We start from the raw sequence: 54,112 nt of genomic DNA, 5'->3' as shown, positions 1-54,112 counted from the left end.
GACAACAAGCCCGGCGCCGGCACCATCATCGGCACCGATGCGGTCGCCAAGAGCGCGCCCGACGGCTACACGCTGGTGATGTCCACCTTCGCGCACGCGGTCAACCCTGCGCTGCAGCCGAAGATGCCCTTCGACACCGACAAGGCCTTCGCGCCGGTCGCGCTGATCGGCGTGTCGCCCAACGTGCTGGTGGTGCGGGCCGACCAACCCTACAAGAACGTGGCCGACGTGCTGGCGGCAGCGAAGGCCAAGCCGGGCAAGCTGACCTTCGCGTCGCAGGGCAACGGCACCTCGGCGCACCTGGCGGGCGAGCTGTTCAAGAGCCTGGCCAAGGTGGACATCACGCACGTTCCGTATCGCGGCGCCGGCCCGGCCATGACCGACCTGCTCGGCGGCCAGGTCGACCTGATGTTCGCCACCGCCGCCGCAGCCAAGCCCTTCGTCAGCGCCGGAAAGATGCGTGCCCTGGCCGTGACCACCGCGCAGCGCTCGCCGGCCTATGCCGAGGTGCCGACGCTGGCCGAGTCCGGCGTGGCGGGTTATGCCGCGGAGAGCTGGTACGGCCTCTATGCCGCGGCAGGCACGCCCAAGGACGTGATCGCGAAGCTCAACGATGCGGTGCGCCGCGCGGTCAAGCTCGACGCCTTCGTCAAGCAGACCCAGTCGGAAGGCCTCGCGCTCAAGGTGGGCGCGCCCGAGGAACTCGACCGCTACGTGCAGGCCGAGGAAGTGCGTTGGCGCAAGGTGGTCAAGGACGCCAACATCACCGCGGACTGAATGAACCAGAGAGGAACGACGAGATGAACGACGAGATCAAGACACAGGAACTGGTGCTGCTGCAGGTCGACGCAGGCATCGCCACGCTGACCCTGAACCGCCCCGAGAAGCGCAACGCCATCAGCGATGCGATGCGCACCGAGTTGATCGGCGCGCTCGAACAGGTGGCCGCCGATGCGACCATCCGCGCCCTGGTGCTGACCGGGACAGGCAAGGGCTTCTGCGCCGGCGGCGACGTGGCGGGCATGCAGCGCCGCATGGACGCACCGGCCGGCGAAGTCGGCTTCAATGGCTGGACGCGGCAGCAGCGCGTGCACCACTCGATCGCGCTGCTGCACACCATGCCCAAGCCGGTGATCGCGGCCGTCAACGGCTCGGCCAACGGCCTGGGCGCGGACATGGCGCTGGCCTGCGATTTCGTCATCGCGTCCGAAGAAGCGAGCTTCGCCTGGAGCTACATCAAGCGCGGGCTGATTCCGGACGGCGGCGGCATGTACTTCCTGCCGCGCCGCGTGGGCCTGTCACGCGCGAAACAGCTGATCTTTACCGGGCGCAAGGTGGAAGCGGCCGAAGCGCTCTCGTTCGGCATCGCCGACCGGTTGAGCCGGCCCGACGCGCTGCTGCCCGACGCGCAGGCCTGGGCGCGCGAACTCAGCGAAGGCTCAGCCGCCGCGCTGGCATTGGGCAAGTCGATCATCGACCAGAGCTTCGAGCTGCCGGCCGAACAGGTGTTCGCGCAGGGCAGCCAGGCGCAAGGCATCTGCTACACCACACAGGCGCATCGCGATGCGGTGATGGCGTTTCTCGAAAGCGCCAAGGGGAAGCGGGCATGAGCGATACGAAGCACGTGGACCCCATCGCTCGCCTGCTGAAGCCGCGCAGCGTGGCCGTGATCGGCGCCTCGGCCGACCCGACCAAGACGGCCGGCAGGCCGGTGTCGTATCTGCAGAAGCACGGCTTCACCGGCGCGATCTACCCGGTCAACCCGCGTGCCACCGAGATCGGTGGATTGAAAAGCTACCCCGACGTGGCCTCGCTGCCCGAAGCGCCCGACGTGGGCATCGTGCTGCTGGGCGCCGAACGCGCCCATGAAGCCGTGCGCGCGCTGTCCGAACGCGGCACCGCGGCCGCGATCGTGCTGGCCAGCGGCTACACCGAAGTCGGCGAGGAAGGCGCGCGCCGCCAAAGCCAGCTGATGGAGGCCGCAGGTTCGATGCGCATCCTCGGCCCCAACACCATCGGCCTGGTGAACCTGACCGACGGCATCACGCTGTCGGCCACTGGCGCGCTGGAGATGGAAGGCTTCGAGGCCGGCCGCATCGGCGTGGTGTCGCAGAGCGGCGGCATCCTGGGCGCCCTGCTCTCGCGCGCCGCGGCGCGCGGCATCGGGCTGTCGAAGCTCATTTCCACGAGCAACGAAGTGGACCTCGACCTCGCGGACTTCGTCGACCACCTGGCCGATGACGAGGCGACCTCGGTGATCGCGCTCTACATGGAAGGCCTGCGCAATCCGGCCAAGTTCCGCGCCGCCGCATTGAAGGCCGCGCGCAAGGGCAAGCCGGTGGTGGTGTTCAAGGTCGGCCGCTCGGAAGCCGGTGCATCGGCCGCGGTGTCGCACACCGGTGCACTGGCCGGTGCCGACCGCATGTACGACGCGCTGTTCCGCGAGCTCGGCGTGATCCGCGCGCAGACCTTCGCGGACCTGCTGGACATTCCGGCCGCGCTGGTCACGGGCCGCGTGCTGCGCGGCTCGCGCGTGGCGGTGCTCACCTCCACCGGCGGTGCCGGCACGCTGGTGGCCGACAGCCTGGGCAGCGCGGGCTTCGAGGCGCCGGCGCCCGATGCGGAGACGGCCGCGGCGCTGCGTGCGCTGCAGTCCGGCGACCACGCGGTGCTCGACCGCAACCCGATCGACGTCACGCTCGCGGGCCTGCAGCCACAGCTGCTGCGCGGCGCGATCCGCGCGCTGCTCGGCAGCCCTTCGTACGACGCGGTGGTGGTGGTCGTCGGCTCTTCGGGTCTGGCGATGCCCGACCTGATGGCCGACGCCATCCACGACAGCCTGCCCGGCAGCGACAAGCCGCTGCTGGCCTACGTGAGCCCGCATGCGCCGGGCATCGCGAGCCTGCTCAACCAGCGCGGCGTGCCGGCCTTCATGGCGCCCGAGAGCTGCACCAGCGCACTGGCCGCGATGCGTCAGCAGGCGGACTGGGCCGAGCCGGTGCCGGGCGACCCATTGCCTTCGTCCCCTGAACCCGACGACCTGCCGCGCGGCTCGCTCGACGAAGCGCAGGCCAAGCAGCTGTTCACGCGCTTCGGCGTGCCTTGCGCGCGCGAGATCGTCGTCGTCGATGCGCGAGAAGCCGAGGCGGCGGCGCGTGAGCTGGGCGGTGCGGTGGTGCTCAAGATCCTGTCGTCCGAGATCACGCACAAGAGCGACGTGGGCGGCGTGGCGGTCAATGTCACGGCCGATGCGATCGGCGAGCGCCTGGCGCGCATGGCTTCCGACGTCGAGGCACGTACCGGCGTGCAGCCCCGACGCTTCCTCGTGCAGGAGATGGTGAGCGGCGGCGTGGAGCTGATCCTAGGCTTTCATCGCGACCCGCTGGGCAGCGCGATTCTGCTGGGCATGGGCGGCGTGACGGCCGAGCTGCTGAAGGACACCGCGCTGCGCATGCTGCCGCCCGAAGGCCTGACGCGCGCACAGGCCCTCGCACTGGTGCGCGAGCTCAAGACCTGGCCACTGCTCGACGGCTTCCGCGGCCGGCCGGTATGCGACGTCGACGCACTGGCCGATGCGATCGTCGCCTTCTCGCGCATGGCCGCGGCGCTGGGCGATCGACTCGTCGAGGCCGAGATCAACCCGATCTTCGTGCTGCCGCGCGGCCAGGGCGTGCGCGCCGCGGACGGTGTGGCCGTGCTCGCGGCCTGACAACCACCTCGATCACACAACAAGGAGACAACGCATGCGTCACAACTTCTCGCGCCGCCGCTTCAACGCCACGCTCGGCGCCGGCCTCGCGCTCTCGGCCCTGGCACCGTCCGCTTTCGCGCAGGCCTTTCCGTCGAAGCCGATCCGCATCGTGGTGCCCTTCGCGCCCGGCGGGCCGACCGACCTGATGGCGCGTGCCATCGGCAAGACCATGTCGGCAAGCCTCGGCCAACCGGTGATCGTCGACAACAAGCCCGGTGGCGGCGGCGTCATCGGCATGAGCGAGGTCGCGCGGGGGCCGGCCGATGGCTACACGATGGTCTTCCCGTCGATCCTGGCCGTGACCAATCCGGCGCTGATGGCCAACTACCCCTTCGACACGCTGAAGGACTTCGCGCCGCTGACGGTGGTCGGCTTCATCCCGCATGCGGTGGTGGTGCGGCCCGAGTTCCCGGCGAAGACGCTGCAGGAACTGGTCGCGATGGCCAAGGCCAAGCCCGACAGCCTGTCGTACGGCTCGTCGGGCAACGGCACGTCGGCGCACCTGGGCGCGGCGCTCTTCGCGCAGCGCGCCGGCATCCGCGCGACCCACGTGCCCTACCGCGGCGCCGGGCCGGCGGTGCAGGATTTGCTGGGCGGACAGATCCAGTTCATGTTTCTCGACATGAGCTCGGCGCTGTCGCAGATCAAGGCCGGCAAGCTGCGCGCGCTGGCGGTGGCGCCCAAGACCCGCTTCGCCGGCCTGCCCGATGTGCCGACCGTGGCCGAGCAAGGCTACCCCGGCTTCGACGTGCATGGCTGGTACGGGCTGCTGCTGCGCGCCGGCACACCGGCGCCCGTGATGCAGCGCCTTCACGCGGAAGTGAAGCGCGCCCTCGACACGCAGGAAGTGCGCGAGATCTTCCAGGCTCAAGGCATCGAGCCGGGCGGCATGCCGCCGGCCGAGTTCACGGCGCTGGTGCGCGACGACCTGGTGCTGTGGAAGCGCACGGTCGAGCAGCTGAACATCACGCTGCAATAGGAGCCGGCTCGCCATGCGCATCGTCATCCCCGACGACTACCAGGACTGCGTGCGAACGCTCGATTGCTTCGCGCGCCTGGCGGGCCACGAAGTCCGCATCCACAACGACACGGTCAAAGGCACCGATGCGCTCGCCGCGCGTTTTGCCGATGCCGACGCGATCGTGCTGACGCGCGAACGCACGCGCATCGACGCGGCCTTGCTCGATCGCCTGTCGCGCCTGCGCCTCATCAGCCAGACCGGCAAGCTCGCGGGCCACGTCGACTTGGCCGCCTGCACCGCGCGCGGCGTGGTGGTGACCGAAGGCCGCGGCGCGGGCTCGTCGACGGCCGAGCTGACCTGGGCGCTCGTGCTGGCGAGCCGGCGCCACCTGGTGCAGGAAGCCAACCGGCTGCAGCAGGGGCTGTGGCAGGGCCACCTGGGCCAGCAGCTCGGCGGGCAGCGCCTGGGCGTGTGGAGCTACGGCCGCATCGGCCGGCAGGTCGCGGCCTACGGACGCGTGTTCGGCATGAAGGTCTGGATATGGGGCCGCGAGGCCTCGACGCAGGCGGCGCGCGCCGACGGCTTCGAGGTCGCGCCGTCGCGCGAGGCCTTCTTCGCGGAGAGCGATGTGATCAGCCTGCACGTGCGCCTGAACGCGCAGACGACGGGCATCGTGAACGAAGAAGACCTGGACCGCATGAAGCCCACCGCCCTGCTGGTGAACACCAGCCGTGCCGAGCTGATCGCCACGGGTGCGCTCGAACGCGCGCTGCGTCGCGGACGCCCCGGCTTCGCGGCCATCGACGTGTTCGAGCACGAGCCCGTGCAGGGCGCTGCCCATCCGCTGCTTGGCCTGCCGAACGCCTTGTGCACGCCGCACATCGGCTACGTGGAACGCGACAACTACGAGCGCTACTTCGGCATCGCCTTCGACAACGTCAATCGCTTCGCGGACGGCAGCCTGACCGAGGCCGTCAATGTCGAGGCGTTGGCGGCTCTGCGCGGCTGAGGCCTCCGCCAACGTCAGGCTGGGTCGTTGCGCCGGCGGCCTGCGTGAATGCGGCGCGGGCCGAGGCATTGTGTCTGTCTGAGACTACAGGGCGCAGAGAGCGACGGGCCCTAATGTGCGGCCAACTCCACTCCCAGGCCCTGCGATGACGTTCTCTGCACGCCGACAATTCCTGCGCACCGCCGTCTGCCTGGCGATGGGCACTGCAAGCGCCACGCCATGGCTGGTACACGCCGCCACGAAGAGTGCTTCGAAAGCAGCCCCCGAGGCATCCGGCCCCGCGGGACTCGACAAGCTCAACGCGGCCGCCGAAACACCGGTGCTCGCGCAAGGCTCTCGTGGCGCCGCGGTCATGCGCGCGCAGATCCTTCTCGATCGCGCCTGGTTCTCGCCCGGCGAGATCGACGGCGGCTTCGGCACCAACATGCGGCGCGTGGTGACGGCCTTCCAGAAGTACAAGGACCTGGCGCAGTCGGGCAAGGTCGATGCCGCGACCTGGGCCGCGCTCGAGACCGACGCGCAGCCGCTGTTCACGACCTATGCCATCACCGACAAGGACGTGGCCGGCCCGTATGAAAAGACGCCGGAGGACATGGCCGAACGCGCGAAGCTCAAGTCGATGGGCTACCAGAGCCTGCAGGAGGCCTTGTCCGAGCGGCACCACATGGCGCCCAAGGCCCTGGCGGCCCTCAACAAAGGCGCCAAGTTCCAGGCAGGCGACGAGATCGTGGTCGTCAACATCACCGGCGCGGCCGATGCGGCCGTGGTCAAGGCCGCGAAGTCGATCGAGATCGACAAGAGCGATCACATGCTCTTCGTGCTCGATGGCTCGGGCACGCCGCTCGCGGGCTTCCCGATCAGCATCGGCGGGCCGCTCGACCCGCTGCCGCTGGGCAAGATGAAGATCATCAACGAAGTGAAAGACCCGACCTTCACCTACGACCCGTCGATCCTCAAGAAGGCGCCGGCGGGCGCGTCGAAGATGCAGATCGCGGCAGGCCCCAACAACCCGATCGGCAACGTGTGGCTGGGGTTGTCGAAGCCGCACTGGGGCATTCATGGCACGCCGGCACCGGATCGCGTGGGGCACGAGGAGACGAATGGCTGCATCCACCTGACCAATTGGGACGCGGCGCGCCTGTCGCAACTGGCCAAGGCGGGCTTCGCGGTCGAGGTCAAGGCCTGAAAGGGCGTCCGGTGCGCTTGACGGGCTGGCGAATGGCAGTGGCGTGCGCCTGGCTCGCCGTGCCCGGCTGGGCCATGGCCGATGCTTGCGCCGAGAGTCCCGGCCTGAGCCTGCTCGCTGCCCGCGCGCTGCAGTTTCCGGTCGACGGCATCCAGCCCCGGGCTGTGCGCGACACCTTCGACGAAGGCCGCCCGGGCCACCGGCACGAGGCGCTCGACATCATGGCGCCGCGCGGCACGCCGGTGCGCGCGGTGGACGATGGCAAGCTGGTCAAGCTGTTCGACAGCAAGCCGGGCGGCCTGACCGTCTACCAGTTCGATCCGGCGAGCCAGTTGGCCTACTACTACGCGCACCTCGACCGCTATGCCGAAGGCCTGCGCGAGGGCGCGCAGCTTCGGCGCGGCGACCTGATCGGCTACGTCGGCACGACCGGCAACGCGGCGCCCGACGCGCCGCACCTGCACTTCGCCGTGTTCCTGCTCGGTCCGGAAAAGCAATGGTGGAAGGGCGAGGCGCTGAACCCCTACTGCGCCTGGCGCGCGGCGCGCTGACGATCGGCAGGGGTCGGCCGCGAGGTCGAACCTGTCAGGCGATCAGCGTGTCGAATTACGCGGCGACGAGTGCGACAACCAGTGCGGGATGAGTGCACCGATCAACCGCGCCCCGAGCGCTGCCGCTCGCGCGCACGCCGCACCTGGCGGCTGTCGGCGGCCTCGCGCGCCTTGCGCTCGCGCTCCCGCTTGGCGTTGCGCACGCGCTTCGAGAGCCAGCGCGCCACGAGGAAGCTGCAGGCGCTGGTGACGACCAGCACGAAGATGGTGACCGGCCCGAAATCAGCACCCATGACTCGGCCTCCTCAAAGGACGCGCGACACGCCGGTCGGCTTGAAGCCCAGGTCCGCCGCCTTGCCCTTGCGCGCGCGGCTGCCGCGGGCGTTGTTGAGGCTGCGGATCTCCAGCGTTTCCTCGCGCTCCTTGGCGCCGCGGCCGATGCCTTCGATCTTCACGCTGCGCGTGTAGGCCGCAGCGCCGGCCAGCGTGTCCTTCGGTTCGAGGTCGATCAGCGTCAGGCCGCGGCCGCCCTTGGGCAGCGCCTTCATCTCGAGGATCTCGAAGGTCAGGATGCGGCCGTTGGTCGAGGCACAGGCCACGTTGGTGGCCGGTGGCAGCGGCTCGGCACCGCTTGCGCCGCCGACCAGCGAAGGCCGGCACAGCTGCTCGCCCTCGCCCACGTCGACGAAGGCCTTGCCGCCGCGCTGACGCGAGATCATGTTCTCGACCGTGGCGATGAAGCCGTAGCCGCCTGTGCTCGACAACAGCAGCGCGGCGCCCAGGGGGCCGGCGAAGTAGTGCGCGGGATGCGTGCCGCTTTCGAGCTCGATCAGCGTGGTGATCGGCTGGCCGTCGCCGCGGCCGCCCGGCAGCGAAGCCACGGCCACCGTGTACACGCGCACGCTCTTGTCCTTGGCGGTGCCGAAGACCAGCAGCGTGTCGACGCTGCGGCATTCGAAGGCGCCGTAGAGCGCATCGCCGGACTTGAAGCTGTATTCGGGCGCGGCACCGCCGCCGGCCGCGCGCTCGCTGGCCCAGCCCTTCTGCGTGCGCACCCAGCCCTTCTGCGAAACGATCACCGTCACCGGCTCGTCGACCACGCGCACCTCGGCCACGGCGCGCTTCTCGGCCTGGATGAAAGTGCGGCGCGGGTCTTCGAAGGTCTTGGCGTCGGACTCGATTTCCTTCACCAGCAGGCGGCGCAGCGCGGCCGGGCTGGCGAGGATGTCTTCGAGCTTTTTCTGTTCCTCGCGCAGGCCCTTGAGCTCCTGCTCGATCTTGATGGCTTCCAGCCGCGCCAGCTGGCGCAACCGGATGTCGAGGATGTCTTCGGCCTGGCGCTCGGTGAGACCGAAGCGCGCGATCAGCGCCGCCTTGGGTTCGTCGGCCGCGCGGATGATCGCGATCACCTCGTCGATATTGAGCAGCACCAGCTGCCGCCCTTCGAGGATGTGGATGCGGTCCTGCACCTTGCCCAGGCGGTGGCGCGAACGCCGCTCGACCGTGATCTCGCGGAAGGCGATCCACTCGTTGAGCATCTGGCGCAGCGACTTCTGCGTCGGCTTGCCGTCGATGCCCACCATCGTGAGGTTGATGGAGGCCGAGCTTTCCAGCGAGGTCTGCGCCAGCAGCGTGGTGATGAACTCCTCCTGGCTGATGCGCGAGGTCTTGGGCTCGAACACCAGGCGCACCAGCGCGTCCTTGCTCGACTCGTCGCGCACGCTGTCGAGCACCGCGAGCACGGTGGCCTTGAGCTGGGTCTGCTCGGCCGTCAGCGCCTTCTTGCCGGCGCGCACCTTGGGGTTGGTGAGTTCCTCGATCTCTTCGAGCACCTTCTGCGAGCTGACGCCGGGCGGCAGCTCGTTGACCACCAGTTGCCACTGGCCGCGCGCCAGGTCCTCGATCTTCCAGCGCGCGCGCACCTTGAGCGAGCCGCGGCCGGTGCGGTAGGCCTCGGCGATGTCGGCCGCGCTGCTGATGATCTGCGCGCCGCCCGGGTAGTCGGGGCCGGGGACGAGCGCAAACAGTTCCTCGTCGGGCAGCTTGCCGTTGGACTTGATCAGCGCCACGCAGGCGTCTGCCACTTCGCGCAGGTTGTGGCTCGGGATCTCGGTGGCCAGGCCGACCGCGATGCCGCTGGCGCCGTTGAGCAGCGTGAAGGGCAGGCGCGCCGGCAGCAGGCGGGGCTCGTCGGTGGAGCCGTCGTAGTTGGGAATGAAGTCGACCGTGCCTTCGTCGATCTCGTCGAGCAGCAGGCTGGTGATGCGTGAGAGGCGGGCCTCGGTGTAGCGCATGGCCGCGGCGCCGTCGCCGTCGCGGCTGCCGAAGTTGCCCTGGCCGTCGACCAGCGGGTAGCGCTGCGAGAAGTCCTGCGCCATGCGCACCAGCGCGTCGTAAGCGGCCTGGTCGCCGTGCGGATGGAAGCGGCCCAGCACGTCGCCGACCACGCGCGCGCTCTTGACCGGCTTGGCGCCGACCGTGCCGTTGGCACCGCCGAAGCCCAGACCCATGCGCGACATCGAATAGAGGATGCGCCGCTGCACGGGCTTCTGGCCGTCGCTGACGTCGGGGAGCGCCCGGCCCTTGACGACCGACAACGCGTATTCGAGGTAGGCGGTCTGCGCGTAATCGGCCAGGGTGAGGGCCCCGTCCTCTTCAGGGCTCTGGAAATCGAGAGGGGGTTGGGAATCCATGGGGAGAGAAACTGAAAGAGGGGGAAGTGTAGTGGGGGCGCCTGGCTCGCTACCTGTGCGGTGGTGAGGGGCGCTTGGTCTTGCTCCCTCTCTCTGGGAGAGGGAGTAAGTCAGCCCAGCGTGAACGCCTCGTGCACCGCCGACTGCACGCTGCCGCCGAGCACCGCGCCGCCGCCCGCGACGTAGATCCAGTCCCCGATCACCGTCGCGCCCACCGCATGGCGCGGCGTGAGCATCGGCGCATGGCGCTGCCAGCGATCGGTGCGAGGGTCGTAGCTTTCCATTTGCCCGAACACCTTGGCCTGGTGCGGCACGCCGCCGACCAGAAAGCCGCCCTCGCCGCCCATGGCGTAGTAGCGCCCGCGGTACACCACCAGCCCATGGCCCGAACGCGAAGTCGGCAGCGGCGCGCGCAGCTCCCAGGTGTCGCGCGCCGGCAGGTACACGTGGTGCAGGTCGGTGTTGTATTCGAAGGTGTTGAAGCGCCCGCCGATCACGTGGATGCGGCCGTCGTCTGCCACGCAACCGACGTGGTCGCGTGCCCCGGGCAGCGGCTTGCGTGCGGTCCAGCGATCGGCCTGGGGGTCGTAGACCTCGTGCCAGCCCACGCTGGCGCGCTCGGCAGCGGGCTCGGAAGCGCCGCCGATCAGGTGCAGCTTGCCGTCGAGCACCACCGCGGCCGCCGCGCCGCGCGGTCGCGGCAGCGGCGCGATGGCGGTCCAGCGGTCGGCCGCGATCTCGTAGACGTAGGCCTTGTCGTCGGAGCGCCGGTTCTGCTCGGTGAAGCCGCCGAAGGCCCACACCCGCCCGCCTTCCGCGGCCACGGCCACGTGGTTGGCGCCGCGCGGCAACGGCGCGCCGGACAGCCAGCGGTCGGCGGCCGGGTCGTAGACGTGGTGATAGTCGCGGTTGACCGCGCCCTCGCCGTAGCCGCCCACGATGTGCATGCGGCCCTGAGTGGCGGTGGCCCAGGCCATCTCGCTGCGCGGAATCGGCAGCGCCGCGCGTGGCACCCAGCGCCCGGGCGTGCCGGCGGGCGCGGGGCTGTCGATGACGCGCTGCGATTCCTGCTCGGGCGTCATGTGGTGCGGCACACCGCCCTGCAGTTTGGCGTAGGGCTCGGACGACGACGGCGCGGGCGCCAGCGATTGCGCATGGGCCGCGCCGCCGAGGGCAGCGGCAGCGCTTGCGAGGACGAGTCGTCGGCGCTGCATGGCGGCCTCCTGGTTGCTGGTTGCTGGTTGCTTGTCGCTATTGCCTGGAGATGCGGTTCGACAGCCTGAGCGCCGGCGCGTTCGCATCGGCCTCGGGCGCGGCTTGTGGCGCTTCGGCCAGTTCGGGCATGGCAGGCACCGCACCGGGCGACGATGACGGCATGTTGCCGCGCCCCAGTGCGCCGCCGCGTGGGGCCGCGAGTTCCATCCGCACACGGCCCGGCGCCTTGCCGCCGCCGGCGGCCGCGGAAGGCTTGAGGTAGGCGTAGAGCTGCAGCACCGTCTTCACGTAGTTCTGCGTCTCGCGGTAATTGGGGATCTTGTTGCCGGCGCGCTGCACCGCGCCCTCGCCCGCGTTGTAGGCCGCGAGCGCCAGTTCGACATCGCCGGCGAACATGGTCATCAGGTCGTCGAGGTAACGCGAGCCCGCGGCGATGTTGATGTGCGGATCGAACAGCTTCTTCTCGGTCGTGCCGCGCTTGTCGGGGCCTACACCGTAGCGCTGCGCGGTGGCCGGCATCAGTTGCATCAGGCCCATCGCGCCCTTGGGCGAAACGGCCTGCGCGTCGAACCCGGACTCGGTCGCGACCAGGGCCTGAAGCAGTTCGTAGTCGATGTCGTGGCGCTTGGCCGCCTCGCGCAGCGCCTTCTGCGCCGGGCGGTAGCTGGGCGAGGCCTCGAACAGGGCCAGCAGCGATTGCGAGGCGCGCGGCACCTTGCCGTCGATGGTGCCCGCGCGGCCGCGAGCCAGCGGGCCGACGCCCTTGGCCGTGTCGAAGGCCTGGCCGCCGCGAAAGAAAAGCTGGTAGCGCTCGTCGAGCTTTTCCGACGCGAAGTGCGCCGTGCCTTTGTCGTCGACGTACCCGAAGATGTCGGAGGCGTGCGCAAGCGGCAGCCATGCGAGCAGGGCCAACGTGATCAGTTGGAGCCGCCACCAGCGGCCGGGAGCGTGTCTGGGGTTCATCGCCGGGGGCGATTGTCGTCGATGAAACCCGGAAGCCATGTAAAGCGCCGGGACGGCCCCACGCCACGGGCGGGCAAGCCCAGGCGCGCGACGGCTTCGCTAGACGTCCACCTCGACGTCGTCGGCGCGTAACTCCATGAGTTCGCGCCGCGCCGCGGCCTCGCCCTTGCCCATCAGCTTGGTGATCTCGCCCTGCGTGCCCTGCAGGTCGAAGCGGCCCAGGCGCACCTGCAGGAGGCGACGGGTGTCGGGGTTCAGCGTGGTCTCCCACAGCTGCTCGGCGCTCATCTCGCCCAGGCCCTTGAAGCGGCTGATGGTCCAGGCGCCTTCGCGCACGCCGTCCTTGCGCAGCTTGTCGAGGATGGCCGTGAGTTCGCCTTCGTCGAGCGCGTACATCTTGGAGGCCGGCTTCTTGCCGCGCGCCGGTGCGTCGACGCGGAACAGCGGCGGCTTGGCGACGTACACGTGGCCGGTGTCGATGAGCTTCGGGAAATGGCGGAAGAACAGCGTGAGCAGCAGCACCTGGATGTGCGAGCCGTCCACGTCGGCATCCGACAGGATGCAGATCTTTCCGTAGCGCAGACCCGAGAGATCGGGCGAGTCGTCGGGCCCGTGCGGGTCGACGCCGATGGCGACCGAGATGTCGTGGATCTCGTTGTTGGCGAACAGGCGGTCGCGCTCCACTTCCCAGGTGTTGAGCACCTTGCCGCGCAGCGGCAGGATGGCCTGGCTTTCCTTGTCGCGGCCCATCTTGGCGCTGCCGCCGGCCGAGTCGCCCTCGACCAGGAAGACCTCGTTGTGGGCCACGTCCTTGCTCTCGCAGTCGGTGAGTTTGCCGGGCAGCACGGCCACGCCGGAGCCCTTGCGCTTCTCGACCTTCTGGCCGGCGCGCTGGCGCGTCTGCGCGGCCTTGATGGCCAGCTCGGCCAGCCGCTTGCCGTAGTCGACATGCTGGTTGAGCCACAGCTCCAGCGCGGGCCGCACGAAGCTCGACACCAGCCGCACCGCATCGCGCGAGTTGAGCCGCTCCTTGATCTGGCCCTGGAACTGCGGGTCGAGCACCTTGGCCGACAGCACATAGGAGGCGCGCGCGAACACGTCCTCGGGCAGCAGCTTCACTCCCTTGGGCATGAGCGAGTGCAGCTCGACGAAGCTCTTGACCGCATTGAACAGGCCGTCGCGCAGGCCGCTTTCGTGCGTGCCGCCGGCGCTGGTGGGAATGAGGTTGACGTAGCTCTCGCGCACCGGCTGGCCCTCTTCGGTGAAGGCCACGCACCATTCCGCGCCTTCGCCCTCGGCGAAGTTGTCCGCGTTCTTGTCGGCATGGCCCGCGCCCTCGAACAGCGGGATCACCGGGTCGGCATTGAGCGTCTGCATCAGGTAGTCGCGCAGGCCGCCCTTGTAGAGCCACTGCTGCGTCTCCTTGGTCTTCTCGACCACCAGCGTCACGGTGACGCCCGGCATCAGCACGGCCTTGCTGCGCAGCAGGTGCGTCAGCTCGTTGACCGGCAGGGCGGGCGATTCGAAGTATTTCGCGTCGGGCCAGGCGCGCACCGTGGTGCCCGAGCGGCGCTCGCCGGTTTCGGCCGGGCGCACCTGCAGCGGCTCGACCACGTCGCCGCCGGAAAACGCGATGCGCGCGGCCGATCCGTCGCGGAAGGATTGAACTTCCAGCCGCTTCGACAGCGCATTGGTCACCGACACGCCGACGCCGTGCAGGCCGCCCGAGAAGCTGTAGGCGCCGCCGGCACCCTTGTCGAACTTGCCGCCGGCATGCAGGCGGGTGAAGACCAGTTCGACCACCGGGGCCTTTTCTTCCGGGTGCAGGCCGAAGGGGATGCCGCGGCCATCGTCGTCGATGCTCACCGAGCCGTCCACGTGCAGCGTCACCTTGATCTTCTTGCCGTGGCCGGCCAAGGCCTCGTCGGCGGCGTTGTCGAGCACTTCCTGGATGATGTGCAGCGGGTTGTCGGTGCGGGTGTACATGCCCGGGCGCTGCTTGACGGGCTCGAGGCCCTTGAGCACGCGGATCGAGCCTTCGGAATAGGCCGGGGGGGTCTTGCTGGGAGTCGCCATGGGGGCGGATTGTAGGCATGGGAACGGCCCGGTCTGTATGGGCATACAGAGCCCGCCCCTTCGCACCGATGCCTGCCGCGCATCAATGGCGGGCCCAGATATCAACAATGCCTGTCACGCCCGCGCCCGGCGCGCGGCGGCGCTTTTGGCTACATTCCCTTGGATGCACGCCTCCTCCCAGCCGCTGTCGCTCAAGCAGGTTCTCTTCTGCGGCGCCATGATCGTCACCCTTTCGATGGGCATCCGCCACGGCTTCGGGCTCTGGCTGCAGCCGATCACGCAGGAGAACGGTTGGACCCGCCAGAGCTTCTCGCTCGCCATCGCGATCCAGAACCTGGCCTGGGGCGTGATCGGCGTCTTCGCCGGCATGCTGGCCGACAAGTGGGGCGCCTTCCGGGTGCTGCTGGCCGGGGCGGTGCTCTACGCGCTCGGGCTGGCGGGCATGGCGCTGTCGCCCACGCCCTTCCTGTTCGCGTTGACGGCCGGCATCCTGATCGGCGCGGCCCAGGCCGGCACCACCTACGCGGTGATCTACGGCGTGATCGGGCGGCAGATTCCGGCGGAGCGACGCTCCTGGGCCATGGGCGTGGCCGCCGCGGCCGGCTCGTTCGGGCAGTTCCTGATGGTGCCGATCGAAGGCCGGCTGATCGCCGGGCTGGGCTGGCACAACGCGCTGCTGGTGCTGGCCGCCATGGTGCTCGTGATCGTGCCGCTCGCCTTCGGTCTGCGCGAGCCGCTGCGCGGCACCAGCTCGCTGGCGCGTCGCGACCAGACCATCATGCAGGCGGTGCGCGAGGCCTTTCGCTACCCCAGTTTCGTGTTGCTGACCGCGGGCTACTTCGTCTGCGGCTTCCAGGTGGTGTTCATCGGCGTGCACCTGCCGAGCTACCTGCGCGACCGCGGGCTGTCGCCGGAGGTGGCGAGCTATGCGCTGGCGCTGGTGGGGCTCTTCAACGTGTTCGGCACCTACATTGCGGGCGAGCTGGGCGCGCGGCTGGCCAAGCGCAAGCTGCTGGCCGCCATCTACCTGGGGCGGGCGGTGGCCATCGCGGTCTTCGTGTTTTCGCCGATCTCGCCACTGTCGGTGTACCTGTTCGCCGCCGTGATGGGCTTCCTGTGGCTGTCGACCGTGCCGCTGACCAGCGGCATCGTGGCCCAGATCTTCGGCGTGGCCCACCTCTCGATGCTGGGCGGCTTCGTGTTCCTGAGCCACCAGGTGGGCTCGTTCCTCGGGGTCTGGCTGGGCGGCTATCTGTACGACACGACCGGCAGCTACGACATCGTCTGGTACATCGCGATCGCGCTGGGCGTGTTCGCGGCGCTCGTCAATCTTCCGGTCAAGGAAGGCGCCATCGCGCGCCCTGCCCCGCAGCCGGCCTGACCTGACGTTCAGTCCGCCATGAAGCCGAGCACCCGCCATCACCTCTTCAAGGCCGGCTGGCTGTCGGCTGCCACGCTGGCGCTGCTCGGCGTCTTCGCGCTCTACACCCGCCCGGCGTTTCTCGTGACGCTGGTCGACCAGATCTGGGCCTGCTTCTGAACCACGACGACCTTCCGCCCTCGCCCTGGATCGTGCGCTGGTCGCACCTGCCGGCGCCCGGGGCCAGCGTGCTCGACGTGGCCTGCGGTGCCGGCCGGCACATGCGCTGGTTCGGCGAGCGCGGCCATGCCGTCACCGGCGTCGACCGCGCGCCCGAGGCGCTGACCTCCGCCTCCCGCTTCGGCCGGACCGTGCTGGCCGACATCGAGAACGGCACCTGGCCCTTCGCCGGCCAGGCCTTCGGCGCGGTGATCGTCACCAATTACCTCTGGCGTGCGCGCCTGCCCGACATCGTCGCGGCCGTGGCGCCGGGCGGCGTGCTGCTCTACGAAACCTTCGCGTCGGGCAACGAGAGCGTCGGCAAGCCGTCGCGTGCCGATTTCCTGCTGCAGCCGGGCGAGTTGCTGGCCGCTTGCGCCGGGCTGCGGGTGATCGCCTACGAGGACGGCTTCGTCGCCGAGCCCGACCGCTTCGTGCAGCGCATCGCTGCCGTCCGCGAAGCCAACGCGGCCGGTGTAACGCCTCGGCGTTACCCTCTCTGAGCCAGCGGCGGGCCAGTCAGTAGAATGGCTGCTTTTCGTCAACCGACAAAGAGACCCCCTTGGAGCAACTGACAGGCAGCATCGTCGCGCTCGTCACGCCGATGCACGACGACGGCAGCGTCGACTATCCCGCCCTGCGCCGGCTGATCGACTGGCACATCGACGAAGGCACCGATTGCCTCGGCGTGGTCGGCACCACGGGTGAATCGCCCACGGTCGATGTCGAGGAGCACTGCGAGATCATCCGCGTTTCGGTCGAGCAGGCCCGGGGCCGCGTGCCCGTGATGGCCGGCTGCGGCGCGAACTCCACCAAGGAAGCGATCGAGCTGGCCAAGTTCGCCAAGGGCGTGGGCGCCGATTCGCAATTGCAGGTGGTGCCCTACTACAACAAGCCGACGCAGGAAGGCCAGTACCTGCACTTCAAGGCCATCGCCGAGGCGGTGGGCGACCTGCCCATCGTGCTCTACAACGTGCCGGGCCGCACGGTCGCCGATATGGCGCACGACACGGTGCTGCGCCTGGCGCAGGTGCCCGGCATCGTGGGCATCAAGGAAGCCACCGGCAACATCGAGCGGGCCCAGTGGCTGATTCGCGATGTGCCGAAGGAGTTCGCCGTCTATTCCGGTGACGACCCGACCGCCGTCGCCCTGATGCTCTGCGGTGGCCAGGGCAACATCAGCGTCACGGCCAACGTGGCGCCGCGCAAGATGCACGAGCTGTGCGTGGCCGCATTGGCCGGCGACGCGAAGGGCGCGATGCAGATCCAGTTCGAGCTGATGCCGCTGCATCGCCATCTGTTCGTCGAGCCCAACCCGATCCCGTTGAAGTGGGCCATGGCACGCATGGGCCTGTGCGGCGGCGCGCTGCGCCTGCCGCTGACCGAGCTCGCAGAATCCGCCCGCCCCGTGGTCGAAACCGCGTTGCGCGCCAGCGGCCTGCTCAAGGATTGATTCCACCTCATCTTTACCCGCCGTACACGAACGCCGGCAACCTTTTGCACGACCGGCGCTCTGATCGAACGGCGCTGCGGCCACACACAGATAGCGCCCAACATCCCCCAAGGAAGAAGACGTTGAAAACCATTTCGCGACTCGCACTGCTGGCCCTGGTGGCCAGCCTCGCCGCATGCTCGGTCCTCGAGAGCGACAAGATCGACTACAAGAGCGCCGGCAAGGCCCCCTCGCTCGAAGTGCCACCCGACCTCACGCAGTTGTCGCGCGAAAACCGCTACGCGATCCCCGGCAACGCGGTGTCCGCCAATGCCTTCCAGGCCGGTGCGGCCAACGCCCCAAGCATCCCGACCGCCGTGGTCAACCTGGGCGACGTGCGCATGGAGCGCTCGGGCACGCAGCGCTGGATCGTCGTCAACCGCCCGGCCGACCAGCTGTGGGAACCCGTCAAGGACTTCTGGCAGGAAAGCGGCTTCCTGCTGACCACCGACCAGCGCAACCTCGGCATCATGGAGACCGACTGGGCCGAGAACCGCGCCAAGCTGCCGCAGGACATCATCCGCGGTACCCTGGGCAAGCTGGTCGACGCGATCTACTCCACCGGCGAACTCGACCGCTTCCGTACGCGCATCGAACGCAATGCCGCCGGCGGCACCGAGATCTTCGTGAGCCACCGCGGCATGCAGGAGGTCTACACCAACACCCGTCAGGACCAGACCGTCTGGCAGCCGCGCCCGAGCGACCCCGAACTCGAAACCGAATTCCTGCGTCGCCTGATGGTCAAGCTGGGCGTCTCGCAAGAGCAGTCGAAGCAGGTCGCGCTGGCACAGGGCAGCGCGCCGGCCGCACGCACGGCCCGCGTGGCCACCATCGACGGCCAGCCTGCGGTGCAGATCAACGAGGGCTTCGACCGCGCCTGGCGCCGCGTCGGCTTGGCACTCGACCGCACCGGCTTCACCGTCGAAGATCGCGACCGCACCTCCGGCGTGTACTTCGTGCGTTACGTGACGCCGAACCCCGACAAGAAGGAGCCCGGCTTCTTCTCGAAGATCTTCAGCTCGAGCAAGACCGAGGCACCACTGAAGTTCCGCATCCTGGTCAAGAGCCAGGGCGAGGCGAGCACGGTGTCGGTGCAGAACGAAGGCGGCGCGGCAGACACGTCTGCCAACGCGCAGCGCATCGTTCAAGTCATCGCCGACGATCTGAAGTGACGCGCTCCTAAAAGCGCTTCAGGGCCTCCTGCAGATGCTGCGCTTTCGCAGTCTGGGCAGCGGCAGCACCGGCAACGCCACGCTTGTCGAAGCGACCAGCGGTGGCCGCACCTCGCGGCTGCTGATCGACTGCGGCTTCACGCTCAAGCAACTGGACCAGCGCCTTGGCGCCGCGGGCCTGGCCGCCTGCGACATCGATGCGGTGTTCATCACCCACGAGCATGGCGACCACATCGGCTGCGTGCGCGCGCTGTCCCGGCGCGAGCGCATTCCGGTCTGGATGAGCGAAGGCACCTGGCATGCCAATGGCGAGCGCGATTTCGAAGGGCGCGTGCAGTTCGCGCGCGATGGCGTGGAAATCGTCGTCGGCGATCTGCTGGTGCAGCCCTTCACCGTGCCGCACGATGCGCGCGAGCCGCTGCAGTTGCGCCTGACCGATGGCGCGCGCAGCCTCGGCTTGCTGACGGACATCGGCCACGCCACGCCCTACGTGCTGTCTCGCCTCGCGTCGCTCGACGCCCTCATGCTCGAGTTCAACCACGACAGCGACATGCTGGCGCGCTCGGCCTATCACTACCTGCTCAAGCGGCGCGTCGGCGGCGACTATGGGCACCTGTCGAACGACGCCGCCGCGGACATCGCGCGAGCCCTTCACCATGCGGGGCTGCGCCACGTGCTGGCCGCGCATTTGAGCCTGCGGAACAACATGCCCGAGATCGTGCGCCGCACGATGGCCGAGGCATTGGGCGCGAGCGAAGACGAGATGCTCACCGCGACGGCGGCCGAGGGATCGCCCTGGCTGGCCCTGCAGTGATCACCGCCTCTCCATGAAAAAAGGCCGCCCTTGGCAGGCGGCCTTTTACGTTGCAGCGGTCGTCAGATCACTGCTTGGTTTCTTCCTTCTTCTTGGCGGCATCGGTGGCCGCATTGGCCGCGTCGAGTGCCGACTGCGAACCCGGCGTGGGTGCGGGCATTGCAGCAGACGTGTCGGGTGCAGCGGGTGCGGCGGACGAAGGAGCGGGCGCCGGCATGGGTTCGGGTGCAGGTGCGGGAGCCGGCGTGACAGCAGCGGGCGGTGGGGTCACGACGGCCGGCGCAGCCTCTTCCTTCTTGCCGCAGGCAGCAAGTGCCAGTGCAGCGGTCAACGAGGCGAGCAGGACGATCTTTCTCATTACATGGCTCCTTTGGATGAGGGTCTGGGGTCTCGAACAAAAAAATTCTAGACCTCTACCCTGACTGCACAGCCTCTTGCGCCGAGATTCGCGGCATTGGCTTACAAGCCCAGTGTCGACGCCGGAAATGCAGGCCTCGCATGGCGAAGGCACTCTTCGATACGTTCACGCAATGCACTGCGGCCCTCGGGCTCGCGGCCGGCAACGCCGCGCACGCGCTCGACATCGATGCGCAGCATGTACCAGCTCGGCGTCCAGATGCCACTGGGCACCTGCGGCATGCCGGCACCGCTGCACGCACGGCAATCGACGATGTGGCTCCACATGCGCCGCCAATGCACGAAGCGCGCGTGCTCGCGCTCGAACACGTCGAAGCGCTGCGCGAGCATCACCATGCTGCGGCCCGCGGCCGCCCAGGCCTGCAGGGCTTCTGCCATCGCGCGCTCGCCGAGCGGCCAATCCGCGAAGTCGGGATCGGTCAGCACGATTTCGCGCCAGTTCTCGCGCGCGGCGGCCGACATGGCCGCATGCACGCATGACGTGAACGCCGTGCGGCCATCGAAGGCGCCTGCGGGCAAGGTGCCCGATACGAGTTCGTTTTCATTCGGCATGTGCCCACCCCGCTTCGCACCAGTCTTCGAGCAATGCACGCGCGTCTTCGCTCGCCGTGGCAAGGTCGCGCGCGGCCAGCGAACGTCGATCGGCAAGCCGACGCATGAGCCGCGCATCGCGGCCCGACGCACGGAAGCTCTCGCCGTTGATGTACAGGTGCCGCGCGTCGTAGAGCATGCGCGTGCGGCGGTCGAGCGACACGCCATGCATTTCTCCAGCAGGAACATCGCCCTGCTCGAACCACACGGTCGGCTTGGGCTCCGTCATCGATTCGCCCAGTGCGCGCGCAACCGCATCGGGATCGCGCAGCGCAGCCAGCACGGCCTCGTTTGCGAACGCCTGCAACGCGGCCGGCATTTCGGCCGGGCCGGCCACCGCCGGTTGCGCAGGATCTCGGTAGTGGACCGCTGCGGCCGACGGCGCGTCCTGCAACGCCTCGGCCTGGGCTTCTGCGATGCGGGCCAGCAGGTCGGCGCCCAGCGGTGCCGCGGCGGGCGCACGCAGGCCGATGGAATAGGTCATGCAATCGCCGCCCACGGCCACGCCGTCGTGCGCGTAGCGTGGCGGCAGGTACAGCATGTCGCCGGGATCGAGCACATAGGTCTGCTCGGGCTCGAAGTGGGCCAGGATCTTGAGAGGCAACCCGGGCTCGAGGCGCAGGTCGCGTTGCTTTCCGATGGACCAGCGCCGTTGCCCATGCACCTGCAGCAGGAACACGTCGTAGCTGTCGAAATGCGGGCCGACGCCGCCGCCGTCGCTGGCGTAGCTGATCATCAAGTCGTCGAGCCGCGCATCGGGCACGAAACGAAACTGCTGCAACAGTTCATGCACGCCCTGGTCGTGCAGGTCGACGCCCTGTACCAGCAGCGTCCAGGCAGCCTGCTTCGGTGAAGGCAGGGACTTGCGGGCCAGCGGACCGTGGCGCAGCGACCAGCCGGCCTTGCCGTGGCGAATGAACCTGGACTCCACCTCGTCGCAGCCGGCCAGCGTGAACAGTTCTTCGCGCGCGATCAAGGGCACCATGCCGGGAACGGCCTGGCGTATCAGCAGGGGCTTCTTTTGCCAGTGGCGCCGCATGAATTGCGAGGCGCTCAGGCCGCCCAGCAGGGCCGTCGGTCTATCGATCTCCATGGGAGAATTCTGCAATGGAAATCACAGAACAATGCGTGGTCGGCCTGACCTGGACGCTGAAGGACACCCTGGGCGACGTGCTGGACGTGCTCGATGAGCCAGTCGAGTTCCTGGTCGGCGGCGACGACCTCTTCGATGCGATCGAAGCCGTGCTGCTCGGCCATGAACCCGGCGCGCGCGTGCAGGTCCAGCTCGAGCCCGAACAGGCCTTCGGCGACTTCAACGACCAGCTGCTTTTTCTCGAACCGCGTGCCTTGTTCCCGGAGAACACCGAGGAAGGCATGACCTTCGATGGCGCGGCGCTGCCGGCGGGCGTGAATGCCGACATGCCCAAGGACACGATCTACACGGTGAGCGAAATCTATCCCGAGCACCTGGTGCTGGACGGCAATCATCCGCTGGCCGGCATCGCGCTGCGCCTGGACCTGACCGTGCGCTCGGTCCGCGAGGCGACCGAGGACGAGATCGGCCGCGGAACGGCGGGCACGGGCTTCTTCAAGGTGGCGCCGATGGCGCCGGGCAGCGACAAGCTGCATTGACCGGCTCGCGCGAGCCGACGACAAAAAGCCGGGGACGAACCCCGGCTTTTTGCTTGTGGCGTGACACTCAGAAGCGGGAGATCTGCCCGCCGTCGATGCGCACGCGGTCGCCGATGCGCAGGTCGCCCGGGCTCGCGACGTCGAAGGCACGGTAGGCACCGTTGTCGGTCTGGATCGAGACGCGGTAGTTTTCATAGACGCGCGGTGCGTTCGCATTCGCTTCCACGCTGTTGCCCAGCAGCGCACCGCCGATCACCCCCAGGGCCGTGGCTGCGGCACGCCCGCTGCCACGGCCGAACTGGTTGCCCACCACGCCGCCGATGACGCCACCGGCCACCGCGCCGCCACCCGACGTGCCGGCACCGGAGCTCTGGCTGCGAATGACCTCGATGTTGGCCACGTGACCGAATTCGGCATAGGCCGGCTGGGCCGCAGGATAGGCGGGCTGTGCCGCCGGATAGGCTGGCTGGTAGGGATAGCGGGAGGTCTGATACACCGGCTGAGGGGCCACGCAGGCGGTGAGCGTGGCGAGTGCGAGAACCGAAGCGCCGATGGCAAGGGAACGAGTCGAAATGTTCATGGTATGTACTCCTCGTGAAAGACTCGGCACGACTGGGCGCGCCTCATGTGCATCAACGGCAAAGCGCGCCCGCGCGATGACCTTGAAACACATGTTGAAACCTTCGACGCGAGGCGCGCATCGCCGGTTCCGGTCTTTACCTGTGAGCGACACACGGCAGGCCCGGCAGGAACGGGCCTACAGCACGTTCTTCAGTGCTTGCCGGTCGACCCGTAGCCGCCCTCGCCGCGCTCGCTGGGCGGGAATTCGGCCACCACCTGGAACTGTGCCTGCACCACCGGCACGATGACCAGTTGTGCCAGGCGCTCCATCGGTTGCAGCACGAAAGGCGTGTCACTGCGGTTCCAGGCGCTGATCTTGAGCTCGCCCTGGTAGTCGCTGTCGATCAGGCCCACCAGGTTGCCCAGCACGATGCCGTGCTTGTGGCCGAGGCCGGAGCGCGGCAGGATCAGCGCGGCATAGCCCGGGTCGGCCAGATGGATCGCGATGCCGGTGCCCACCAGTTGCCAGCCGTTGGGCGCCAGGGTGATGGGCTCGTCGAGGCAGGCCCGCAGATCGAGGCCGGCGCTGCCGGGGGTGGCGTAGGCAGGCAGCTGGTCCTGCATGCGCATATCGAGGATGCGAACGTCGACTTTCACTTGCTTTGGTTCTTTCGTTGTTGCTGCATTTGCTGCTGAAGCTGTTGCTGGCGCTTGGCCGCCTCCTGCAGCCACTGCTTCCAGCTTTCCATGCCGGGCGGCAACAGCACGCGGCGCAGCTTGTGGGCCAGCCAGAGGCCGCCGCCGAGCACCAGGAACACGATGCCCAGCGGCACGCCTACGGCGACCAGCACCACCAGCCCCAGCAACCACACCAGGATCACCGCATTGAGCACGTGGCGCGCGGGGCCGGTCATGGGCGAGGCTCCCTGCGCCTGCGCGTCAGGTACGGCAGGCAAGGGGTGCGCCTGCGCGGCCTGCGACATGCCGACATCGAGCTGATGCTCGCCGTCGCTGCCCGCTCGCCGAGGCTGCGCCGCCTGCGCGGTCAGGCGCTCGACGTAGCGCGCGAAATCACCGTTGGGCGGCGTGTTCCATTGCTGTTGATCCATCAGGCACTCCCCGCGGGCAGACGCGCCGCGATCTCCGTCACCAGTTCGCGCGCCAGCGCCAGCTTGGGCGCGCGCGGCAGTTCCCTTTCGCCCTTGGCATCGACCAGCAGCAGGCTGTTGTCGTCCTGGCCGAAGGTCAGCGGGCCGATATTGCCGACCAGCAGCGGGATGCCTTTGCGCTCGCGCTTGGCACGGGCGTGCGCGACCAGGTTCTCGCTCTCGGCCGCGAAGCCCACGCAGAAAAGCTTGCCCGACCGGGCGCGCTCGCCCTGCGCGAGGGCCAGGAGGATGTCGGGGTTCTCGACGAAATGCAGCACCGGCACCTGGCCGCTGCCGTCCTTCTTGATCTTGTGCTCGCTCTGCGACGCGGGCCGCCAGTCGGCCACCGCGGCCGTGGCGATGAAGATCGACGCGGACTGCGCGGCCTGGAGGCTGGCCTGAAGCATCTGCTGGGCCGACTGCACGTCGATGCGGACAACCCCGCGTGGCGTCGGCAGGTGCACCGGGCCGGCCACCAGCGTGACATCGGCACCCGCCTCGCGTGCCGCGCGCGCGATCGCGAAGCCCATCTTTCCCGACGAGTGGTTGGTGATGCCGCGGATCGGGTCCAGCGCCTCGAAGGTCGGTCCGGCCGTCACCACCACGCGCTGCCCGGCCAGCGTCTTGGGCTGGAACTGGGCCACGATCTCTTCCAGCAACTGCTGCGGTTCGAGCATGCGCCCGTCGCCGGTCTCGCCGCAGGCCTGCCAGCCGCTGCCCACGCCCAGCACGCGCGCGCCGTCGGCATCGACCTGGCGCAGATTGCGCTGGGTGGCGGGATGCACCCACATCTCGCGGTTCATGGCCGGCGCGATCAGGAGCGGGACCCGCTCCGCCGGCCGCGCCAGGCACAACAGGCTCAGCAGTTCGTCGGAGCGCCCCTGCACCAGCCGCGCGATGAAGTCCGCGCTCGCCGGTGCCAGCACGATCGCGTCGGCCTCGCGGCTCAGGTTGATGTGCGGCATGTTGTTGGGCTCGCGCACGTCCCATTGCGACTGGTATACGGGCCGGCCCGACAGCGCCTGCATGGTGACGGGCGTCATGAACTGGGCAGCGGCCTCCGTCATCACCACCTGCACGGTCGCTCCGGCTTTCACCAGCAGCCGACACAGCTCGGCCGACTTGTAGCAGGCGATGCCCCCGGTGAGGCCCAGGACGATGTGTTTGCCGGCGAGATCTTGCATAAAGCGGCAATGTATCAGCCCCATACACGCGGGCGCGCCGGGTTCCCCTTTGCCTTCGAGGCCATGGAGCGGCACCTATAATCCCGATTTCCCACTGCCCGGACCCGCAGGTCCGGAACATGGCATGACCAAATTCGTCTTCGTCACCGGCGGTGTGGTGTCTTCCCTCGGCAAGGGAATCGCCTCCGCCTCGCTGGCCGCGCTCCTCGAATCGCGCGGCCTCAAAGTCACCCTCATCAAGCTGGACCCGTACATCAACGTCGACCCCGGCACGATGTCGCCCTTCCAGCACGGCGAGGTCTTCGTCACCGACGACGGTGCCGAAACCGACCTCGACCTCGGCCACTACGAGCGCTTCATCACGACGCGCATGCGCCGGGCCAACAACTTCACCACCGGCCAGATCTACAAGTCCGTGCTCGAAAAAGAGCGCCGCGGCGACTACCTGGGCAAGACGGTGCAGGTGATCCCGCACATCACCAACGAGATCCAGGAATTCGTCAAGCGCGGCGCCGGCATCGGCACGGCGCACGAGGTGGACGTGGCCATCGTCGAAATCGGCGGCACGGTGGGCGACATCGAGTCCCTGCCCTTCCTGGAGGCCGCGCGCCAGATGAGCCTGCGCATGGGCCCCAACAACACGGCCTTCGTTCACCTGAGCTACGTGCCCTGGATCGCCGCGGCCGGCGAACTCAAGACCAAGCCCACCCAGCACACGGCGCAGAAGCTGCGCGAGATCGGCATCCAGGCCGACGCCCTGCTGTGCCGCGCCGACCGCCCGATCCCCGACGACGAACGCGCCAAGATCTCGCTGTTCTCGAACGTGCCCGAGTGGGGCGTCATCTCCATGTGGGACGTCGACACCATCTACAAGGTGCCGCGCATGCTGCACGAGCAGGGCCTGGACGGGCTGATCTGCGACAAGCTGCGCGTCAACACCCCGCCCGCCAACCTGCGGCGCTGGGACGACCTGGTGTACGAGGTCGAGCATCCGCAGAAGGAAGTCAGCATCGCGATGGTCGGCAAGTACGTCGACCTGTCGGACAGCTACAAGTCGCTCAACGAAGCGCTGCGCCACGCCGGCATGAAGAACCATGCGCGCGTGAAGATCGAGTACATCGACTCCGAGACCATCTCGCCGCAAGACGTGGCGCGGCTCGCCAAGTACGACGCCGTGCTCGTGCCCGGCGGCTTCGGCCAGCGCGGCGTCGAAGGCAAGATCGCGGCGGCCCGCTTCGCCCGCGAGAGCAAGGTGCCCTACCTCGGCATCTGCCTGGGCATGCAGGTCGCGACCATCGAGTACGCGCGCAACGTGGCGGGCCTCAAGAACGCCAACAGCACCGAGTTCGACCCCGACACCAGCTGCCCCGTGATCGCGCTGATCACCGAGTGGAAGGACCGCGACGGCACCATCAAGCTGCGCGACGAGAAGTCCGACCTGGGCGGCACCATGCGCCTGGGCGCGCAAAGCTCCGACGTGGCGCCGGGCACGCTGGCCCACAGCATCTACGGCGACGTGGTGACCGAGCGGCACCGCCACCGCTACGAGGCCAACGTGAACTACCTCGACGAGCTGCGCCGCGCCGGCCTCGTGATCTCGGCCCTGACGCAACGCGAGCACCTGACCGAGATCGTCGAGCTGCCGCAGGATGTGCACCCGTGGTTCATCGGCGTGCAGTTCCACCCCGAGTTCAAGTCGACGCCCTGGGGCGGGCACCCGCTGTTCAACGCGTTCATCAAGGCGGCGCTGGAACACCAGGGCACCGACAAGCAGGCACTGAAGGTCGTGGCATGAAGCTGAGCGGATTCGACATCGGGCTCGACAAGCCCTTCTTCCTGATCGCCGGGCCCTGCGTGGTCGAGTCCGAGCAGTTGCAGATGGACACGGCCGGCACCCTCAAGGAAATCACCTCCGCGCTCGGCATTCCCTTCATCTTCAAGAGCAGCTTCGACAAGGCCAACCGCTCCTCCGGCACGAGCTTTCGCGGACCGGGGCGCGACAAGGGCCTGGAGATCCTGGCCAAGGTCAAGCGCGACCTCGGCCTGCCGGTGCTGACCGACGTGCACACCGAAGAAGACATCACGGCCGCGGCCCAGGTGGTCGACGTGCTGCAGACGCCGGCCTTCCTGTGCCGCCAGACCGACTTCATCCGTGCCGCGGCGCAGTCGGGCAAGCCGGTCAACATCAAGAAGGGCCAGTTCCTCGCGCCGCACGACATGAAGAACGTGATCGACAAGGCACGTGCGGCGGCCAAGGAAAAGGGCCTGCCCGAAGACAGCTTCATGGCCTGCGAACGAGGCGCCAGCTTCGGCTACAACAACCTCGTCTCGGACATGCGTTCGCTCGCGATCATGCGCGAGACCGGCGCGCCGGTGGTCTTCGACGCCACGCACTCGGTGCAGTTGCCGGGCGGCCAGGGCACCAGTTCGGGCGGCCAGCGCGAGATGGTGCCGGTGCTGTCGCGCGCCGCCGTGGCGGTCGGCGTGGCCGGCCTGTTCATGGAGACGCACCCCGACCCTGCCAAGGCACTGAGCGACGGGCCGAACGCCGTGCCGCTCAAGCACATGAAGGCGCTGCTCGAAACGCTGCTGGCGCTCGACAGCGTCACCAAGAAGAACGCTTTCCTGGAGAACTCCTTTCAATGAGCGCCTACCTTATTGCGAACGTCGAGGTGACCAACCCGACGCAGTACGAGGACTACAAGAAGTGGTCCACCGAGGCCATGAAGGCGCACGGCGCCGAAGTGTGCGTGCGCGGCGGCAAGGTCGAGGTGCTCGAAGGCGACTGGCACCCGCAGCGCATGGTGATGCTCAAGTTCCCGAGCGTCGAGGCGGCGAATAAGTTCTATGCCTCGCCGGAATATGGGAAGGCACGCGAAGCACGTGCCGGAGCTGCGATCATGCGCATGATCGTCGTGGAAGGCGTCTAGACGTCCCTCGGCGACGAAGACCCATCGAAGTTTTTGATACCTGGAGCAAAGCAACAATGAGTGCAATCGTTGACATCGTCGGGCGCGAGATCCTCGACAGCCGCGGCAACCCCACCGTCGAATGCGACGTGCTGCTCGAGTCGGGCACCATGGGCCGCGCGGCGGTTCCGTCGGGCGCGTCCACCGGCTCGCGCGAGGCCATCGAGCTGCGCGACGGCGACAAGGGCCGCTACCTGGGCAAAGGCGTGCTGAAGGCCGTCGAGAACATCAACACCGAAATCTCCGAGTCCGTGCTCGGACTCGACGCCAGCGAGCAGGCCTTTCTCGACCGCACGCTGATCGACCTGGACGGCACCGACAACAAGGCCCGCCTGGGCGCCAACGCGACCCTGGCCGTCTCGATGGCCGTGGCCCGCGCCGCGGCCGAGGAATCGGGCCTGCCGCTGTACCGCTACTTCGGCGGCATGGGCGGCATGCAGCTGCCGGTGCCGATGATGAACGTCATCAACGGCGGCGCGCATGCCAACAACAGCCTCGACCTGCAGGAGTTCATGATCATCCCCGTGGGCGCCCCCAGCCTGCGCGAGGCGGTGCGCTACGGTGCCGAAGTGTTCCATGCACTCAAGAAGATCCTGAACGACCGCGGCATCAGCACGGCCGTCGGCGACGAAGGTGGATTCGCTCCCAGCGTCGAAAACCACGAGGCCGCGATCCAGCTGATCCTCGAAGCCATCGACAAGGCCGGCTACGCCGCCGGCACGCAGATCGCGCTGGGCCTGGACTGCGCCGCCAGCGAGTTCTACAAGGACGGCAAGTACGTGCTGTCGGGCGAAAACCTGTCCCTGTCTGCCGAAAGCTGGACCGACATGCTGGCGACCTGGGTCGACAAGTACCCGATCATCAGCATCGAAGACGGCATGCACGAAGGCGACTGGGACGGCTGGAAGCACCTGACCGAACGCCTGGGCAAGCGGGTGCAGCTGGTGGGCGACGACCTCTTCGTCACCAACACCAAGATCCTGCAGGAAGGCATCGAGAAGGGCATCGCCAACTCGATCCTGATCAAGATCAACCAGATCGGCACACTGACCGAGACCTTCGCCGCCATCGAAATGGCCAAGCGCGCCGGCTACACGGCCGTGATCAGCCACCGCTCGGGCGAAACCGAAGACTCCACCATCGCCGACATCGCGGTGGGCACCAACGCCGGCCAGATCAAGACCGGCTCGCTCTCGCGCTCGGACCGCATCGCCAAGTACAACCAGCTGCTGCGCATCGAGGAAGACCTCGGCGACGTCGCCAGCTACCCCGGACGCGCGGCCTTCTACAACTTGCGCTGAGCGACGGAACAGCGCTGCCCATGCGCTCACGCATCGTTCCGATCATCCTGGTCCTGCTGCTGCTGATCCTTCAGTGGCAGCTGTGGACCGGGCGCGGCAGCGTGCGCGACGTGGCGCAGCTGAAAGACAAGCTGGCCGAGCAGAAAGACGCCAACGCCAAGGCGGCCATCGCCAACGACCGGCTGCACTCCGAGGTCAACGACCTCAAGGAGGGGCTCGAAATGGTCGAGGAGCGTGCACGGCAGGAGCTCGGCATGGTCAAGCCCAACGAAGTGTTCGTGCAGATCACGCGTTGAGGGCATCTTGATGAGCCCTGCCCCGCCGGCCGGCCGCGTGATCGCGCTGCTGGGCGCGGACGAAAGCGGCAAGGCGGCCCTTGCCGAAGCGCTGTGGCAGCGGCTCGCACGGCACGGCATCGCGGCCACGGTAGTGGTCGAACCCGCGAACGATGTGTCGCTCGAGGCCGAGGCGCTCGAGGCGCATCGTCATGCCCAGATCCTGCTGCTCGCATCCGCTTCGCCGACGCCCTACGACCACAGCGTGCGCACGGCGCTCATGGGCGCGAAGCTCGGCTTTGCGGTCGTGCACGGCCAGGGTGCCGAACAACTCGCCAATGCCTGCCACGCCATCGGCGTACCGGCGGATGGCGACGACCGCCGGGCCGCCGCCAAGGCGTCTGCGGCCTGGTCCTGGGCGTGCGACAAGTGCTCCGACCCGGCCTGCGAACATCGCCTCTTCACCGAGTTGCTGGCCCAGCGCCGCTGAACGCGACGGCCGCTTATCTCGCTTGTCACGCTCATCCCACCAGGAACCGAATGCACCGCTCCCTTCTCGCCACGGCTCTTCTGGGCCTCGCCTTCATCGCCTGCGCCGGTGCCTCGGCCGCCCCGGCCCGGGCCACGATCGAGAACGAAACTCACGCGACCCGCTGCGCCGAGGAAGACAACGTTTCCTTGAACCTGGCGGGTGCCGACATCCGCCGCTTTCGCGTGGAGGCATTGCCGCCGGCCTACCTCGCCTCGATCGACAAGGACAGCACGGCGCCCGACTTCACCAACTGCAACTTCGACGGCGGCGCGCATCCGACCGACCCGCGCTTCACCTTCAAGGAGCGCCGTGTGGTGCTGCACGACGGCGCGCGCTGGCAGATCGTCGGCATGACCCTGCCCTCCTTCTGGCGGCCCCAGCGCGTGCCGGTGCGGGTGGACGGCCGGCAGGACCGCGGCTTTCACATGATCCAGCTCTTCGACAAGCGCGGCGCCAAACCGCTCGAAGCGCTGGTGATGTACCCCTCCGACGGCTACTGGCGCATCAAGCCCCTGCCCGCGCCGCGCTTCGGCGACGGCGTGTACGGCTCGTCCTTCGTGATGGGGCCGGTCGAACAGGCCGGGCGGCCGGTGGCGAGCATCACGTTGATCGTGATCGACACGAGGCCGCTGCGCTTTCGCCTGAAGTTCGCGAACGGCGGCGAAGCCACGGTCGACGTGCGCGAAGTCAGCGAGGCACGCACGACGCTCGACGTGCGCATGAAGCCCGGACGCAAGCAAGGCCCGCGCTTCGCGGTACTGCGCTCCATGTACGTCGCGGCCGACAACGCCGACATGAGCGAGGTGTGGTGGAAGGCCACGCCGGATGCGTCCCCGCAGACGCGCGCATTGCCCGAGGTGACGCGGCTCGATGCAGCCGATGTGCGATTCGGCCGCAGCACGCCGTCACGCCACAACACCAGCGCACCGGACATCCGCTTCGGCGACTTCCAGTCAGGCACCGCACGCTGAGCCGCGGATCAGCGCCGATGCAGCCCCGCGATGGCCCCGAAGGCCCGCCACGGCGGCCTACTGCACCACGGAGCTGGCAGGCAGTTGGTCGCCCGGCGACGTGAAGATCTGCGCCGTGTCGACCGCATCGAAGCGGTACTGCTTGCCGCAGAAATCGCAGCCCACCTCGATGTCGCCGCGCTCCACCAGGATGGACTCGGCCTCTTCCTGTCCGAGGCCGCGGATCATCTGCGCCACGCGCTCCCGGCCGCAGGTGCAGGCGAAGTGCGGGCCCAGCATGCCGGTCTGCGGCTCGAAGCGCAGCAGCTTCTCTTCCCAGAACAGGCGCCGCAGGATGGTCTCGACGTCGAGCGTCAGCAGCTCTTCGCGCGTGAGGCTGGCGGCCAGGATGCCGATGCGGTTGTAGTCCTCGTTGTGGCCGATCTGGTCGACATGGATCGGGTCGCCCGAACCGCGCCCCGTGCCCTCGAGATTGGCTTCGCCCTTCACCGGCAGGCGCTGGATGAGCAGCCCGGCCGCCACCTTGTCGTCGGCCGCCAGCACCAGCGTGGTGTCGAGCTGCTCGCTCTGCAGCATGTAGTGCTGCAGCAGGTCGCTCAAGCGGTTGAGCTTGCGGCCGTCATGGTCGGACAGCGGCACCACGCCTTGGTAGGGCTGCTGGCCCGGCAGCTTGTCCTTGGGATCGAGCGTGATGGCACAGCGGCCCTTGCCGTCGGCGTTGACCATCTCGGGCAGATGGGCATCGGCCGCGATGTCGCCGATGACCTTGGCCGTGGCGCGCAGGCTCAGGTCTGGCTTGACCTCGGCCACCGCGACCTTCACCGGCCCATCGCCGAAGATCTGCAGGATCAGCGCGCCGTTGAACTTGATGTTGGCCTGCATGAGCGTGGCCGCGGCCGTCATCTCGCCGAGCAGTTCGGCCACCGGCGCGGCGTAAGGGCCCGTGCCCGTGTTCGACGCGCGGCGGGCGAGGATCTCCTGCCACGAATCGGTCAGGCGCACGATCATGCCGCGCACCGGCAGGCCGTCGAACAGGAACTTGTGCAACTCGCTCAAGGCAATCAACCAATCTTCTTGAGGCCTTTCGCGAAGCGACGGCCGTTTTCCACATAGTGCTCGGCGCTTTGCCGAAGCCTGGCGGCGGCCGCCTCGTCGAGCGTGCGCACCACCTTGGCCGGCGCGCCGATGATGAGCGAGTTGTCGGGAAACTCCTTGCCCTCGGTCACGACGCTGCCGGCGCCGACGATGCAATTGCGGCCGATCTTCGCGTTATTCAAGACGATGGCGCCGATGCCGATCAGCGTGTTGTCGCCGACCGTGCAGCCGTGCAGCGTGACCTGGTGGCCGACCGTCACGTGCTCGCCGATGGTCAGCGGCACGCCCGCATCGGCATGCAGCATCGACAGGTCCTGGACGTTGCTGTTGCGCCCGATGGTCAGCGTGTCGGAGTCGCCCCGCGCCACCACGCCGAACCAGATGCTGGCGTTCTCGCCGAGGATCACGCTGCCGATGACCTGCGCGCTGTTGGCCACATAGGCATTGGGTCCGAGTTGCGGCGCCACGCCGTCGATTTCGTAAAGGGCCATCGCGTTGCTCCTGTTGTCGGGTCCGGGGATCTGTGGGGGAAACCTAGAATTGTAGGGATGCAGCATCCCCGCCTCGACGCCCTGGCCGCGCTGCGCCTCACCGACCCCGATGCCAAGGTGGCCGCCACCCATGCCGCCGCGGCCCGCACGGGTGCCGAGCCGCTGCCCGATGCACCGGTGCGTGCGCAGGGCGACGAAGCCGGCGTGCCGGGCCGCCCCGATCGGCCGCTGCGCGTGGCCGCCACCGCCGTGGAGAAGCGCTCGCCCTTTACGCCCGATGGCCGCGCGGCGCTGGTCCACTCGATCTGCCACATCGAGTTCAACGCCATCAACCTCGCGCTCGACGCCGCGTGGCGCTTCGACGGCATGCCCGAGGCCTTCTACCGCGACTGGCTCCGCGTCGCCGACGAGGAAGCCCTGCATTTCACGCTGCTGCACGAGCACCTGCGCGGCATGGGCTGGCACTACGGCGATTTCACCGGGCACGACGGCCTGTGGACCATGTGCGAGAAGACCGCCCACGACGTGCTCGCGCGCATGGCCCTGGTGCCGCGCACGCTCGAGGCACGCGGCCTCGACGCCACGCCGCTGATCCAGGCCAAGCTGCGGCGCGTGGGCACGCCGGACGCGGCCCGGGCCTGCGAGATCCTCGACATCATCCTGCGCGACGAGATCGGGCACGTCGCCATCGGCAACCGCTGGTACCGCTGGCTCTGCGAGCGCGAGGGACTGGACCCGGTCGCGCACTACCGCGTGCTCTACCGGCACTACCAGGCGCCGCGCCTGCGCGCTCCGTTCAACCTCGAAGCGCGTACCCAGGCCGGCTTCACGCCCGACGAACTGCGCGCGCTCGACGAGGCCTGAGAGGCACTGCCCGGCTATTCAGCCCGGCCGGCGAAACACCACCATCCGGGGCGAAAAGCGCTGCAGCAGTTCGCCGCGCTGGTTCTTCGTCTCGCAGCGCATCAGCACCATGCCGCGGTCGGGCTTCGATCGGGAGGGTGTGATCTCCATGACCTCGCTTTCCACGTGCAGGACGTCGTCAGGCCGTGTCGGCTGCGGCCACTGCAGCTCGCCACCCGAGCCGATGATGCCGTCCGCGAGCGGAACGCCGCTGGTCACCAGCAAGCGCATGGTGATCGCCGCCGTGTGCCAGCCGCTGGCCGCGAGTCCCTGGAACAGCGTGGCCTTGGCAGCCTGCGGATCGAGGTGGAAGGGCTGCGGGTCGAAGCGCTGAGCGAATTCGATGATCTGCGCTTCGTCGAGCGCATGCTCGCCGCTGGTGAACCGGTCGCCGACCGACAGGTCTTCGAGGTACAAGTTTCCGGCCATGGCGGTTCTCCTCTTTCGGTTTGTCCTGGGTTTGCCGTGGGGTCGTCCTCGTCAGGCGAGGCGGGACATCAATCGTTCTTAATGCCGGCGGCCTTGACGATCCGCTCGTTGCTTTCGTACTCGCTGGCGATCTCGTCGCCGAAGGTCTCGGCGCTGCCGCCGGTCGGCACGTTGCCGTAGGCGGTCAGCTTGTCGCGCAGGTCGGGGCTGTCGAGCGCCTTGTTGATCTCGGCGTTGTACTTGGCGATCAGGATGGCCGGCGTGTTGGCCGGCGCGAACACGCCGAACAGCGAGCTGAGGTTGGCGGCGGGATAGCCCAGCTCCGCCAGGGTCGGCACCTTCGGCAGGCTGTCGAGCCGCGCCGGCGCGCCCACCGCCAGCGGGCGCAGCTTGCCGGAGCGGATGTGCTGCGTCAGCGCCGGCCCCGCATTGATCGACAGGATCTCGAACTGCCCGCCCAGCGCGTCGTTCATCTGCTGCGCACCGCCCTTGTAGGGCACGTGGGTGATGTCCACGCGCGCCACACCGCGCAGCTGCTCGAGCACCACGTGGCCCAGCGAGGCCCGGCCCGAGGTGGCCCAGCGCACCGCGCCAGGCCGGGCGCGGGCGTCGTCCAGCAGCGTGCGGAAATCGCGGGTGCCGGTGGCCTCGGTCGCCAGCAGCAGCACCGGCGAATACATGACGCTCGCCACCGGCGCGATGTCCTTCAGCGGGTCGAAGGGCGACCGGGCGATGTGGGGGTTCAGCACCAGCGGGCTGATGGCCGAAAAGCCGAGGGTGGCGCCGTCCGGCTGCGCCTTGGCGACGGCGTCCATGCCGATGGTGCCGCTGGCGCCGGCCCTGTTTTCCACCACCACGGTGTTGCCGAGTTGCGTGGCCAGCTTGTCGGCCAGCGCGCGGGCCATGAGATCGCCGACGCCGCCGGTCGGGTAGGCCACCACCATCCGGATGGTCTTGGGCACCACCTGCGCCTGCGCGGCCGGCAGCGCCAGGCAGCAGGCCAGCGCCGGCAACAGGACGTGAAGGCTAGAAACGAACTTGAATTTCCAGGTCATGGGCTTGGATGTCCTTCATGCGTTCGAGAGCTGCTTCCTCGACCCGCGATTCTGGCGCGGCAGGCTTGCCGGCTGCCGGCGTCGGGGCATTCGCCCCATCGGCACCATCGGCACCATCGGCACCATCGGCACCATCGGCACCATTGGCACGCTTTCATCCCCGCGGGTGGTGCTGTGCATGCAGCTGCTTCAAGCGCTCGCGGGCCACGTGCGTGTAGATGGTGGTGGTCGAGATGTCGGCATGCCCCAGCAGCAGCTGCACCGCGCGCAGGTCGGCGCCGTGGTTCAGCAGGTGCGTGGCGAAGGCATGGCGCAGCGTGTGCGGCGACAGCGGCACGTGGATGTCGGCCGCCAGCGCATGCTTCTTCACGATGATCCAGAACATCATGCGCGTCATGCCCGAACCCCGAGCGGTGACGAACAGGTCGGGCGTCTGCTGGCCATCGAGGATGGCGGGCCGCGATTCGTCCATGTAGCGCTCGATCCAGCGCCGCGCCTCGCCGCCGAAGGGCACCAGCCGTTCCTTGTTGCCCTTGCCGACCACGCGCAGCACCCCGTCGTTGAGGCTCAGCTCGAAGACGCGCAGCGCGACCAGCTCGCTCACGCGCAGGCCGCTGGCGTACATCAGCTCCAGCATGGCCCGGTCGCGCAGGCCGAGCGGCGTGTCGACGTCGGGCGCGCCGAGCAGGTCGTCCACCTGCTTCTCGGACAGCGTCTTGATCGCCCTCGGCGATTGCTTGGCGGGCACCAGCCGCAGGGTCGGGTCGGCCTGGATGCGGTGCTCCCGCACCGCCCACCGAAAGTAGCGCTTGAACACGGTGAGCCGGCGATTGGCCGAGGTCGCCTTGCCCTTGTCGACGAGGCGCGCGCCCATGTAGGCCTGCAGGTCGCTCTCGACGGCCGCGTCGATCGCGCGGCCGGTGTTCGCATGCAGCCATTGCGCGAACAGCACCAGGTCGAGGCGGTAGGCCGCCAGCGTGTTCTTCGACAGCCCGTCCTCCAGCCAGAGCGCGTCGACGAATTCGTCGATCTCGGGCAGCTCCAGAGGCTGGTCGACTGGCGGGTCGGTGGGCAGTTCGGAGGCCGCGGTCATGGTGGCGATGATGACGAACAAAAAAGCCGCCCGGTGCGCGGGCGGCTCGTGGTCGGCTGGGCTGCCTTCAGTTGTCCAGCGTGAGCTTCTGCTTGACCACGACCTGCTTGTACACGGCGTACTCGGCCTTGATCTGCTCGGCGAACTGCTCGGGCGTGTTGGCCACGACCAGCGAACCGGTGTCTTCGATGCGCTTGCGCACCGCCGGGTCTTCGACCGACTTCTTGACGCCGGCGCTGATCTTGTCGACCACTTCCTTCGGCAGGCCCTTGGGGCCCAGGATGCCGTAGTAGGCCATCCGGTTGACCGGCTCCAGCCCCACTTCCTTGAAGGTCGGCACGTTGGGCAGGTCCTTGAGCCGCTGCGGCGCCGACACCACGATGGGCACCAGCTTGCCGGTCTTGATGAAAGGCAGCGCCGAGGGAATGTTGTCGAACATGATCGCCACCTGGCCCGCCACCACGTCGTTGAGCGCCGGGCCGGCGCCGCGGTAGGGGATGTGCGTCACGAAGGTGTTCGTCAGGCTCTTGTACAGCTCCATCAACAGGTGGCCGATGCCGCCGGTGCCCGACGATGCATACGAGTACTTGCCGGGGTTCTTCTTGATCTCGGCCACGAACTCGGCGTAGTTCTTGGCCGGGAAGCTCGGGTGCACCGCGATGATGTTCGGCGTGGCCGCGATGTTGATGATCGGCGTGAAATCGTTGATCGGGTCGTAGGGGGTCTTGGGGTTGATGGCCGGGTTGGCGGCCGTGCTCGACACGGTGGCCACGCCCAGCTTGTAGCCGTCGGGCGTTGCGCGCGCGGTCTCGGCCGCGCCCACGATGCCGCCGCCGCCCGCCTTGTTGATCACCACCACGCTCTGGCCCAGCGCCTTGCCCAGCGGCTCGGAGATGACGCGCGCCACGATGTCGGTGGTGCCGCCCGGTGCGAAGGGCACGGTCAGCTCGACGGGCTTGTTCGGATACCCTTGCGCCCAGACGGGACCGGCGACCAGCGCCAGTGCGGCGGCTGCGGCAAGCGCATTCCATTGACGACGTTGCATGTAGAAGGCTCCTGGTGAAACGGAAACAAAAGCCGGATGCTAACGGCTCCGCCGGCCCGCCCCTTCGTGGATAACCCATGGAACCGGCCGTATATCCTCGGCGGGTGAATTTCGCCCAGCTGCTCTTCCCCGACTTTTCCCTCATCGCCTGCGGCTGGCTCCTGTGCCGCTACACCCCGCTCGACCGCCGCGTGTGGGACCAGGTCGAGAGCCTGGTCTACTACTTTCTGTTTCCGGTGCTGCTGTTCCACTCGATCGTGCGCAGCCCGCTCGACTTCAACGCCACCTCGCATCTGATGACGGCCGGCGTCGGCGTGGGCCTGGCGGGCATCGCGCTGGCCTACGCCCTGCCCCATCTGCCGGTGCTGCGCAAGCACATCGACCGCCGCGACCATGCGGCCAGCGCGCAGGTCGCCTTTCGCTTCAACTCCTTCGTCTGCCTCGCGCTGGCCGACCGCGTCGCGGGCCCACCGGGCCTGCTGATGATCGCGGTGCTGATCGGCGTGTGCGTGCCGCTCATGAACATCGCCGCGGTCTGGCCGATGGCGCGGCACGGCGAGTCCGGCTTCGCCCGCCAGCTGCTGCGCAACCCGCTGATCATCGCCACGGTCACCGGCCTGGTGGTCAATCTGCTGGGGGTTCGCGTGCCCGATTGGCTGGCGCCCACGCTTACGCGCATCGGCGCTGCCTCGCTGGCACTGGGCCTGATGGCGGCAGGTGCCGGCATGCAGTTCGCCACGCTCGCACGCGGCAAGACGCTGGCGGTGTCGGTGCTGACCATCCGCCACCTGCTGCTGCCGCTGATCGCCTGGGGCCTGGCCCTGGCATTGCGGCTCGACGCGGGCCAGGCGGCGGTGCTCATGACATTCTCGGCCGTGCCCACCGCTTCCAGCGCCTACGTACTGGCGGCGCGCATGGGCTACAACGCGCCCTACGTGGCGGGCCTGGTCACGTTGTCGACCTTGCTCGGCGTCCTCAGCCTGCCCTTCGCGCTCTCATTGATGAGCTAGGGCTACCATCGAGCGATGCGCCTCCTGCTGGTCCTCGCCGCAGTCACCCTCGCGCCGATGGCGCACGGCCAGGAATACGCGCGCTATCTCGGCGGTTGGCAGGGCTCGTTCCTGCTGTACGTGGCCCAGCAGGACACCGGCGCGCAGGGTCCGCCGGAGGTCTTCGACGGCAGTTTGCAGATCGCCGCCGACGGCAGCGTGCGCGGCCAGTTGCCCGAGGCATCGTGCACGCTGACCGGCTCCAGCACCGACTTCCTCAGCTCCGTCAACGCCTCGCTCGACCTCGACGTGAGCGGCTGCAAGGACAGCCGCTTCAACGGCCACTTCGTCGGCAAGCTGATCAACAACCCGATCCTCAAGTACGCGTCGCTGCGCCTGAGTTCGATGCGCTCGCTCGATGCGGGGACGGCGCAGGTGTCGGCGATCCTGCGGCGCTAGACGCGCCGTGCGCAGGCGCATGCTTGCAGCGCACTCAAGTACGAATTGGGTGGCTGGGCTTGCGACGCGCTGCGGAAGGCTCCTACATCATCCGCGGGGTGACGCGATCTAGGCTGGCTTCACCACTGATTCCATCACGGAGGTCCGCATGAACCCACCCGCCACGCCTGAACCCACCCAGGAAGAGGCAGAAGCGCTGCTGGAGCAGGCACGCCACGAAGCACAGGCACGCGTTGCCGAAGTACATGCCGAAGAAGGCACCGTCAAATCGGAAGATGCCCAGAATTCACCTCACCCGGACGACCACGATTGACACCATGTAGTCGACGGATTCGCAACTAGGGTTGCGGTTCGATTCGCACGAGCGTGAACTTGCCGTCCACCTTCTCGGCCACGAAGCGGATCTTGTCGCCCACCTGCACCCGTTCGAGCATCGCGGGTTCGCCGACGCCGAAAACCATGGTCATGCCGGGCATGTCGAGGTTTTTGAGCGGGCCGTGCTTCAGGGTGATCTTCGCGTTGTCCTTGTCAACTTTGCGCACTTCGCCGTCGACCAGATCGGCAGATGCCGAGGCGACTGTCGTCGGCCCCGTATCTCGGTCGGCCGTTTGTGCCGTTTGTGCGTGAGCGGAGCCGGCGAGCGCGAGGAGAGTAACGAGTGCGACGCAGGTGTGGCGCAAGACGCCGTGCTTGATGATGGTCATGGATCGCTTTCCTTTGAATGCGTGAATGCGTGAATGCATGAACGGCTGAATGCATGGGGGTCGACAGCCGTTCAATGCCCTGAATGCTCCGAGTGCTTCGAATGCCCGCGCGGCTTTTGGACTTGCACCTCGACATCGAGAGCCGGCATGTTCTGCGCCGGCATCGCCGATGCGCCCGACCCACGCGAGCGCGGCGCCTCCGGCGGGCTCCCGCTCCACTCGTAGGCCACGCGACCCTTGGGGTGGCTGTACCAGCCCGGGTTCGTGTAATCGCCGGCCTTCTGGTTGCGCCGCACCTTCACCACGCTGAACATGCCGCCCATCTCGACCGAGCCGAAGGGGCCTTCGCCGGTCATCATGGGCGCCGTGTTGTCGGGGATGGGCATCTGCATCTCGCCCATGTCGCCCATGCCGCGCTCGCCCATCACCATGTAGTCGGGCACCAGCTTCGTGATCTTGCGGACGATGTCCTTGTGGTCGACGCCGATCAGCGTGGGCAGGTCGTGCCCCATCGCGTTCATGGTGTGGTGGCTCTTGTGGCAATGGAAAGCCCAGTCGCCCTCCTCGTCCGCCACGAACTCGATCTGCCGCATCTGGCCCACCGCCACGTCGGTGGTCACCTCGGGCCAACGCGCGCCTTTGGGCGTGGGGCCGCCGTCGGTGCCGGTCACCGTGAACTCGTGGCCATGCAGGTGCATCGGGTGGTTGGTCATCGTGAGATTGCCCACGCGGATGCGGACCTTGTCGCCCAGCCGCACGTTGAGCGAATCGATGCCCGGGAACACGCGGCTGTTCCACGACCACAGGTTGAAGTCGAGCATGGTCATGATCTTCGGCGTGGCGCTGCCGGGCTCGATGTCGTAGGCGTTCAGCAGGAACACGAAGTCGCGGTCGACACGGTCGATCAGCGGATGCTCGGCGCGCGGGTGCGTGACCCAGAAGCCCATCATCCCCATGGCCATCTGCACCATCTCGTCGGCATGCGGGTGGTACATGAAGGTGCCGGGGCGGCGCGCCGTGAACTCGTAGACGAAGGTCTTGCCCGGGCCGATCGCCGGCTGCGTGAGGCCGGAGACGCCATCCATGCCGTTGGGCAATCGCTGGCCATGCCAATGGATGCTGGTGTGCTCGGGCAGGCGATTGGTGACGAAGATGCGCACGCGGTCGCCTTCGACGACCTCGATGGTCGGGCCGGGCGACTGGCCGTTGTAGCCCCACAGATGGGCCTTGAAGCCGGGCGCCATCTCGCGCACCACGGGCTCGGCGACGAGGTGGAATTCCTTGACGCCATCGTTCATGCGCCAGGGCAACGACCATCCGTTGAGGGTCACGACGGGTTGGTAGGGGCGGCCGGTGGGAGGTGCCGGCGGCGGCAGGGTGTCGGGACGGGTCTGCAGCACGGGCTCGGGCAGTGCGGCCATGGCGGCCTTGCCGACCGATGCGGCTGCCAGGGCGCCGGTGATGGCGCCTGCGCCATGGAGGAAATTGCGTCGGGTGTTCATGGAGGTCCGAAGATGGTTCAGTGCGCAGCGACAGCAGGGGTTTCCGCCGCAGCGCCGGCGGTCGGCGTCGAAGCAGCTGCGGGCCTGCCGATCACCGACGCAGCCAACGCTGCATCGGCGAGCCAGAACTGCTGCTGCGCATCGATGGCCTGCGTCACGCCGGCCACCTGATCGCGTGCCTCGGCCAGCAGCTCGAAGACGCCGATCAGCATGCCGTTGTAGCGAAGCAGGTTCTCGTCGGCGATGGCCTGGCGCAAGGGCACGACCTCTTCGCGGTAGTGCCGCGCGATGTCGTAGGCCGTGCGGTACGCGGAATAGTCCTGGCGCAGCTGCGAGGTGGCCGCGCGTGCGGCCGCGTCGTAGCCGTAAGCCGCCGCGAGCGACTCCGCGTTCAGCAGGTCGCGCCGGGCCGAGCCCCAGTCGAACAAGGGGAGCACGATGTCGAGCTCGAAGCCGCGGCGCGTGCGGCGGGAACGCTCGGCATCGTCGAACACGCTGTCGCGCCGTGCGCCGAGTTCCACGTCGACGAAGGTGGACAGCAGGTTGACGCCCTGGGATTTGCCGGCGACGTCGAGTTGCGCGCGGGCCAACTGCAGGTCCAGCCGCTGCTCGCCGCCGGCTGCGGCCACCTCGCGTGGCTCGCGCGGGGACTCGGGCAGATCGGGCAGGCGGCCAGGCAGCTTGAGCGACACGGCCTGGGCGTCGTCGAGGCCTAGCGCGCGAACCAGTTCTTCGCGGGTCGCGGTGACGGCATGCCGCGCGCCGGCCAGGCGCGTGGTCGCGTCTGCATAGAAGGCCTGCTGCCGCGCGCGCTGCAGCCGGCTGAAGTTGCCCACCTGCTGCATGCGCCGCGCCAGTTCGGCGCTGGCCTCGGCCGACTGCTGCACTTGCTCGGCGTACAGGAGCAACTGCTGCGCGGCGACCGCGCGCACCCAGGCCTGACGCGTTCGCGTGACTTGGTCGACGACGGTGCCGGTCAGGTGCACCCGGGCCAACGCCGACTGGCTGCGAGAGATCGACAGGCGCTGCGGCAGCAGGAGCAGATCGACGAGGCCGAAGGACAGCAGGCGGCCGATTTCGAGTTCATCGCCCAGCCGCATGCGTTCGAAGGTGAACACGGGGTTGCGAAGCCGGCCCGCCTGGTCGGCCGCGGCGATCCCGGCCCAGCCTTGCGCCAGAAGCGCCTGGAGCGCGGGGCTGTTGCCGAGGGACAGTTGCACCGCGCCCTCCTGCGACAAGGGGCTGGCGAGCAGGTCTTGTGACAGCGCGGCGCGGCGGTCTCGTCGGTCTTGGGTGCGGGCGAGTTCGAGTGCGCCGTGCGTGAAGTGCGGAGCGCTCGCGTTCGTGTCGCGCAATGCGTCGTCGATGCCGAGGGCGGCGCAGCCGGTCAGCAGCATCAAGGCCGCGGACGCTGCGGATGCCGAGGCCAGGCGCAGTGCACTCATGGCCGTCGCTCCGGGTTCGCAGGCATCGGCATGTGATGGCCTGCATGCGGATCGGGCGCACGGGCGGGTGCACCGGCCGCTTCGCGCGGCGCTTCGCCTGCGCCTTCCTTGGCATAGGCACGCCAGCCGCCGCGCGCGCGGACGGTGTCGTTGGCCTCTTTCCAGGGAATGGCCTTCTCTTCGACGAAGGGTCGGTAGCCGTCGAATGCGGAGCGGAAGGACAGCGGCGCCTGTGCTTCGGGCTGGATAGAAGCCGCGGGCGCTGGAGCCGTCTGTGCGGCGGCCGTCAACGCCGCGACGGCGGGCAATGTCGCCAGCCAACGGGCCGGCCTTGGATGGGGCATGAAATCCTCGCGATGTGCGTGAGCAAAGCGGCATCGGTGGCCCATGCGGGCCCGATGTCAGGCGGGATGCAGGCGCGCAGGCACGCTTCCGGTGACCAAGGTCATCGGCCGGTGCGGGGCGCGGTCACGCGCGAGGAGGCTTGTCGAGAACGCGCAGCGGCGGGCTCGCCGGTGCTGCGAAAGTTTCGGCCAGGTCGGCCTGGGGGAGCGTGGCGAGGGGCTGGAAAGGCAGCGTACCCACCATCGCATTCGCGTGGCAGGACGCGCAGGCGCCGCACTTGTGGAAGTCGCCGGTGTCGGCCGAAGCGGCGTGGTGAGTGGCGTGGCCAAGGCCTTGGGAGTTGCCTTGCGCGTCGCCGTGAAGATCGAACCGGATATCGCCGGCGTGCGAGGCATGCACTTGCGACGGCATGTCGTGATCGTGGGCAGCGTGTTCATGGGAGTCCGCATGACCCATCGCATGGACCGCCCCCGCACCCGAGGCCGCCGGCAACGCGCAATAGCTCATTGCCACGGCCGCCACGCCTTGCAAGGGCAAGGCCAGCATGAAGAGCCACAGCAGCACGGCGCGCAAGCGAAGCATCACGAGATTCTATGCCCCGGTCGCAGCGTCACTGCGCGGCGCACTCGAGCGAGAACAGCGGCACCTCGCATCGCCGGCTCAACCACACGCCGCCGCCGAGTTCCTGGAAGTCCTGCGACAGACCGTGGCGGTACACCTCGGCGCGATGGCGAAAGATGCGAGGGTCGGTGACGTCTTCATCGACGATGTCGCGCTCGTAGTCTTCGCGGGTCACGGCTTCCACGTAGAGGCCACCTTGACTCAGCGCTCCCAGATTGCGAATGGCGCGCTTCACATCCGAGGGACTGAGGTACGGCAGCACACCCTGGCAGATGACGAAGTCGAAGGGCTCCTTGGCCTGGTAGTCGAGCACCGAACCGCGCTCCCAGCCGTAGCGCCCGCACAAGTACTCGCTGAACTCCACGCCTTGGTAACTGGCCGCCGGGAAGTGCTTTGCCACGACGTCGCGCCAGAGGCCGATGCCGCATCCCATGTCCAACACGCGCCGCACGGGCACGCGCAGGTATCGAAGGTAGGCACAGACGAAAGCGCCCAACCGCTCGACATGCCGGGGATCGACGACCTTGGTCTTCTTGTCGAAGTAGAAGCGCTGGTAATAGGCTTCGTCGAAGATGGCGGCGCCGGCTGACTGCATGTTCACTCGACTCGCAACAGATGGTCCACGCGTGGCGGCCGCGGGGCAAAAGAAAACGGGCTACAGCGAAATCGCTATAGCCCGTTTTGTGATTGGCGGAGTGGACGGGACTCGAACCCGCGACCCCCGGCGTGACAGGCCGGTATTCTAACCAACTGAACTACCACTCCTGGTAGGCTGCGTTCACTCCGTTAGGAGCCAAGTGCTGCCGACTTGTGCCTTCTTCACTTGCGTGAAATCTGGCGACCCTACGGGGATTCGAACCCCGGTAGCCACCGTGAAAGGGTGGTGTCCTAGGCCTCTAGACGATAGGGTCATAAACCTAAGAACCGCGTTGCGATCAACGCTCGGTTTTCTCGACGCCCTGATGGTGGAGGTAAGCGGGATCGAACCGCTGACCTCTTGCATGCCATGCAAGCGCTCTCCCAGCTGAGCTATACCCCCTGTGGGTGTCGAGCCTTGGAGTATAGCCTGGAAAATCAGGCTTCCTGAAGGCGCTTCAAAATTTCTTCGCGAGAAAACAGTGCGAGCACGGCATCGAGCGACGGCGTCTGCGGCGTGCCCATCACGAGCACGCGAACGGGCATTGCCAGAGCGGGCATCTTGATGCCCTGCGCGCCCAACACTTCCTTGATGGCCGCGGCGATCGACGCCTTGTCCCAGGTCACCGTCGCGAGCTTGTCCGCCAGTGCGGCAATCGCAGGACGAATGCCGTCGCCGACATGCTGCGTGCGATCGGCTTCGCTCGCCTTCACATCGGCATAGAAGGCAGCGGCCCAGTCGGCCAGCGCCACCGTGGTCTCGCAGCGGTCCTTGAACAAGGCGCAGATCGCGGGCAGACGCTCGTCGGCCGTGATGCCGCGCTTCGCGAGTTGGGTCGCGACGAGCGGCGCAAGCTCGGCATCGGGCTTGGCCTTGATGTACTGCGCGTTGACCCAGGCGAGCTTGGCGGCATCCCATTGCGCCGGGCTCTTCGACAGGTGCGAGCCATCGAACCAGCCCACCATCTGCTCGCTCGAGAACAGCTCGTCGTCGCCATGGCTCCAGCCCAGGCGCGCCAGATAGTTGAGCATGGCCTCGGGCAGGTAGCCGCCCTCGTCGTAGGCGGTCACGCTGACGGCGCCGCGGCGCTTCGAGAGCTTCTGGCCGTCTTCGCCGAGGATGACCGGCACGTGGCCGTACTGCGGCAGCGGCGCACCGAGCGCGCGGAAGATGTTGATCTGCCACGGCGTGTTGTTGATGTGCTCGTCGCCACGGAACACGTGCGTCATGCCCATGTCCCAATCGTCGACGACCACCGCGAAGTTGTACGTCGGCACGCCATCGGTGCGCACGATGATCAGGTCGTCGATCTCGCGGTTGTTGATAGTGATCGGGCCTTTGACCAGATCGTCCCAGGTCACGTCGCCCTCGGGCGGGTTGCAGAAGCGGATGACCGGCGCCACGCCTTCGGGGACGGGCGGCAGAACTTTGCCCGGGGCCGGCCGCCAGCGGCCGTCGTACAGCGCCTTCTCGCCGCGGGCGCGCTGCGCCTCCTTCATTTCGTCGAGTTCGGTGGGCGTGCAATAGCAGCGGTAGGCCGTGCCGGCGGCCAGCATCTGCTCGACGACCTCGCGGTAACGCTCGAGCCGCTGCATCTGATAGATCGGACCTTCGTCGTAGTCGAGGCCGAGCCAGTGCATCGAGGCGAGGATCTGCTCGACCGACGCCTGCGTCGACCGCGCGACGTCGGTGTCTTCGATGCGCAGCACGAACTTGCCGCCGTGGTGGCGTGCATAGGCCCACGAGTACAGCGCCGTGCGCGCGGTGCCAAGGTGAAGAAAGCCGGTGGGCGACGGTGCGATGCGGGTGCGAACGGTCATGAAATCAGTGGATCAGCGTGTCGAAGCCGCGTGCAAGGTCGGCGCGTATGTCGTCGATGTGGTCCAGGCCGACCGCCACGCGAATCAGGCCCTGGCCGATGCCGGCGGCCTGCCGCTGTTCTTCGGTGAGACGGCCGTGCGAGGTGGTGGCCGGATGCGTGATGGTGGTCTTGGTGTCGCCGAGGTTGGCCGTGATGGAGAGCACGCGCGTGCTGTCGATCACATGGAAGGCGTTGGCGCGCGCCGCCTCGGGCGTGTCGCCCGGCACATCGAAAGACACCACCGCACCGCCCTGCCCGGCCTGTTGCCGCATGGCCAGTTCATGCTGCGGGTGCGAGGCCAAGCCCGGGTAGTAGACGCGCTTCACCGCAGGCTGCGTCTCCAGCCACTGCGCCAACGCGAGTGCGCCGGCGCAATGGGCCTGCATGCGGATGCCGAGCGTTTCCAGTCCCTTGAGCACCACCCAGGCATTGAAGGGCGACAGGGCCATGCCCGCCGTGCGCACCACGGTGGCGAAGATGTCGATCAGCTTCTGCGATCCGCAGATCGCGCCGGCCAGCACGCGCCCCTGCCCTTCGAGGTACTTGGTACCCGAATGGATGACCAGGTCCGCGCCGAGCTCGGTGGGCCGCTGCAGTGCAGGCGAGCAGAAGCAGTTGTCGACCGCGAGCAAGGCACCCGCGCCATGCGCCAGGTCGGCCAGCGCACGGATGTCGCAGACGTCGGTCAGCGGGTTGGTCGGCGTCTCTGCGAACAGCAGCTTGGTGTTGGGCTTGATCGCCGCCTTCCATTCCGCGACGTCGGTCTGCGAAACGAAAGTGGTCTCTACGCCGAACTTGCCGAACTCGCGGCCGATGAGGTTGAGCGTGGAGCCGAACACGGAGCGCGAGCACACGACGTGGTCGCCTGCCTTGAGCAGGCCCATGCACATCATCAGGATGGCGCCCATGCCGCTGGCCGCGCCGATCGCGGCCTCGGTGCCTTCCAGCGCCGCCAGGCGCCGCTCGAAGCTGGCCACGGTCGGGTTGGACGTGCGGGTGTAGGTGAAGCCTTCCTCCGTGCCCGCGAAGCGGCGCGCCGAGGTTGCGGCGTCGGGCTGCACGAAGCTGCTGGTGAGAAACAGCGCCTCGGAGTTCTCGCCGTATTGGCTGGGTTCGAGCGCCTCACGCACGGCGAGCGTGTCGCGGTGCAGGCCGGGGGGCAGGGTTCGGTCAGTCACGTTCAAGTCTCGCTCAGGTTGGGCAATGCAAGGCGCGAGGAATCCTCTTCGGTTTCCTCGATGCGCGGACGGTTGCCGTTCATTCGCGTGATGGCCTCGGTGTCGATGTCGCCGGTGACGTACACCCCATCGAAGCAGGAGGCATCGAAGCCGTCGAGCTTGATGCCACCGGCCGGCGCGGCCTTGAGCACGGCCCGCTTCATGCCCTCGACGTCCTGGTAGATCAGGGCGTCGCAGCCGATCAGCTCGCGCACCTCTTCGACGGTGCGGTCATGGGCGACCAGCTCGTCCTTGGTCGGCATGTCGATGCCGTACACGTTGGGGTAGCGCACCGGCGGCGCGGCACTGGCCAGGTACACCTTGCGCGCGCCGGCATCGCGCGCCATCTGCACGATCTCGCGGCTGGTGGTGCCACGCACGATGGAGTCGTCCACCAGCAGCACGTTGCGGCCCTTGAACTCGCTGCCGATCACGTTGAGCTTCTGGCGCACCGACTTCTTGCGCACGCCCTGCCCCGGCATGATGAAAGTTCGGCCGACGTAGCGGTTCTTCACGAAGCCCTCGCGGTACGGAATGCCCAGCAGGTGCGCGAGCTGCGTCGCGCTCGGGCGGCTGGATTCGGGGATGGGGATGATCACGTCGATCTCGCTCGGCGGCACGGTCGAGACCACGCGTTGCGCGAGGGTCTCGCCGAGGTTGAGGCGCGCCTGGTAGACCGAGATGCCGTCGAGCACCGAGTCCGGCCGTGCGAGGTAAACGAACTCGAACATGCACGGATTCAGCGTCGGCGATTCGGCGCATTGCTGCGCGTGCAGGTTGCCCTGCAGATCGATGAACACGGCTTCGCCCGGCGCCACGAAGCGCTCGAAGGTGTGGCCCGAGCCTTCCAGCGCGACCGATTCGCTCGCCACCATCAGCGTGCCGTCGGCGCCGCGCCCCACGGCCAGGGGCCGAATGCCATAAGGGTCGCGAAACGCCAGCAGGCCATGGCCGGCGATCAGCGCCACCACCGCATACGAGCCGCGCAGGCGCTTGTGCACGTTGCGCACGGCAGCGAAAAGCGATTCGTTGTCGAGCTTCGCGCCGCGGGACGAGCGGTCGAGCTCGTGCGCAAGCACGTTGAGCAGCACCTCGGAGTCGCTGTCGGTGTTCGTGTGGCGATGGTCGGTGGAAAACAACTCGGCGCGCAGCGCGTGCGCATTGGTCAGGTTGCCGTTGTGCACCAGCACGATGCCGAAGGGCGCGTTCACGTAGAAGGGCTGGGCTTCTTCTTCGCTGAAGGCATTGCCTGCCGTCGGGTAGCGCACCTGCCCGAGGCCCACGCCCCCCGGCAGCGCACGCATATTGCGCGTGCGGAAGACGTCGCGCACCATGCCCTTGGCCTTGTGCATGAAGAACTTGCGCTCCAGCAGCGTGACGATGCCCGCCGCATCCTGCCCGCGGTGCTGCAGCAGCAGCAGTGCGTCATAGAGCAGCTGGTTGACGGGTGCGTTGCTGACAACGCCGACGATTCCACACATTGAAGCGATCCTCTCAGGGTCTCAAGGCAGGTAGCTTGCCAATTTCTCAGGCAGTGCAGGCTTGAGGCCCTGCAATGCCGCATTCAGAACAGTGGCGCTTTGCGACTCCAGCCACCAGGCCGAATCACCGAGCGCGAGCAGATGAACCACGACCGCCAGGGCCAGTAGCGCAACGGCGCCACGGGCCAGCCCGAACACGGCCCCCAACATGCGATCGACCGGACGCAGACCCACGGCCGTGACGAGCCTGCGAACCAGCGCGGCCAGCAATCCGACACCGAACACCACGCCCACGAACACCAGCGCGAAGCCCGCCGCATAGCGCCAATTGGCAGCCGGGTCGCCGAACGGCAGCCAGGCCCCCACGTCGGCAGCGAACCACTGGGCACAGAAGAACGCGGCCACCCACGCAGCCAGCAAGATCAGCTCATACACCAGCCCACGCACCAGACCGAACAACATCGACACCACCAGCAGCACGATGGCAATCCAGTCGAGGGCAGCCACTGACGCCTACAAGCTGAGGACGGCCGCCGACAAAGACAAGCCTTTGACCTTGCCTGCCGCCTTGTCCGCCTCGGCGCGCGAGCCGAAGGGGCCGACGCGGACCCGCGTGCGCTCGCCATCGGCCGTCTTCGCGACGTTGGTGAAGGTCTTGAGGCCGGCCTTCTCGAGTTTCTGGCGGACCTCGCGCGCCTTGTCGGCATCGGCGAAGGCGCCCACCTGAACCACGAAGCGGCCGGCGTCATCCGCCGCGGCGGGTGTGCTGGTGGTGGGCTTGGCGGCGGCGGCTGCGGCGGCCTTGCCGTCGAGCAACGCGCGGGCGCGGGCACCGTCGTCGGCGGACTTCGCTGCAGTCTTGGTGTCGGCCTTCGTGTCGGATTTGGTGTCGGCTTTGTTATCGGCCTTCGGCTCTGCCCTGGCTTCGACCTTGGCTTCCGTGCGCGGCTTGGCTTCGGGCTTCGCTTCGGCCTTGGCTTCGTGACGCGGCTCCGGCTTGGCTTCCGCCACGCGCGGCGGCCTCGTTTCCGCTGGCGGCGCAGCCGGTGCCGGCCTGGACGGCACGACTTCGCTGCCGTCGGCCGCCTCGGTGATCATCTCGTTCTCTGAAGGCCTGGCGGCGACCGGCGGAGGGGTTGCCGGCGCGGCCGTCGACGCAGGCGCGGGCGGCGTCGGCAGGGTCAGCGGCTTGGCCTTGTTGCGGTCGGGTATGTCGATGGGGATGTCGACCGACACCGGGCGCGGCTGGGTGTCGAACAGCAGCGGAAAGCCGACCACGCCGACCAGCACCAGCACCGCGGCACCCAGCAGCCGGTGGCGAGCCCGACGGCGCATGGCTTCGACGCTCTCGGCCGGTGCCGCAGCGACGGTGGTGTTTCGCCCTTCGTTGGCCTGCGGACCGCGGGAGCGGAACTTGAAGAACGCCATGAAATTCGATTCCCTGATGGAGTGCAGCGTGAGGTAGAAAAGGCGCCGGAACTCAGGCCCATCAAGCGTCCGGCGGCAGGTGCTTGGCCCGCAGACGTGGTGTTCCGTGCTCGAGCACACCACCCACTGTGAAGAACGATCCGAAGACGACGATTCTATCAGCGGGGTCTGCGCGATCGATGGCCGCCTGCAGCGCCTCCATGGGGGCCGCATGCGCGCTCGCCGAAGCGTCGGCACGCTGGTTCTGCGCCTGCCACTGCGCCATCAGATCGGCAGCCTTCGCGGCACGCGGCGTCGGCAGATCGGTGAAGTACCAGTGGTCGATCATCGGGCCGATGCGCGCGAACATGGGCGCCAGGTCCTTGTCGGCCATGACGCCGAACACGCCGTGCGTAGTCGGATAGAAGCCCATGGCATCGAGGTTCTCGGCCAGCGCCGCCACGGCATGCGGGTTGTGCGCCACGTCGAGCACGAGCGCGGGCTCGCCCGGCACGATCTGAAACCGACCCGGCAGTTCGACCGTGGCGAGTCCGTTGCGCACGGCTTGCGCGGTGATGGGCAGCTGCGGTCGCAGCGACTCCAGCGCCGCCAGCACGCCGGCCGCGTTGACCAGTTGGTTGGCACCGCGCAGCGCCGGGTACGCCAGGCCGCTGTACCGGCGCCCGCGGCCCGTCCAGCCCCACTGCTGCTTGTCGCCCGAAACGCTGAAGTCCCGGCCGACGCGCCACAGATCGGCGCCGATCGCCTCGGCATGGTCGACGACGCTTTGCGGCGGTACCGGGTCGCTCACGATCGCCGGCTTGCCTGGCCGCATGATGCCGGCCTTCTCGAAACCGATGCGCTCGCGGTCGGGGCCGAGGAATTCCATGTGGTCGAGGTCGATGCTGGTGATGACGGCGCAGTCGGCGTCCACCATGTTCACCGCGTCGAGCCGGCCGCCCAGGCCGACCTCGAGGATCGCGACATCGGGCTTGCTCGCGGCCGAGCACAGCAGGATCGCCAGCGTAGTGAACTCGAAATAGGTGAGCGCCATGTCGCCGCGCGCCTGTTCGACCGCCTCGAAATGCACGGCCAGGGCGTCGGCATGCACCGCCTCGCCCGAGAGCCGCAGCCGTTCTTCGAAGCGAACCAGGTGCGGCGAAGTGAACACCGCGGTGCGATAGCCCGCACTCATCAAGATGGCCTCGAGCATCGCGCAGGTCGACCCCTTGCCATTGGTGCCGGCCACGGTGATGACCGGACATTCGAAAGCGAGGCCGAGCCGACGGCCCACCTCGCGCACACGGTCGAGCCCCAGCTCGATATTCTTGGGATGCAGGTGCTCGGCGTGTGCGAGCCAGTCGGCCAGGCTTTTCATGGAGCCCGGAATTGTCGCCCAGGCGCGGCGCGGGCATCATCGCGGGATGACGACGACCCTCTATGGCATTACGAACTGCGACACCGTCAAGCGCGCCCGCGCGTGGCTCGACGAGCAAGGCATCCCCTATCGTTTCCACGACTTCAAGAAGGAAGGCGTGCCCGAAGCCGAACTCGACCACTGGCTGAAGGCACCCGGCTGGGAAGCCCTGGTCAACCGGCGCGGCACCACCTGGCGCAAGCTCGACGAGGCGACACGCAATGCCGTCGTCGATGCCGCCTCCGCACGCGCCGTGTTGCTGGCCAACCCCAGCCTGATCAAGCGGCCGGTGGTCAACTGGGGTCCGCGAGGCGGCGTTACGACAGGGTTCGACGCCGCGCAGTGGAAAAGCCACACTGTGTAAACGGTTGAACCCCGGCCGACGCATGGCATCGAACGGGTTCGGCGGGCCCCGCGCCCGTTTCCAGAACTACAGGAGCTCCGAAATGCGCACCCTTCCCAAGACCCTTTGCAAGCTGAGCGCTCTTTCCCTGGTGGCCGTCCTGGCGGGCACCGCGTCGATGGCCCAGGCGGCACAGGCATGGGCCCGGGTGGTCTCGGTCACGCCCTCGCACGAAACCACCGGCAACACCCGCTACAACGTCACCTACGAATACGGCGGCCGAAACTACACGATGGTGACCGACACCCGCCCCGGCGCCAGCATTCCGATCGAAGTCGGCGACTACGGTGTGGCGACCACCGCGCCCGTCGCCCCGCAGTACCCGATCGCGGCAGCGCCAGTCGACGTGCCGCGACCCGACTGGAACAACGTGACGCCGGAGCCCGGCGTGGTGGTTTCAGGCGGCGGCGTTCCGGGCTACGGCCAGCCTGCCCCGATCTACACGCAGCCGGCACCGATCTATTCGCAGCCCGCGCCCGTCTACTACGCCCCGCCGCCGGTGTACGTGGCGCCGAGCTACTACGCATCACCCTACGTCTATCCCCCCGTGGGCATCTCGCTCAACCTGGGCTATTCGCGCGGCTGGCGCGGCGGCGGCTACGGCGGCTGGCACGGCCGCTGGCGCTGAGCGTCGCCGGCGGCCAGCCGGCCCGGCCTAAAATCACCGGCTTTCCAACCCTTGCAGGGGCGTGCCCACGCCAGGCGCGCGCCCGGCGGCCGAGTGCCGTCGGCGTCCCTCCCAGACCAGCATGATCGAATCCCTCTCCAGCGCCACGGTGTCGACCAAGGCGAACGTGTACTTCGACGGCAAGTGCGTGAGCCACAGCCTCACGCTGGCTGACGGCAGCAAAAAATCGGTGGGCGTGATCCTGCCCGCCACCCTCACCTTCAACACCGGCGCGCCGGAAATCATGGAAGGCACCGGCGGCCGCTGCGACTACCTGCTCGCGGGCAGCAGCGAGTGGAAATCCTCCGGCCCCGGCGAGAAGTTCAGCGTCCCCGCGAACTCGAGCTTCCAGATCCGTGTGAGCGGCGAGCCCTACAGCTACATCTGCCACTTCGGTTGAAACGGGATTCGAGCATGTCCACCATTCTCCAAAGCATTCCCGCCGGCCAGAAGGTCGGCATCGCCTTCTCGGGCGGCCTGGACACCAGCGCCGCGCTGCGCTGGATGCGCAACAAGGGCGCCATCCCCTACGCCTATACAGCCAACCTGGGCCAGCCCGACGAGCCCGACTACGACGAGATCCCGCGCAAAGCCATGCTCTACGGTGCCGAGAAGGCGCACCTGGTCGACTGCCGCGCGCAGCTGGCCGCCGAAGGCCTCGCCGCCCTGCAGGCGGGCGCCTTCCACGTGACGACTGCCGGCCTGACCTACTTCAACACGACGCCGCTGGGCCGTGCCGTCACCGGCACCATGCTGGTCGCCGCGATGAAGGAAGACGACGTCAACATCTGGGGCGACGGCAGCACCTACAAGGGCAACGACATCGAGCGCTTCTACCGCTATGGGTTGCTCACCAACCCGGCGCTGAAGATCTACAAGCCCTGGCTCGACCAGACCTTCATCGACGAACTGGGCGGCCGCGCCGAAATGTCGGCCTTCATGCAGAAGGAAGGCTTCGCCTACAAGATGTCGGCCGAGAAGGCCTATTCCACCGACTCCAACATGCTGGGCGCCACGCACGAGGCCAAAGACCTCGAGCACCTGAACAGCGGCATGAAGATCGTGCAGCCCATCATGGGCGTGGCCTTCTGGAAGGACGAGGTCGAAGTCAAGCGCGAGGAAGTCACCGTGCGCTTCGTCGAGGGTCGCCCCGTGGCGATCAACGGCGTGGAATACCCGAGCCTGGTCGAGCTGCTGCTCGAAGCCAACCGCGTCGGCGGCCGCCATGGCCTCGGCATGAGCGACCAGATCGAAAACCGCATCATCGAAGCCAAGAGCCGCGGCATCTACGAAGCCCCCGGCCTCGCGCTGCTGTTCATCGCCTACGAGCGCCTGGTCACCGGCATCCACAACGAAGACACGATCGAGCAGTACCGCGACCACGGCCGCCGCCTCGGCCGCCTGCTCTACCAGGGGCGCTGGTTCGACCCGCAGGCCATCATGCTGCGCGAGACGGCCCAGCGCTGGGTGGCGCGTGCGGTCACGGGCGAGGTCACGGTCGAGCTGCGCCGGGGCAACGACTACTCGATCCTCAACACCGATTCACCCAACCTGACCTACAAGCCCGAGCGGCTGACCATGGAAAAGGGCGAGTCGAGCTTCTCGCCGGCCGACCGCATCGGCCAGCTCACCATGCGCAACCTCGACATCGTGGACACACGCGAAAAGCTGGGCATCTACACGCAGGTCGGATTGTTGTCTTCGGGCCAGGGCGCCTCGCTGCCCCAGCTCAAGAACGACGAATCGAAGTAGCAGGCCGCGGCGGGCGGACGCAGGCGCGGGGCTGGCTCAGTTGCCGCCTCC

General features: G+C 68.1%; 59 protein-coding genes and 3 tRNA genes (1 of these 62 cut by a window edge). 29 read left to right on the top strand and 33 right to left on the bottom strand.

What is annotated here, in order from left to right; translation table 11 throughout:
* The 7 genes from B0W80_RS01370 to B0W80_RS01340 all read left to right on the top strand — a co-directional run.
* Positions 1-777, top strand: partial view of a tripartite tricarboxylate transporter substrate binding protein gene (locus B0W80_RS01370; protein ID WP_076997304.1) — the 3' portion only. The gene continues 234 nt to the left of window position 1, outside the view; the window shows 777 of its 1,011 coding nt (coding positions 235-1,011); its start codon lies beyond the left edge, outside the window; it ends in the stop codon at positions 775-777.
* Positions 778-800: 23 nt separating this feature from the next.
* Complete coding sequence (locus B0W80_RS01365; protein ID WP_076997303.1) at positions 801-1,610, top strand: enoyl-CoA hydratase/isomerase family protein; 810 nt, start codon at positions 801-803, stop codon at positions 1,608-1,610.
* Positions 1,607-3,709 carry an acetate--CoA ligase family protein gene (locus B0W80_RS01360; RefSeq protein ID WP_076997302.1) on the top strand — a complete coding sequence of 701 codons (2,103 nt, stop codon included), beginning with the start codon at positions 1,607-1,609 and terminating at the stop codon, positions 3,707-3,709. Before B0W80_RS01365 ends, B0W80_RS01360 begins: the two co-directional genes overlap by 4 nt.
* 34 nt (positions 3,710-3,743) lie before the next feature.
* Entirely contained in the window at positions 3,744-4,730 is a 987-nt protein-coding gene (locus B0W80_RS01355; protein ID WP_076997301.1) for a tripartite tricarboxylate transporter substrate binding protein, read from the top strand.
* A 13-nt stretch (positions 4,731-4,743) separates the two neighbouring features.
* Positions 4,744-5,721, top strand: coding sequence for a D-2-hydroxyacid dehydrogenase family protein (locus B0W80_RS01350; protein WP_076997300.1), 978 nt, complete (start codon positions 4,744-4,746; stop codon positions 5,719-5,721).
* A 145-nt stretch (positions 5,722-5,866) separates the two neighbouring features.
* The gene (locus tag B0W80_RS01345; RefSeq protein ID WP_076997299.1) at positions 5,867-6,907 is read left to right on the top strand and encodes a L,D-transpeptidase family protein; all 1,041 of its coding nucleotides are present in this window, start codon (positions 5,867-5,869) and stop codon (positions 6,905-6,907) included.
* A 32-nt stretch (positions 6,908-6,939) separates the two neighbouring features.
* Positions 6,940-7,458: a M23 family metallopeptidase gene (locus B0W80_RS01340; protein ID WP_083745115.1), complete on the top strand. Its 519-nt coding sequence runs from the start codon at positions 6,940-6,942 to the stop codon at positions 7,456-7,458.
* Between the two features lie 101 nt (positions 7,459-7,559).
* On the opposite strand, the gene B0W80_RS01335 is transcribed toward B0W80_RS01340, so the two are convergent.
* From B0W80_RS01335 to B0W80_RS01315, 5 genes are all read right to left on the bottom strand, one after another.
* Positions 7,560-7,751, bottom strand: coding sequence for a hypothetical protein (locus tag B0W80_RS01335; RefSeq protein ID WP_076997298.1), 192 nt, complete (start codon positions 7,749-7,751; stop codon positions 7,560-7,562).
* Positions 7,752-7,763: 12 nt separating this feature from the next.
* Positions 7,764-10,151 carry a DNA topoisomerase IV subunit A gene (gene parC / locus B0W80_RS01330; protein WP_076997297.1) on the bottom strand — a complete coding sequence of 796 codons (2,388 nt, stop codon included), beginning with the start codon at positions 10,149-10,151 and terminating at the stop codon, positions 7,764-7,766.
* 110 nt (positions 10,152-10,261) lie between these two features.
* Positions 10,262-11,365 (bottom strand): kelch repeat-containing protein, encoded by a 1,104-nt coding sequence (locus B0W80_RS01325; protein WP_076997296.1) that lies wholly within the window; start codon positions 11,363-11,365, stop codon positions 10,262-10,264.
* A gap of 37 nt (positions 11,366-11,402) precedes the next feature.
* Complete coding sequence (locus B0W80_RS01320; RefSeq protein ID WP_076997295.1) at positions 11,403-12,329, bottom strand: lytic transglycosylase domain-containing protein; 927 nt, start codon at positions 12,327-12,329, stop codon at positions 11,403-11,405.
* Between the two features lie 99 nt (positions 12,330-12,428).
* Positions 12,429-14,405, bottom strand: coding sequence for a DNA topoisomerase IV subunit B (locus B0W80_RS01315; RefSeq protein WP_076997294.1), 1,977 nt, complete (start codon positions 14,403-14,405; stop codon positions 12,429-12,431).
* A gap of 163 nt (positions 14,406-14,568) precedes the next feature.
* Between B0W80_RS01315 and B0W80_RS01310 the strand changes: the two genes are divergently transcribed.
* The 6 genes from B0W80_RS01310 to B0W80_RS01290 all read left to right on the top strand — a co-directional run bounded on the left by B0W80_RS01310 (position 14,569) and on the right by B0W80_RS01290 (position 19,462).
* Positions 14,569-15,786 (top strand): MFS transporter, encoded by a 1,218-nt coding sequence (locus tag B0W80_RS01310; RefSeq protein WP_076997293.1) that lies wholly within the window; start codon positions 14,569-14,571, stop codon positions 15,784-15,786.
* An 18-nt stretch (positions 15,787-15,804) separates the two neighbouring features.
* Positions 15,805-15,945, top strand: a complete 141-nt coding sequence (locus B0W80_RS35320) for a hypothetical protein (RefSeq protein WP_179106802.1) — start codon at positions 15,805-15,807, stop codon at positions 15,943-15,945.
* A gap of 32 nt (positions 15,946-15,977) precedes the next feature.
* Complete coding sequence (locus B0W80_RS01305; protein WP_306171824.1) at positions 15,978-16,487, top strand: bifunctional 2-polyprenyl-6-hydroxyphenol methylase/3-demethylubiquinol 3-O-methyltransferase UbiG; 510 nt, start codon at positions 15,978-15,980, stop codon at positions 16,485-16,487.
* A 59-nt stretch (positions 16,488-16,546) separates the two neighbouring features.
* On the top strand, positions 16,547-17,437 hold the full coding sequence (dapA, locus tag B0W80_RS01300) for a 4-hydroxy-tetrahydrodipicolinate synthase (protein ID WP_076997291.1): 891 nt from the start codon (positions 16,547-16,549) through the stop codon (positions 17,435-17,437).
* Positions 17,438-17,559: 122 nt separating this feature from the next.
* Positions 17,560-18,648 carry an outer membrane protein assembly factor BamC gene (gene bamC / locus B0W80_RS01295; RefSeq protein WP_076997290.1) on the top strand — a complete coding sequence of 363 codons (1,089 nt, stop codon included), beginning with the start codon at positions 17,560-17,562 and terminating at the stop codon, positions 18,646-18,648.
* 34 nt (positions 18,649-18,682) lie between these two features.
* Positions 18,683-19,462, top strand: coding sequence for an MBL fold metallo-hydrolase (locus B0W80_RS01290; protein WP_076997289.1), 780 nt, complete (start codon positions 18,683-18,685; stop codon positions 19,460-19,462).
* 67 nt (positions 19,463-19,529) lie between these two features.
* On the opposite strand, the gene B0W80_RS01285 is transcribed toward B0W80_RS01290, so the two are convergent.
* The 3 genes from B0W80_RS01285 to B0W80_RS01275 form a co-directional block, all read right to left on the bottom strand.
* Positions 19,530-19,820, bottom strand: a complete 291-nt coding sequence (locus B0W80_RS01285) for a hypothetical protein (protein WP_076997288.1) — start codon at positions 19,818-19,820, stop codon at positions 19,530-19,532.
* A 101-nt stretch (positions 19,821-19,921) separates the two neighbouring features.
* On the bottom strand, positions 19,922-20,431 hold the full coding sequence (locus B0W80_RS01280; RefSeq protein WP_076997287.1) for a hypothetical protein: 510 nt from the start codon (positions 20,429-20,431) through the stop codon (positions 19,922-19,924).
* A complete protein-coding gene (locus B0W80_RS01275; RefSeq protein WP_076997286.1) occupies positions 20,421-21,563 on the bottom strand; it encodes a JmjC domain-containing protein in 1,143 nt (380 codons plus the stop codon). The genes B0W80_RS01280 and B0W80_RS01275 overlap by 11 nt, the downstream gene beginning before the upstream one ends.
* 14 nt (positions 21,564-21,577) lie before the next feature.
* Between B0W80_RS01275 and B0W80_RS01270 the strand changes: the two genes are divergently transcribed.
* Positions 21,578-22,102: a peptidylprolyl isomerase gene (locus tag B0W80_RS01270; protein WP_076997285.1), complete on the top strand. Its 525-nt coding sequence runs from the start codon at positions 21,578-21,580 to the stop codon at positions 22,100-22,102.
* Between the two features lie 67 nt (positions 22,103-22,169).
* On the opposite strand, the gene B0W80_RS01265 is transcribed toward B0W80_RS01270, so the two are convergent.
* The 4 genes from B0W80_RS01265 to coaBC form a co-directional block, all read right to left on the bottom strand.
* Positions 22,170-22,682: a glycine zipper 2TM domain-containing protein gene (locus B0W80_RS01265; RefSeq protein WP_076997284.1), complete on the bottom strand. Its 513-nt coding sequence runs from the start codon at positions 22,680-22,682 to the stop codon at positions 22,170-22,172.
* 191 nt (positions 22,683-22,873) lie between these two features.
* Positions 22,874-23,320, bottom strand: a complete 447-nt coding sequence (dut, locus tag B0W80_RS01260) for a dUTP diphosphatase (RefSeq protein WP_076997283.1) — start codon at positions 23,318-23,320, stop codon at positions 22,874-22,876.
* Positions 23,317-23,772, bottom strand: coding sequence for a hypothetical protein (locus B0W80_RS01255; protein WP_076997282.1), 456 nt, complete (start codon positions 23,770-23,772; stop codon positions 23,317-23,319). Before B0W80_RS01255 ends, dut begins: the two co-directional genes overlap by 4 nt.
* Positions 23,772-24,995 (bottom strand): bifunctional phosphopantothenoylcysteine decarboxylase/phosphopantothenate--cysteine ligase CoaBC, encoded by a 1,224-nt coding sequence (coaBC, locus tag B0W80_RS01250; protein ID WP_076997281.1) that lies wholly within the window; start codon positions 24,993-24,995, stop codon positions 23,772-23,774. The genes B0W80_RS01255 and coaBC overlap by 1 nt, the downstream gene beginning before the upstream one ends.
* Positions 24,996-25,119: 124 nt before the next feature.
* On the opposite strand from coaBC, the gene B0W80_RS01245 reads away from it, so the two are divergent.
* The 7 genes from B0W80_RS01245 to B0W80_RS01215 are packed head-to-tail and all read left to right on the top strand — an operon-like array spanning position 25,120 to position 31,043.
* Positions 25,120-26,790 (top strand): CTP synthase, encoded by a 1,671-nt coding sequence (locus tag B0W80_RS01245; protein ID WP_076997280.1) that lies wholly within the window; start codon positions 25,120-25,122, stop codon positions 26,788-26,790.
* The gene (gene kdsA, locus B0W80_RS01240) at positions 26,787-27,641 is read left to right on the top strand and encodes a 3-deoxy-8-phosphooctulonate synthase (protein ID WP_076997279.1); all 855 of its coding nucleotides are present in this window, start codon (positions 26,787-26,789) and stop codon (positions 27,639-27,641) included. The genes B0W80_RS01245 and kdsA overlap by 4 nt, the downstream gene beginning before the upstream one ends.
* Complete coding sequence (locus B0W80_RS01235) at positions 27,638-27,925, top strand: DUF1330 domain-containing protein (protein WP_076997278.1); 288 nt, start codon at positions 27,638-27,640, stop codon at positions 27,923-27,925. Before kdsA ends, B0W80_RS01235 begins: the two co-directional genes overlap by 4 nt.
* Positions 27,926-27,981: 56 nt before the next feature.
* A complete protein-coding gene (eno, locus tag B0W80_RS01230) occupies positions 27,982-29,265 on the top strand; it encodes a phosphopyruvate hydratase (RefSeq protein ID WP_076997277.1) in 1,284 nt (427 codons plus the stop codon).
* Positions 29,266-29,285: 20 nt separating this feature from the next.
* Positions 29,286-29,561, top strand: coding sequence for a cell division protein FtsB (gene ftsB, locus B0W80_RS01225; protein WP_076997276.1), 276 nt, complete (start codon positions 29,286-29,288; stop codon positions 29,559-29,561).
* Positions 29,562-29,571: 10 nt separating this feature from the next.
* A complete protein-coding gene (locus tag B0W80_RS01220; RefSeq protein ID WP_076997275.1) occupies positions 29,572-30,030 on the top strand; it encodes a hypothetical protein in 459 nt (152 codons plus the stop codon).
* A gap of 50 nt (positions 30,031-30,080) precedes the next feature.
* Positions 30,081-31,043, top strand: coding sequence for a hypothetical protein (locus B0W80_RS01215; protein ID WP_076997274.1), 963 nt, complete (start codon positions 30,081-30,083; stop codon positions 31,041-31,043).
* Positions 31,044-31,100: 57 nt separating this feature from the next.
* Here B0W80_RS01215 and B0W80_RS01210 read toward each other — a convergent pair whose 3' ends face one another.
* Together B0W80_RS01210 and B0W80_RS01205 are read right to left on the bottom strand one after the other, a co-directional pair.
* Positions 31,101-32,099, bottom strand: coding sequence for an Hsp33 family molecular chaperone HslO (locus B0W80_RS01210; protein ID WP_076997424.1), 999 nt, complete (start codon positions 32,097-32,099; stop codon positions 31,101-31,103).
* Positions 32,100-32,104: 5 nt separating this feature from the next.
* Positions 32,105-32,629 carry a gamma carbonic anhydrase family protein gene (locus tag B0W80_RS01205; protein WP_076997273.1) on the bottom strand — a complete coding sequence of 175 codons (525 nt, stop codon included), beginning with the start codon at positions 32,627-32,629 and terminating at the stop codon, positions 32,105-32,107.
* Positions 32,630-32,686: 57 nt separating this feature from the next.
* Here B0W80_RS01205 and B0W80_RS01200 point away from each other — a divergent pair, with 57 nt between their 5' ends.
* A complete protein-coding gene (locus B0W80_RS01200) occupies positions 32,687-33,493 on the top strand; it encodes a ferritin-like domain-containing protein (RefSeq protein WP_076997272.1) in 807 nt (268 codons plus the stop codon).
* 18 nt (positions 33,494-33,511) lie between these two features.
* Here B0W80_RS01200 and B0W80_RS01195 read toward each other — a convergent pair whose 3' ends face one another.
* The 4 genes from B0W80_RS01195 to B0W80_RS01180 all read right to left on the bottom strand — a co-directional run bounded on the left by B0W80_RS01195 (position 33,512) and on the right by B0W80_RS01180 (position 37,154).
* Positions 33,512-33,961: a MaoC family dehydratase gene (locus tag B0W80_RS01195; protein WP_076997271.1), complete on the bottom strand. Its 450-nt coding sequence runs from the start codon at positions 33,959-33,961 to the stop codon at positions 33,512-33,514.
* Between the two features lie 68 nt (positions 33,962-34,029).
* Positions 34,030-35,016 (bottom strand): tripartite tricarboxylate transporter substrate binding protein, encoded by a 987-nt coding sequence (locus B0W80_RS01190; protein WP_076997270.1) that lies wholly within the window; start codon positions 35,014-35,016, stop codon positions 34,030-34,032.
* Positions 35,017-35,170: 154 nt separating this feature from the next.
* Positions 35,171-36,109, bottom strand: coding sequence for a site-specific tyrosine recombinase XerD (gene xerD, locus B0W80_RS01185; RefSeq protein ID WP_083745129.1), 939 nt, complete (start codon positions 36,107-36,109; stop codon positions 35,171-35,173).
* 67 nt (positions 36,110-36,176) lie between these two features.
* Entirely contained in the window at positions 36,177-37,154 is a 978-nt protein-coding gene (locus B0W80_RS01180) for a tripartite tricarboxylate transporter substrate binding protein BugE (protein ID WP_076997269.1), read from the bottom strand.
* A 77-nt stretch (positions 37,155-37,231) separates the two neighbouring features.
* On the opposite strand from B0W80_RS01180, the gene B0W80_RS01175 reads away from it, so the two are divergent.
* The 3 genes from B0W80_RS01175 to B0W80_RS35315 all read left to right on the top strand — a co-directional run bounded on the left by B0W80_RS01175 (position 37,232) and on the right by B0W80_RS35315 (position 38,915).
* Complete coding sequence (locus tag B0W80_RS01175) at positions 37,232-38,164, top strand: AEC family transporter (protein WP_076997268.1); 933 nt, start codon at positions 37,232-37,234, stop codon at positions 38,162-38,164.
* A 15-nt stretch (positions 38,165-38,179) separates the two neighbouring features.
* Entirely contained in the window at positions 38,180-38,602 is a 423-nt protein-coding gene (locus tag B0W80_RS01170; RefSeq protein ID WP_076997267.1) for a hypothetical protein, read from the top strand.
* A 148-nt stretch (positions 38,603-38,750) separates the two neighbouring features.
* Complete coding sequence (locus B0W80_RS35315) at positions 38,751-38,915, top strand: hypothetical protein (protein WP_179106801.1); 165 nt, start codon at positions 38,751-38,753, stop codon at positions 38,913-38,915.
* 25 nt (positions 38,916-38,940) lie between these two features.
* Here the strand turns inward: B0W80_RS35315 and B0W80_RS01165 are convergent, their stop codons facing one another.
* From B0W80_RS01165 to folC, 15 genes are all read right to left on the bottom strand, one after another.
* Positions 38,941-39,306: a copper-binding protein gene (locus B0W80_RS01165; protein WP_076997266.1), complete on the bottom strand. Its 366-nt coding sequence runs from the start codon at positions 39,304-39,306 to the stop codon at positions 38,941-38,943.
* 71 nt (positions 39,307-39,377) lie between these two features.
* On the bottom strand, positions 39,378-40,808 hold the full coding sequence (locus tag B0W80_RS01160) for a multicopper oxidase family protein (RefSeq protein WP_076997265.1): 1,431 nt from the start codon (positions 40,806-40,808) through the stop codon (positions 39,378-39,380).
* 17 nt (positions 40,809-40,825) lie between these two features.
* Positions 40,826-42,253 (bottom strand): TolC family protein, encoded by a 1,428-nt coding sequence (locus B0W80_RS01155; protein ID WP_076997264.1) that lies wholly within the window; start codon positions 42,251-42,253, stop codon positions 40,826-40,828.
* Positions 42,250-42,597, bottom strand: coding sequence for a hypothetical protein (locus B0W80_RS01150; RefSeq protein WP_076997263.1), 348 nt, complete (start codon positions 42,595-42,597; stop codon positions 42,250-42,252). Before B0W80_RS01150 ends, B0W80_RS01155 begins: the two co-directional genes overlap by 4 nt.
* Before the next feature lie 124 nt (positions 42,598-42,721).
* A complete protein-coding gene (locus tag B0W80_RS01145; RefSeq protein ID WP_218668864.1) occupies positions 42,722-43,162 on the bottom strand; it encodes a hypothetical protein in 441 nt (146 codons plus the stop codon).
* Between the two features lie 46 nt (positions 43,163-43,208).
* On the bottom strand, positions 43,209-43,814 hold the full coding sequence (locus tag B0W80_RS01140; RefSeq protein WP_076997422.1) for a class I SAM-dependent methyltransferase: 606 nt from the start codon (positions 43,812-43,814) through the stop codon (positions 43,209-43,211).
* A gap of 93 nt (positions 43,815-43,907) precedes the next feature.
* Positions 43,908-43,984: transfer RNA gene (locus B0W80_RS01135), tRNA-Asp, on the bottom strand.
* A gap of 70 nt (positions 43,985-44,054) precedes the next feature.
* A tRNA-Glu gene (locus B0W80_RS01130) sits at positions 44,055-44,130 on the bottom strand.
* 52 nt (positions 44,131-44,182) lie between these two features.
* Positions 44,183-44,258, bottom strand: a tRNA-Ala gene (locus B0W80_RS01125).
* A 35-nt stretch (positions 44,259-44,293) separates the two neighbouring features.
* Positions 44,294-45,676 (bottom strand): glutamate--tRNA ligase, encoded by a 1,383-nt coding sequence (gene gltX, locus B0W80_RS01120; RefSeq protein WP_076997261.1) that lies wholly within the window; start codon positions 45,674-45,676, stop codon positions 44,294-44,296.
* Positions 45,677-45,680: 4 nt separating this feature from the next.
* Positions 45,681-46,895: an O-succinylhomoserine sulfhydrylase gene (locus B0W80_RS01115; protein WP_076997421.1), complete on the bottom strand. Its 1,215-nt coding sequence runs from the start codon at positions 46,893-46,895 to the stop codon at positions 45,681-45,683.
* Between the two features lie 2 nt (positions 46,896-46,897).
* Positions 46,898-48,415, bottom strand: coding sequence for an amidophosphoribosyltransferase (gene purF, locus B0W80_RS01110; RefSeq protein WP_076997260.1), 1,518 nt, complete (start codon positions 48,413-48,415; stop codon positions 46,898-46,900).
* Positions 48,416-48,436: 21 nt separating this feature from the next.
* Positions 48,437-48,922, bottom strand: coding sequence for a CvpA family protein (locus tag B0W80_RS01105; protein ID WP_076997259.1), 486 nt, complete (start codon positions 48,920-48,922; stop codon positions 48,437-48,439).
* Positions 48,923-48,928: 6 nt separating this feature from the next.
* Positions 48,929-49,843, bottom strand: coding sequence for an SPOR domain-containing protein (locus B0W80_RS01100; protein ID WP_076997258.1), 915 nt, complete (start codon positions 49,841-49,843; stop codon positions 48,929-48,931).
* Between the two features lie 61 nt (positions 49,844-49,904).
* Positions 49,905-51,200, bottom strand: a complete 1,296-nt coding sequence (gene folC / locus B0W80_RS01095) for a bifunctional tetrahydrofolate synthase/dihydrofolate synthase (RefSeq protein ID WP_256856437.1) — start codon at positions 51,198-51,200, stop codon at positions 49,905-49,907.
* 46 nt (positions 51,201-51,246) lie between these two features.
* Between folC and B0W80_RS01090 the strand changes: the two genes are divergently transcribed.
* From B0W80_RS01090 to argG, 4 genes are all read left to right on the top strand, one after another.
* Positions 51,247-51,603, top strand: coding sequence for an ArsC family reductase (locus tag B0W80_RS01090; protein ID WP_076997256.1), 357 nt, complete (start codon positions 51,247-51,249; stop codon positions 51,601-51,603).
* Between the two features lie 82 nt (positions 51,604-51,685).
* Complete coding sequence (locus tag B0W80_RS01085; protein ID WP_076997255.1) at positions 51,686-52,270, top strand: hypothetical protein; 585 nt, start codon at positions 51,686-51,688, stop codon at positions 52,268-52,270.
* Between the two features lie 121 nt (positions 52,271-52,391).
* Positions 52,392-52,709 (top strand): pyrimidine/purine nucleoside phosphorylase, encoded by a 318-nt coding sequence (locus B0W80_RS01080; RefSeq protein ID WP_076997254.1) that lies wholly within the window; start codon positions 52,392-52,394, stop codon positions 52,707-52,709.
* A gap of 14 nt (positions 52,710-52,723) precedes the next feature.
* A complete protein-coding gene (argG, locus tag B0W80_RS01075) occupies positions 52,724-54,061 on the top strand; it encodes an argininosuccinate synthase (protein ID WP_076997253.1) in 1,338 nt (445 codons plus the stop codon).
* Positions 54,062-54,112: the final 51 nt, after the last annotated feature.

The organism is Variovorax sp. KK3 (assembly GCF_001984055.1).
Taxonomy (GTDB): Bacteria; Pseudomonadota; Gammaproteobacteria; order Burkholderiales; family Burkholderiaceae_C; genus Variovorax.
Note: the sequence above shows the minus strand (reverse complement) of the source record. Positions and strands in the feature narration are given on the sequence as shown.

Excerpts from the sequence above, each read along its gene's own strand:
- B0W80_RS01365 (WP_076997303.1), top strand. The coding sequence starts at position 801 with ATGAACGACGAGATCAAGACACAGGAACTGGTGCTGCTGCAGGTCGAC.
- B0W80_RS01360 (WP_076997302.1), top strand. The coding sequence starts at position 1,607 with ATGAGCGATACGAAGCACGTGGACCCCATCGCTCGCCTGCTGAAGCCG.
- B0W80_RS01355 (WP_076997301.1), top strand. The coding sequence starts at position 3,744 with ATGCGTCACAACTTCTCGCGCCGCCGCTTCAACGCCACGCTCGGCGCC.
- B0W80_RS01350 (WP_076997300.1), top strand. The coding sequence starts at position 4,744 with ATGCGCATCGTCATCCCCGACGACTACCAGGACTGCGTGCGAACGCTC.
- B0W80_RS01345 (WP_076997299.1), top strand. The coding sequence starts at position 5,867 with ATGACGTTCTCTGCACGCCGACAATTCCTGCGCACCGCCGTCTGCCTG.
- B0W80_RS01340 (WP_083745115.1), top strand. The coding sequence starts at position 6,940 with ATGGCAGTGGCGTGCGCCTGGCTCGCCGTGCCCGGCTGGGCCATGGCC.
- B0W80_RS01335 (WP_076997298.1), bottom strand. The coding sequence starts at position 7,751 with ATGGGTGCTGATTTCGGGCCGGTCACCATCTTCGTGCTGGTCGTCACC.
- parC (WP_076997297.1), bottom strand. The coding sequence starts at position 10,151 with ATGGATTCCCAACCCCCTCTCGATTTCCAGAGCCCTGAAGAGGACGGG.
- B0W80_RS01325 (WP_076997296.1), bottom strand. The coding sequence starts at position 11,365 with ATGCAGCGCCGACGACTCGTCCTCGCAAGCGCTGCCGCTGCCCTCGGC.
- B0W80_RS01320 (WP_076997295.1), bottom strand. The coding sequence starts at position 12,329 with ATGAACCCCAGACACGCTCCCGGCCGCTGGTGGCGGCTCCAACTGATC.
- B0W80_RS01315 (WP_076997294.1), bottom strand. The coding sequence starts at position 14,405 with ATGGCGACTCCCAGCAAGACCCCCCCGGCCTATTCCGAAGGCTCGATC.
- B0W80_RS01310 (WP_076997293.1), top strand. The coding sequence starts at position 14,569 with ATGCACGCCTCCTCCCAGCCGCTGTCGCTCAAGCAGGTTCTCTTCTGC.
- B0W80_RS35320 (WP_179106802.1), top strand. The coding sequence starts at position 15,805 with ATGAAGCCGAGCACCCGCCATCACCTCTTCAAGGCCGGCTGGCTGTCG.
- B0W80_RS01290 (WP_076997289.1), top strand. The coding sequence starts at position 18,683 with ATGCTGCGCTTTCGCAGTCTGGGCAGCGGCAGCACCGGCAACGCCACG.
- B0W80_RS01285 (WP_076997288.1), bottom strand. The coding sequence starts at position 19,820 with ATGAGAAAGATCGTCCTGCTCGCCTCGTTGACCGCTGCACTGGCACTT.
- B0W80_RS01280 (WP_076997287.1), bottom strand. The coding sequence starts at position 20,431 with ATGCCGAATGAAAACGAACTCGTATCGGGCACCTTGCCCGCAGGCGCC.
- B0W80_RS01275 (WP_076997286.1), bottom strand. The coding sequence starts at position 21,563 with ATGGAGATCGATAGACCGACGGCCCTGCTGGGCGGCCTGAGCGCCTCG.
- B0W80_RS01270 (WP_076997285.1), top strand. The coding sequence starts at position 21,578 with ATGGAAATCACAGAACAATGCGTGGTCGGCCTGACCTGGACGCTGAAG.
- B0W80_RS01265 (WP_076997284.1), bottom strand. The coding sequence starts at position 22,682 with ATGAACATTTCGACTCGTTCCCTTGCCATCGGCGCTTCGGTTCTCGCA.
- B0W80_RS01255 (WP_076997282.1), bottom strand. The coding sequence starts at position 23,772 with ATGGATCAACAGCAATGGAACACGCCGCCCAACGGTGATTTCGCGCGC.
- coaBC (WP_076997281.1), bottom strand. The coding sequence starts at position 24,995 with ATGCAAGATCTCGCCGGCAAACACATCGTCCTGGGCCTCACCGGGGGC.
- B0W80_RS01245 (WP_076997280.1), top strand. The coding sequence starts at position 25,120 with ATGACCAAATTCGTCTTCGTCACCGGCGGTGTGGTGTCTTCCCTCGGC.
- kdsA (WP_076997279.1), top strand. The coding sequence starts at position 26,787 with ATGAAGCTGAGCGGATTCGACATCGGGCTCGACAAGCCCTTCTTCCTG.
- B0W80_RS01235 (WP_076997278.1), top strand. The coding sequence starts at position 27,638 with ATGAGCGCCTACCTTATTGCGAACGTCGAGGTGACCAACCCGACGCAG.
- eno (WP_076997277.1), top strand. The coding sequence starts at position 27,982 with ATGAGTGCAATCGTTGACATCGTCGGGCGCGAGATCCTCGACAGCCGC.
- ftsB (WP_076997276.1), top strand. The coding sequence starts at position 29,286 with ATGCGCTCACGCATCGTTCCGATCATCCTGGTCCTGCTGCTGCTGATC.
- B0W80_RS01220 (WP_076997275.1), top strand. The coding sequence starts at position 29,572 with ATGAGCCCTGCCCCGCCGGCCGGCCGCGTGATCGCGCTGCTGGGCGCG.
- B0W80_RS01215 (WP_076997274.1), top strand. The coding sequence starts at position 30,081 with ATGCACCGCTCCCTTCTCGCCACGGCTCTTCTGGGCCTCGCCTTCATC.
- B0W80_RS01205 (WP_076997273.1), bottom strand. The coding sequence starts at position 32,629 with ATGGCCCTTTACGAAATCGACGGCGTGGCGCCGCAACTCGGACCCAAT.
- B0W80_RS01200 (WP_076997272.1), top strand. The coding sequence starts at position 32,687 with ATGCAGCATCCCCGCCTCGACGCCCTGGCCGCGCTGCGCCTCACCGAC.
- B0W80_RS01195 (WP_076997271.1), bottom strand. The coding sequence starts at position 33,961 with ATGGCCGGAAACTTGTACCTCGAAGACCTGTCGGTCGGCGACCGGTTC.
- B0W80_RS01190 (WP_076997270.1), bottom strand. The coding sequence starts at position 35,016 with ATGACCTGGAAATTCAAGTTCGTTTCTAGCCTTCACGTCCTGTTGCCG.
- xerD (WP_083745129.1), bottom strand. The coding sequence starts at position 36,109 with ATGACCGCGGCCTCCGAACTGCCCACCGACCCGCCAGTCGACCAGCCT.
- B0W80_RS01180 (WP_076997269.1), bottom strand. The coding sequence starts at position 37,154 with ATGCAACGTCGTCAATGGAATGCGCTTGCCGCAGCCGCCGCACTGGCG.
- B0W80_RS01175 (WP_076997268.1), top strand. The coding sequence starts at position 37,232 with ATGGAACCGGCCGTATATCCTCGGCGGGTGAATTTCGCCCAGCTGCTC.
- B0W80_RS01170 (WP_076997267.1), top strand. The coding sequence starts at position 38,180 with ATGCGCCTCCTGCTGGTCCTCGCCGCAGTCACCCTCGCGCCGATGGCG.
- B0W80_RS35315 (WP_179106801.1), top strand. The coding sequence starts at position 38,751 with ATGAACCCACCCGCCACGCCTGAACCCACCCAGGAAGAGGCAGAAGCG.
- B0W80_RS01165 (WP_076997266.1), bottom strand. The coding sequence starts at position 39,306 with ATGACCATCATCAAGCACGGCGTCTTGCGCCACACCTGCGTCGCACTC.
- B0W80_RS01160 (WP_076997265.1), bottom strand. The coding sequence starts at position 40,808 with ATGAACACCCGACGCAATTTCCTCCATGGCGCAGGCGCCATCACCGGC.
- B0W80_RS01155 (WP_076997264.1), bottom strand. The coding sequence starts at position 42,253 with ATGAGTGCACTGCGCCTGGCCTCGGCATCCGCAGCGTCCGCGGCCTTG.
- B0W80_RS01150 (WP_076997263.1), bottom strand. The coding sequence starts at position 42,597 with ATGCCCCATCCAAGGCCGGCCCGTTGGCTGGCGACATTGCCCGCCGTC.
- B0W80_RS01140 (WP_076997422.1), bottom strand. The coding sequence starts at position 43,814 with ATGCAGTCAGCCGGCGCCGCCATCTTCGACGAAGCCTATTACCAGCGC.
- gltX (WP_076997261.1), bottom strand. The coding sequence starts at position 45,676 with ATGACCGTTCGCACCCGCATCGCACCGTCGCCCACCGGCTTTCTTCAC.
- purF (WP_076997260.1), bottom strand. The coding sequence starts at position 48,415 with ATGTGTGGAATCGTCGGCGTTGTCAGCAACGCACCCGTCAACCAGCTG.
- B0W80_RS01100 (WP_076997258.1), bottom strand. The coding sequence starts at position 49,843 with ATGGCGTTCTTCAAGTTCCGCTCCCGCGGTCCGCAGGCCAACGAAGGG.
- folC (WP_256856437.1), bottom strand. The coding sequence starts at position 51,200 with ATGAAAAGCCTGGCCGACTGGCTCGCACACGCCGAGCACCTGCATCCC.
- B0W80_RS01090 (WP_076997256.1), top strand. The coding sequence starts at position 51,247 with ATGACGACGACCCTCTATGGCATTACGAACTGCGACACCGTCAAGCGC.
- B0W80_RS01085 (WP_076997255.1), top strand. The coding sequence starts at position 51,686 with ATGCGCACCCTTCCCAAGACCCTTTGCAAGCTGAGCGCTCTTTCCCTG.
- B0W80_RS01080 (WP_076997254.1), top strand. The coding sequence starts at position 52,392 with ATGATCGAATCCCTCTCCAGCGCCACGGTGTCGACCAAGGCGAACGTG.
- argG (WP_076997253.1), top strand. The coding sequence starts at position 52,724 with ATGTCCACCATTCTCCAAAGCATTCCCGCCGGCCAGAAGGTCGGCATC.